This is a genomic window from Streptomyces sp. NPDC056452 (genome assembly GCF_042796085.1).
In the GTDB taxonomy this organism is placed as follows: domain Bacteria; phylum Actinomycetota; class Actinomycetes; order Streptomycetales; family Streptomycetaceae; genus Streptomyces.
Genome location: NZ_JBHTRI010000010.1, coordinates 1 through 55,801, shown reverse-complemented (window position 1 = coordinate 55,801; position 55,801 = coordinate 1). Strand labels below are relative to the sequence as shown.

At 70.4% G+C, this 55,801-nt stretch carries 52 protein-coding genes (1 of these 52 cut by a window edge); 22 read left to right on the top strand and 30 right to left on the bottom strand.

Translation table 11 applies throughout. The features are described from left to right. From ACFQ6X_RS12490 to ACFQ6X_RS12460, 7 genes are all read right to left on the bottom strand, one after another. On the bottom strand, positions 1-277 hold the 5' portion of the coding sequence (locus ACFQ6X_RS12490; protein WP_383180035.1) for a type II secretion system F family protein. Its footprint begins 662 nt before the window's first position; 277 of the gene's 939 nt are visible here — the first part of the coding sequence; the start codon lies at positions 275-277; its stop codon lies off the left edge, out of view. 58 nt (positions 278-335) lie between these two features. After that, positions 336-1,676, bottom strand: coding sequence for a CpaF family protein (locus tag ACFQ6X_RS12485; RefSeq protein ID WP_329207907.1), 1,341 nt, complete (start codon positions 1,674-1,676; stop codon positions 336-338). 36 nt (positions 1,677-1,712) lie between these two features. Then, complete coding sequence (locus tag ACFQ6X_RS12480; protein ID WP_383180031.1) at positions 1,713-2,108, bottom strand: TadE/TadG family type IV pilus assembly protein; 396 nt, start codon at positions 2,106-2,108, stop codon at positions 1,713-1,715. Further along, on the bottom strand, positions 2,102-2,593 hold the full coding sequence (locus ACFQ6X_RS12475) for a pilus assembly protein (protein ID WP_383180028.1): 492 nt from the start codon (positions 2,591-2,593) through the stop codon (positions 2,102-2,104). The genes ACFQ6X_RS12480 and ACFQ6X_RS12475 overlap by 7 nt, the downstream gene beginning before the upstream one ends. A gap of 37 nt (positions 2,594-2,630) precedes the next feature. After that, a complete protein-coding gene (locus tag ACFQ6X_RS12470) occupies positions 2,631-3,878 on the bottom strand; it encodes an AAA family ATPase (RefSeq protein ID WP_329207910.1) in 1,248 nt (415 codons plus the stop codon). 7 nt (positions 3,879-3,885) lie between these two features. Beyond that, positions 3,886-4,599: a Flp pilus assembly protein CpaB gene (gene cpaB, locus ACFQ6X_RS12465; RefSeq protein WP_383180025.1), complete on the bottom strand. Its 714-nt coding sequence runs from the start codon at positions 4,597-4,599 to the stop codon at positions 3,886-3,888. A gap of 229 nt (positions 4,600-4,828) precedes the next feature. After that, positions 4,829-5,689 carry a hypothetical protein gene (locus ACFQ6X_RS12460; RefSeq protein WP_356419378.1) on the bottom strand — a complete coding sequence of 287 codons (861 nt, stop codon included), beginning with the start codon at positions 5,687-5,689 and terminating at the stop codon, positions 4,829-4,831. Between the two features lie 445 nt (positions 5,690-6,134). Between ACFQ6X_RS12460 and ACFQ6X_RS12455 the strand changes: the two genes are divergently transcribed. The 4 genes from ACFQ6X_RS12455 (at position 6,135) to ACFQ6X_RS12440 (ending at position 10,688) form a co-directional block, all read left to right on the top strand. After that, on the top strand, positions 6,135-7,700 hold the full coding sequence (locus tag ACFQ6X_RS12455; protein ID WP_383180022.1) for a hypothetical protein: 1,566 nt from the start codon (positions 6,135-6,137) through the stop codon (positions 7,698-7,700). A gap of 25 nt (positions 7,701-7,725) precedes the next feature. After that, on the top strand, positions 7,726-8,337 hold the full coding sequence (locus tag ACFQ6X_RS12450) for a hypothetical protein (RefSeq protein WP_383180020.1): 612 nt from the start codon (positions 7,726-7,728) through the stop codon (positions 8,335-8,337). A gap of 43 nt (positions 8,338-8,380) precedes the next feature. Then, a complete protein-coding gene (locus tag ACFQ6X_RS12445; protein ID WP_383180017.1) occupies positions 8,381-8,827 on the top strand; it encodes a hypothetical protein in 447 nt (148 codons plus the stop codon). A 136-nt stretch (positions 8,828-8,963) separates the two neighbouring features. After that, positions 8,964-10,688, top strand: a complete 1,725-nt coding sequence (locus tag ACFQ6X_RS12440; RefSeq protein WP_383180014.1) for a chitinase — start codon at positions 8,964-8,966, stop codon at positions 10,686-10,688. A gap of 79 nt (positions 10,689-10,767) precedes the next feature. Here the strand turns inward: ACFQ6X_RS12440 and ACFQ6X_RS12435 are convergent, their stop codons facing one another. The 5 genes from ACFQ6X_RS12435 to ACFQ6X_RS12415 form a co-directional block, all read right to left on the bottom strand. After that, positions 10,768-12,114 (bottom strand): Nramp family divalent metal transporter, encoded by a 1,347-nt coding sequence (locus ACFQ6X_RS12435; protein WP_383180011.1) that lies wholly within the window; start codon positions 12,112-12,114, stop codon positions 10,768-10,770. A 113-nt stretch (positions 12,115-12,227) separates the two neighbouring features. Further along, complete coding sequence (locus ACFQ6X_RS12430) at positions 12,228-13,703, bottom strand: GntP family permease (protein ID WP_383180008.1); 1,476 nt, start codon at positions 13,701-13,703, stop codon at positions 12,228-12,230. Positions 13,704-13,829: 126 nt separating this feature from the next. Then, positions 13,830-14,240 carry a RidA family protein gene (locus tag ACFQ6X_RS12425; RefSeq protein WP_383180005.1) on the bottom strand — a complete coding sequence of 137 codons (411 nt, stop codon included), beginning with the start codon at positions 14,238-14,240 and terminating at the stop codon, positions 13,830-13,832. 5 nt (positions 14,241-14,245) lie between these two features. Continuing rightward, the gene (locus ACFQ6X_RS12420; protein ID WP_383180002.1) at positions 14,246-15,004 is read right to left on the bottom strand and encodes an IclR family transcriptional regulator; all 759 of its coding nucleotides are present in this window, start codon (positions 15,002-15,004) and stop codon (positions 14,246-14,248) included. A gap of 73 nt (positions 15,005-15,077) precedes the next feature. Next, positions 15,078-16,127, bottom strand: coding sequence for a sugar kinase (locus tag ACFQ6X_RS12415; RefSeq protein ID WP_383179999.1), 1,050 nt, complete (start codon positions 16,125-16,127; stop codon positions 15,078-15,080). A gap of 91 nt (positions 16,128-16,218) precedes the next feature. Between ACFQ6X_RS12415 and ACFQ6X_RS12410 the strand changes: the two genes are divergently transcribed. Continuing rightward, complete coding sequence (locus tag ACFQ6X_RS12410) at positions 16,219-17,553, top strand: alanine racemase (protein ID WP_383179996.1); 1,335 nt, start codon at positions 16,219-16,221, stop codon at positions 17,551-17,553. 153 nt (positions 17,554-17,706) lie between these two features. Beyond that, the gene (locus ACFQ6X_RS12405) at positions 17,707-19,329 is read left to right on the top strand and encodes an amidohydrolase family protein (RefSeq protein WP_383179993.1); all 1,623 of its coding nucleotides are present in this window, start codon (positions 17,707-17,709) and stop codon (positions 19,327-19,329) included. Between the two features lie 84 nt (positions 19,330-19,413). Here the strand turns inward: ACFQ6X_RS12405 and ACFQ6X_RS12400 are convergent, their stop codons facing one another. Continuing rightward, a complete protein-coding gene (locus ACFQ6X_RS12400) occupies positions 19,414-20,253 on the bottom strand; it encodes a serine protease (protein WP_383179990.1) in 840 nt (279 codons plus the stop codon). Between the two features lie 113 nt (positions 20,254-20,366). Then, positions 20,367-21,251 carry an EamA family transporter gene (locus ACFQ6X_RS12395; protein WP_383179987.1) on the bottom strand — a complete coding sequence of 295 codons (885 nt, stop codon included), beginning with the start codon at positions 21,249-21,251 and terminating at the stop codon, positions 20,367-20,369. A gap of 39 nt (positions 21,252-21,290) precedes the next feature. Here ACFQ6X_RS12395 and ACFQ6X_RS12390 point away from each other — a divergent pair, with 39 nt between their 5' ends. The 4 genes from ACFQ6X_RS12390 (at position 21,291) to ACFQ6X_RS12375 (ending at position 24,671) form a co-directional block, all read left to right on the top strand. After that, entirely contained in the window at positions 21,291-21,812 is a 522-nt protein-coding gene (locus ACFQ6X_RS12390; RefSeq protein WP_383179984.1) for a MarR family winged helix-turn-helix transcriptional regulator, read from the top strand. A gap of 77 nt (positions 21,813-21,889) precedes the next feature. Further along, on the top strand, positions 21,890-22,720 hold the full coding sequence (locus ACFQ6X_RS12385) for an arylamine N-acetyltransferase (protein ID WP_383179981.1): 831 nt from the start codon (positions 21,890-21,892) through the stop codon (positions 22,718-22,720). Between the two features lie 207 nt (positions 22,721-22,927). Then, a complete protein-coding gene (locus tag ACFQ6X_RS12380) occupies positions 22,928-24,139 on the top strand; it encodes a pyridoxal phosphate-dependent aminotransferase (RefSeq protein WP_383179978.1) in 1,212 nt (403 codons plus the stop codon). 103 nt (positions 24,140-24,242) lie between these two features. Beyond that, on the top strand, positions 24,243-24,671 hold the full coding sequence (locus ACFQ6X_RS12375; protein ID WP_383179975.1) for a hypothetical protein: 429 nt from the start codon (positions 24,243-24,245) through the stop codon (positions 24,669-24,671). 88 nt (positions 24,672-24,759) lie between these two features. Here the strand turns inward: ACFQ6X_RS12375 and ACFQ6X_RS12370 are convergent, their stop codons facing one another. Continuing rightward, on the bottom strand, positions 24,760-26,493 hold the full coding sequence (locus ACFQ6X_RS12370) for a YncE family protein (protein WP_383179972.1): 1,734 nt from the start codon (positions 26,491-26,493) through the stop codon (positions 24,760-24,762). A gap of 259 nt (positions 26,494-26,752) precedes the next feature. Further along, on the bottom strand, positions 26,753-28,579 hold the full coding sequence (locus tag ACFQ6X_RS12365; RefSeq protein ID WP_383179969.1) for a phosphoenolpyruvate carboxykinase (GTP): 1,827 nt from the start codon (positions 28,577-28,579) through the stop codon (positions 26,753-26,755). A 208-nt stretch (positions 28,580-28,787) separates the two neighbouring features. On the opposite strand from ACFQ6X_RS12365, the gene ACFQ6X_RS12360 reads away from it, so the two are divergent. Continuing rightward, complete coding sequence (locus ACFQ6X_RS12360; protein WP_383179966.1) at positions 28,788-29,474, top strand: hemolysin III family protein; 687 nt, start codon at positions 28,788-28,790, stop codon at positions 29,472-29,474. A 14-nt stretch (positions 29,475-29,488) separates the two neighbouring features. Here the strand turns inward: ACFQ6X_RS12360 and ACFQ6X_RS12355 are convergent, their stop codons facing one another. After that, a complete protein-coding gene (locus tag ACFQ6X_RS12355; RefSeq protein ID WP_383179963.1) occupies positions 29,489-31,510 on the bottom strand; it encodes a thioredoxin domain-containing protein in 2,022 nt (673 codons plus the stop codon). Positions 31,511-31,642: 132 nt separating this feature from the next. Here ACFQ6X_RS12355 and ACFQ6X_RS12350 point away from each other — a divergent pair, with 132 nt between their 5' ends. Next, entirely contained in the window at positions 31,643-34,861 is a 3,219-nt protein-coding gene (locus ACFQ6X_RS12350; RefSeq protein WP_383179960.1) for a tetratricopeptide repeat protein, read from the top strand. A 448-nt stretch (positions 34,862-35,309) separates the two neighbouring features. Here the strand turns inward: ACFQ6X_RS12350 and ACFQ6X_RS12345 are convergent, their stop codons facing one another. Continuing rightward, positions 35,310-35,537 carry a hypothetical protein gene (locus tag ACFQ6X_RS12345; RefSeq protein WP_383179957.1) on the bottom strand — a complete coding sequence of 76 codons (228 nt, stop codon included), beginning with the start codon at positions 35,535-35,537 and terminating at the stop codon, positions 35,310-35,312. 1 nt (position 35,538) lies between these two features. Then, positions 35,539-36,420 (bottom strand): mycothiol conjugate amidase Mca, encoded by an 882-nt coding sequence (mca, locus tag ACFQ6X_RS12340; RefSeq protein ID WP_351167365.1) that lies wholly within the window; start codon positions 36,418-36,420, stop codon positions 35,539-35,541. 97 nt (positions 36,421-36,517) lie between these two features. Between mca and ACFQ6X_RS12335 the strand changes: the two genes are divergently transcribed. After that, positions 36,518-36,922 carry a DUF4307 domain-containing protein gene (locus tag ACFQ6X_RS12335; RefSeq protein WP_383179954.1) on the top strand — a complete coding sequence of 135 codons (405 nt, stop codon included), beginning with the start codon at positions 36,518-36,520 and terminating at the stop codon, positions 36,920-36,922. 194 nt (positions 36,923-37,116) lie between these two features. Further along, on the top strand, positions 37,117-37,614 hold the full coding sequence (gene greA / locus ACFQ6X_RS12330) for a transcription elongation factor GreA (protein WP_329207958.1): 498 nt from the start codon (positions 37,117-37,119) through the stop codon (positions 37,612-37,614). A 70-nt stretch (positions 37,615-37,684) separates the two neighbouring features. Here the strand turns inward: greA and ACFQ6X_RS12325 are convergent, their stop codons facing one another. The 3 genes from ACFQ6X_RS12325 to ilvA form a co-directional block, all read right to left on the bottom strand. Then, positions 37,685-38,542, bottom strand: a complete 858-nt coding sequence (locus tag ACFQ6X_RS12325; RefSeq protein WP_383179951.1) for an ABC transporter permease — start codon at positions 38,540-38,542, stop codon at positions 37,685-37,687. Continuing rightward, positions 38,539-39,543 carry an ATP-binding cassette domain-containing protein gene (locus tag ACFQ6X_RS12320; RefSeq protein ID WP_383179949.1) on the bottom strand — a complete coding sequence of 335 codons (1,005 nt, stop codon included), beginning with the start codon at positions 39,541-39,543 and terminating at the stop codon, positions 38,539-38,541. The genes ACFQ6X_RS12325 and ACFQ6X_RS12320 overlap by 4 nt, the downstream gene beginning before the upstream one ends. Positions 39,544-39,707: 164 nt before the next feature. Then, on the bottom strand, positions 39,708-40,937 hold the full coding sequence (gene ilvA, locus ACFQ6X_RS12315) for a threonine ammonia-lyase (RefSeq protein ID WP_383179946.1): 1,230 nt from the start codon (positions 40,935-40,937) through the stop codon (positions 39,708-39,710). 157 nt (positions 40,938-41,094) lie between these two features. Between ilvA and ACFQ6X_RS12310 the strand changes: the two genes are divergently transcribed. Both ACFQ6X_RS12310 and ACFQ6X_RS12305 read left to right on the top strand, forming a co-directional pair. Next, positions 41,095-41,625, top strand: a complete 531-nt coding sequence (locus tag ACFQ6X_RS12310; protein ID WP_329207963.1) for a MarR family transcriptional regulator — start codon at positions 41,095-41,097, stop codon at positions 41,623-41,625. Positions 41,626-41,756: 131 nt separating this feature from the next. Then, positions 41,757-41,948 carry a DUF1059 domain-containing protein gene (locus ACFQ6X_RS12305; protein ID WP_329207965.1) on the top strand — a complete coding sequence of 64 codons (192 nt, stop codon included), beginning with the start codon at positions 41,757-41,759 and terminating at the stop codon, positions 41,946-41,948. Between the two features lie 55 nt (positions 41,949-42,003). Here the strand turns inward: ACFQ6X_RS12305 and ACFQ6X_RS12300 are convergent, their stop codons facing one another. Beyond that, positions 42,004-43,149: a cystathionine gamma-synthase gene (locus ACFQ6X_RS12300; RefSeq protein WP_383179941.1), complete on the bottom strand. Its 1,146-nt coding sequence runs from the start codon at positions 43,147-43,149 to the stop codon at positions 42,004-42,006. Between the two features lie 67 nt (positions 43,150-43,216). On the opposite strand from ACFQ6X_RS12300, the gene ACFQ6X_RS12295 reads away from it, so the two are divergent. Then, positions 43,217-44,320 carry a hypothetical protein gene (locus ACFQ6X_RS12295; RefSeq protein WP_383179938.1) on the top strand — a complete coding sequence of 368 codons (1,104 nt, stop codon included), beginning with the start codon at positions 43,217-43,219 and terminating at the stop codon, positions 44,318-44,320. An 84-nt stretch (positions 44,321-44,404) separates the two neighbouring features. Beyond that, complete coding sequence (gene msrA, locus ACFQ6X_RS12290) at positions 44,405-45,109, top strand: peptide-methionine (S)-S-oxide reductase MsrA (RefSeq protein WP_383179935.1); 705 nt, start codon at positions 44,405-44,407, stop codon at positions 45,107-45,109. A gap of 78 nt (positions 45,110-45,187) precedes the next feature. On the opposite strand, the gene ACFQ6X_RS12285 is transcribed toward msrA, so the two are convergent. Both ACFQ6X_RS12285 and ACFQ6X_RS12280 read right to left on the bottom strand, forming a co-directional pair. Next, entirely contained in the window at positions 45,188-45,931 is a 744-nt protein-coding gene (locus tag ACFQ6X_RS12285; RefSeq protein ID WP_383179932.1) for an esterase/lipase family protein, read from the bottom strand. Between the two features lie 148 nt (positions 45,932-46,079). Beyond that, positions 46,080-46,448 (bottom strand): helix-turn-helix domain-containing protein, encoded by a 369-nt coding sequence (locus tag ACFQ6X_RS12280; protein ID WP_383179929.1) that lies wholly within the window; start codon positions 46,446-46,448, stop codon positions 46,080-46,082. 176 nt (positions 46,449-46,624) lie between these two features. Between ACFQ6X_RS12280 and ACFQ6X_RS12275 the strand changes: the two genes are divergently transcribed. After that, positions 46,625-47,011 carry a YrdB family protein gene (locus ACFQ6X_RS12275; RefSeq protein WP_383179926.1) on the top strand — a complete coding sequence of 129 codons (387 nt, stop codon included), beginning with the start codon at positions 46,625-46,627 and terminating at the stop codon, positions 47,009-47,011. 57 nt (positions 47,012-47,068) lie between these two features. Here ACFQ6X_RS12275 and gdhA read toward each other — a convergent pair whose 3' ends face one another. After that, the gene (gdhA, locus tag ACFQ6X_RS12270) at positions 47,069-48,448 is read right to left on the bottom strand and encodes an NADP-specific glutamate dehydrogenase (protein WP_383179923.1); all 1,380 of its coding nucleotides are present in this window, start codon (positions 48,446-48,448) and stop codon (positions 47,069-47,071) included. Between the two features lie 246 nt (positions 48,449-48,694). Between gdhA and ACFQ6X_RS12265 the strand changes: the two genes are divergently transcribed. Further along, entirely contained in the window at positions 48,695-50,365 is a 1,671-nt protein-coding gene (locus tag ACFQ6X_RS12265; protein WP_383179920.1) for a hypothetical protein, read from the top strand. 251 nt (positions 50,366-50,616) lie between these two features. After that, a complete protein-coding gene (locus ACFQ6X_RS12260; RefSeq protein WP_383180361.1) occupies positions 50,617-51,135 on the top strand; it encodes an RDD family protein in 519 nt (172 codons plus the stop codon). A 46-nt stretch (positions 51,136-51,181) separates the two neighbouring features. Here ACFQ6X_RS12260 and ACFQ6X_RS12255 read toward each other — a convergent pair whose 3' ends face one another. The 4 genes from ACFQ6X_RS12255 to ACFQ6X_RS12240 form a co-directional block, all read right to left on the bottom strand. Continuing rightward, complete coding sequence (locus ACFQ6X_RS12255; protein WP_383179917.1) at positions 51,182-51,865, bottom strand: ABC transporter ATP-binding protein; 684 nt, start codon at positions 51,863-51,865, stop codon at positions 51,182-51,184. Positions 51,866-51,911: 46 nt separating this feature from the next. Beyond that, entirely contained in the window at positions 51,912-53,360 is a 1,449-nt protein-coding gene (locus tag ACFQ6X_RS12250) for an ABC transporter permease (protein WP_383179914.1), read from the bottom strand. Between the two features lie 152 nt (positions 53,361-53,512). Next, a complete protein-coding gene (locus ACFQ6X_RS12245; protein ID WP_329207992.1) occupies positions 53,513-54,781 on the bottom strand; it encodes an Ig-like domain-containing protein in 1,269 nt (422 codons plus the stop codon). Positions 54,782-54,960: 179 nt separating this feature from the next. Next, positions 54,961-55,362, bottom strand: a complete 402-nt coding sequence (locus tag ACFQ6X_RS12240; RefSeq protein ID WP_329207993.1) for a hypothetical protein — start codon at positions 55,360-55,362, stop codon at positions 54,961-54,963. Between the two features lie 108 nt (positions 55,363-55,470). Here ACFQ6X_RS12240 and ACFQ6X_RS12235 point away from each other — a divergent pair, with 108 nt between their 5' ends. Beyond that, on the top strand, positions 55,471-55,776 hold the full coding sequence (locus ACFQ6X_RS12235) for a hypothetical protein (RefSeq protein ID WP_383179910.1): 306 nt from the start codon (positions 55,471-55,473) through the stop codon (positions 55,774-55,776). Positions 55,777-55,801: the final 25 nt, after the last annotated feature.

Sequence of the window (55,801 nt, the reverse complement as noted above, 5' to 3'; positions counted from 1 at the left end):
CCACGACGTAGACGGCGTACTCGCCCGGCGTCAGATCGAGGCCCGTCGCCGAGATCTTGCGCTCGATGCGTTTGCCGAGGCTCGTCTTCCGGAGGCGCCGGTCGATCCCGCGGAAGCGCCGGACGCGCCCGCCGATCGTGACCTGCCCGGTCTGGGACATCCGGTCGAACAGGACCTGCCGCTGCGCCTTGCCCGCCGAGTAGCCGTGCACGCCCAGGACGGCGAACAAGCCGGCAAGCAGTGTGACTCCGATCGTCAGGAGCGGAAGATTATCCATGTCGGGCGGGGACCTTCTCAGTGAGCGGCGGGCAGGGACGGGGACGAACGGGACTGGGTCAGGCGGCGGACCGGCGAACGACGAGCTGCTCCTCCGACCGGGCGACACCGAACGCCGCCGGGATGGCCTCGCTCGTCATGTAGAAGCGCTCGGCGACCCGGCGGGGCAGCGGGTAGTACTCGAACTTGCCGACGACGCGACCGTCCGCGGCGATCGGCTGTGCGGCGAAGCGGCAGACCGAGACGATGCGGTAGTCCTCACGGCCGTGGGAATCGACGACGGCGATCTCGGTGATGCGGCGCGAGCCGTCGGCGTGACGGGTCAGCTGCACGATCACGTCGACGGCGCTGTTGATCTGGTCGTGGATCGCCACGAACGGGATCTCGACCTCGGACATGGAGCTCAGCGTCTGCAGACGCATCAGCGCGTCCTCGGCGTTGTTGGCGTGGACGGTGGCGAGCGAGCCGTCGTGACCGGTGGACATGGCCTGGAGCATGTCGAGGGTCTCTCCGCCACGGACCTCACCGACGATGATGCGGTCGGGGCGCATACGCAGGGAGTTGCGGACGAGGTCGCGAATGGTGATCTGGCCCTTGCCCTCCACGTTCGAGGGGCGGCTCTCCAGTGTGATCACGTGGGTCTGCTGGAGCTGGAGCTCGGCGGAGTCCTCGATGGTGACGATGCGCTCGCCGTTCGGGATCAGTCCGGAGAGTGCGTTGAGCAGGGTGGTCTTTCCGGTACCGGTGGCTCCGGAGACGATCACGTTGAACTTCGCGCGGACGAGTCCGGCGAGCAGCATCAGCATGTGCTCGTCGAGCGAGCCGAGGCCGATCATCTCCTGGAGCGTGAACGCCCGGGGGAACCGGCGGATGGTGAGGATCGGGCCCTTGAGGGAGAGCGGCGGGATGATGACGTTGACACGCTCGCCGGAGGGCAGCCGGGCGTCCACCATGGGGTTCGCCTCGTCCACACGACGGTTGACCGTGGAGACGATGCGCTCGATGGTCTGCATCAACTGGTCGTTGGACGAGAAGCGCAGCGGGAGGAGCTCCAGTCGGCCCCCGCGCTCCACATAGACCTGTTCAGGACCGTTGACCATGATCTCGCTGATGGACGCGTCCTCGAGCAGGGGCTCCAGGATGCCGAGGCCGAGGGCTTCGTCGACGACCCGGCGGATGAGCTGCGAACGCTCCATGGAGGAGAGGACGGGGCCCTCACGGCTGATGATGTGGCCCAGCACGCGCTCCAGGCGCGCCCTGCGCTCGGCCGCCGCGAGGGCGGACATCTCGGCGAGGTCGATCTCCTCCAGGAGCTTGGCGCGGTAGATCCCGACCAGCTGGCTCTCCTCGCTCAGCCCGTTCGTCGGCTCGGGACTGGTGATGCGCGCCCGCAGACTCATGCTCTCAACTCCTTCTGGTGGTGCAGGGCACGGAGATCAGCCGCGCGGCATGGTGGCTTTCTTGGTGACGGATCCGAAGTCGAACATCGGGATCACGGCGGGGATGTCGATCTTCACGGTCACGGTCACCTCGTCGAATCCGTGCCGGACGTCGACTTCGGCGTCATCGACCAGCCATCCGCTCATCGACGCGAGCGCCGCCTGCTGCGCGGGCATGGAAGCGCGGTCGTACGACCCCACTCGGGCACCCGACCGGGAGGCCGTGCCGGCCTGCTGGGCCGCGTACACCGCGATACCGAGCTGGACGACGGCGATGGCGACAACCAGGAGGAGAGTGAGGACGCCTACGTACTCAATAGCGGCCTGGCCCTTCTGAGAGGCGCTGCGCGTCCGGCGACTGCGCGGAAGGAGGTGCAGTGCGTGGGTCACCATCCCCAGCTCCTCTCCAGGTTTGCCGAAGCCTCGCCCGTCAGCGTCATCGGCGTGTTGAACCCTCCGGGGAAGAGCAGCGGCACCTTGACGTCCACTCGGGATGTCATCAGGTCACCCGAGGAGTGGCAGTTGAAGTTCGCGTCCCAGGCGCTCGGCAGGTCTTCCCGCCCGGCCTCCCTGCACGCCAACAGGGCGCTTCCGTTGGCCGTCGTGGCGGCGGTGACCGCCTTGTCGGCCGCGTTGCCCGCCAGCATGAACGTGTAGCCGATCACGGCGCCCTGCCACATCAGGGCGAGCGTGATCAGGATCAGCGGGAGTGTGCCCGTGAACTCGATCGCGGTCTGTCCCCGGTCACCCCGAAGTCCGCCTCGACGGCCCCGTACGGCGCGCAGGACCGCGTCACCCGGCGGCTCCGGTACGCCGGGTATGAGGTGTTCGGCTGCGCCTCCTGGGCCTGTGACAGGTCCCGTTCCTGGAAGTCTCATGGTTCAACTGTCCCCCTCGGTCGCATCGTTTCGCTCGTCACTTCACACGTCCGCGCCGGCCACCGATTGCACCTCGGTCACCCTTGAACTTGCCCTGCTTGTCCGCGTTTTCGGCGTTCTTGACCAGCCCCAGATCTCCCGCGAGTCCCCACAGTGCCTGCTTCACCGTGGACTTGGCCTCCAAATCCTGCATTCGGCCCGCGTCCACGACCGCCTGCAGTTCCTTGAAGTTCGCGGGGATGACGATCCGGGCCACCTTCGTGGCCGTGATCTTCTCGATCAGTGGCGGCTGGATCTCCGTGTTGCGGGTGTAGCGGTTGACGACCGTGATCGTCTCCTCCGCCTTCCGGATCTGCAGCCGGTCCCAGAGCCGGACCATGCGCTTGGCGGCCCGGACCGTCACCACGTCGGGCGTGGTCACCAGCAGGGTCCGGTCCGCCATTTCGATCGCTGCGGCGTTGGCCGTGTTCATGTGCGTACCGCAGTCGATGATCACCACTTCGAAGCGGTGCCTGAGTGCGCTGATGGTCTGGCGTACGACCCGGTCGCTGACCTCCTCGCCCCGCTCCCCCTCCCCCGGAGCCAGCAGCAGCCCGATTCCGGTGTCGTGGTTGAACAGGGCGTCCTGGAGCACGCGGGGCGAGATGTCCTGGATGGTGGAGAGGTCGACGATCGACCTGCGGAACTGGACGTCGAGGTACGAGGCCACGTCACCGGACTGCAGGTCCAGGTCGGCCAGCGCGACGGTGTGCCCGGACGCCCTGGCCGCGAGGGCGAGCTGGACGGCGGTGACCGTCGTGCCGACGCCGCCCTTGGCGCCGCTGACCGTGACGACCGTGCCGCCCGGGCCGGTGAAGACGTCCGCACCCTGGCCCAGGTGCCGGCGGACGCCCACGGACCAGGCCGCGGCGGCCTGTACTCGCTGGGCCAGTTCCTCGTACGAGATCGGCAGGCCGACCAGGCCTCGCGCACCGGAGTCCATGGCGGCCGAGTAGAGCCCCGGGCTCGCGTCGGTGGTGACCAGCACGACCCCGACCGCCGGGAAGCGGAGGGCCACCTCCCGGATCAGCTCGAGCGCTGGAACCGGACCGATCCGCTCATGTACCAGCACGACCTCGGGCAGCTCGTCCAGGGACTCGCCGGCCAGCCGTGCCAGGGTGTCGAGCAACGAGGTCGAGTCACCCAGAGGCCCGGCCGGCTCCGCGTCGGGGAGCTGGCTGAGCAGTGTGGTGATGGATCGGGCGGCGTCGGCATCACCGACGGCCGGGAGGATTCTTGTGCTCATCCGGCCCTCACTTGTTCTTGTCTTCGTCGAGGTTGTAGCTGCCCTCGCCCGGACGGAGCGTGGTCGGGCTGTTCTCCGGGAGGAGGGCGAGACGTACGTGCTCGGCGAAGGACTCGGCGTAGGCGACGCGCTGGGCGTCCGTGGTGTTGAGGGCGAAGGTGATCGGCACCGCCTCGGTCGGGCCGCTGTTGCGGTCGTCCCGCTTCGGGTCCAGGGCGGTCAGCTGGCCCACGTCGATGACCTTGGCGTTGGGCACGATGACGCGTGAGGTGGCCTTGTCGCCCTCGTTCTCGGCGGCGAAGGTCGCGAAGATGTTGACGAGGTTGCCGGGGCGGATCTTGCCTGCGACACCGGTCGCGGCGTCGATCATGATGGCTATCTCCTGCTCGCCGTTCTCCACCCTCGGGCGTTTGACGAGCATGTCGTCCTGGAGGAGGGAGCCCTTGCGCAGCTGTGTGACGGCGATCTTGCCGTTGATGATCGCGAGGTCGGTGACCGCGTTCTCGGACAGCCAGCGCTTGGGCATCTCGACCTTCTCGAACTGCCCCGGTTCGAGTGCCGTGTACGGGGCCACGTCCGTTTTCACCTGGTAGGCAGTCACCTCCGGTCCGACCTTCGAGTTGACGTCGCTGATCACCGAGAGCACACCGGCGAAGGCGCCGAAGGCACAGAGGACCGACAGGAGCAGAAGGATGACGCCGCGGCGTTGCCGTGAGTTCATGAGCGGAGCAACCTCGTTGGGAGACGTGGGCCGATGAGCGGGCAGATGGGCGGAGCGGTTTCGTGCCGTTTCGGTTCAGGATCATGAGGCGGAGCGGGGCCGTGCGGGGCCGTGCCGGGCGGGCGTGGGGACACCGGAGCCTTTCGGTCCGGCTTGTCCCGTCCGGCTGTACCGTCCGGCTGCCCTGTCGACTGCCGGGAAGCACAGCGGGGACGCACGGTGCGGTGTTCTACGACCCTTGGCGCATGGGTGTTCCTTGGTTCAGGACACCGGAAGCGCGCGTTTGGTTCTCCTGCGGCTTCAGTGGCGCCGAGCACAACCCACAGCGGTCGCCGATGAGTTCATTTCCGCACCAGGTGCAAACCTCCCTGCGGACCGAAGAAACCAGCTGGTAGATGACCGAGATATCGGGCAGGAAAGCAGCGAATTCGATCATCTTCGACGTGCCCCACCAGCCCGGTGAATCCGAGGGCAGTGCGACTTCGTGCACGGCCTGGACCTGCCAGGCCGGTGCGATCGTGCCGGTCACCCAGTCCGACTGCAGCTGGCCCTTGGCGACCAGCAGGTGCGTACCGAACTCCGGGCCGGCCAGCTCTCCCGTGCCGATCTTGATCAGCTGGGGGTTCGGGTTGGCGAGCACCCCGAACTGCGATCCGGGCACCCATGACTTGGCGTGGGCCTTGAGGCTGACGGGGACCCGGTCGAGTTTGGTGACCGAGTTGAGGAGGGCGCCGGCGTGGATGTAGTGGGCGAGCAGCCTGGCGGCGGATGCCACCACTCCGGCGCTGAAGTCGCAGATGGACAACTGCCGCAGCTGACGCACCAGGACGGCGAGCCCGAGGGGCGGGAGATCCACCTTGAGCAGGGCGATGCGGTCGCTCTCGAGCATGTTGCGGATGGTGTGCAGCCGCCGCTCGTGGGCGGTCGCGATGTTGGCCGGATAGACGGCGATGACATAGCCGTGCTGGTCGAGCAGCACCTGCATGTCCACCAGCGCCTGGTCCAACGCCTGGTCACCGGGCGCCTGCAGGAGCGCCGCGGGCGGCGTCTGCTGGTCGGTGGGCGGTAGGACCAGGTCGGCACTGGTCACTGCTATTGCGGTCGGCACGCTGTTCCCCGTTCGGCTCCGGCCGCCGCGTACCGCCGGCCGCAATCGCTCCCTGCTCCGTGCTCCTGATCCAGCACTTTATCCACGTACCCGGATGCAGAGAACACCTTTCGGCCCCCAGTAAGTCACTCCGCAGGAGTTCCACACAGGGCCCTCGTACCCAAATCGGGAGATGTGACCAGTCGTTAAATTCCGTACCAGCAGAAGGTTTAATCGCGTACTTCACGATGAGGCGTGATCCACTCGATGTTGTTGCACGTCAGCACGGTGGGAGCGCTTCCTGTTCCGGCACGGGACGCGGAATTCGGGCCCAGCTCACACTCTGGGCCCGGATTGGGGCCCCAGGACCCACGCCCGGCACCTGCTTCGCTCCGTAGTCTCCGGTTCCTGCCGGCGGTGGCTGCCGGGTGCGAAGGGAGCTCCTCGAATGGATCAGATCGGGCGAATACCGTCGCTTTCCGGGCGGCGGGGCAACAGGAGCTGGTACGGCCTGCCGCTCGACGACCGCGGCGCCACCGCGACCGAGTACGTGGGCATGGTCGTGGTCGTGACCTCGATCATCGGCGCGCTCACCGCGACCCAGGTCGGCGGTCGCATCGCCGAGCGGTTCAAGTGCGCCGTCACCTTCGGGGAGTGCGGCAGCGGCGGCGAGAACGAGGCGGCCCCCAAGACGGACGCCGACTACGAGCCGCCGCTCTGTCAGCTCTCGTCCATCTCCGACAAGGCCGGGGCGAAGGCCAAGGTCCTGTTCATCGAATGGGGCGAGGAGTACGGATTCCAGCAGCAGACCTTCCAGTCGAAGACCGACATGAACGGCGACGGCAAGGTCGACGAGAACGACCAGCAGGTCACCATGACCTTCACCGACGCCGCTTCCATCGCCGCCAAGAAGGACTGGAAGCCGGGTGCCAAGGTCGGCAAGTTCGGTTCGGACAAGGTGGAGCTCGGGGCCGGCCTGAAGGTCACCAACGGTGACACCTGGGTCTTCAAGAGCGAGGAGGAGGCCAAGTCCTTCCGCGACGACATCGAGCTGCTCAAGACGTACGAGCTGACCAACCGGCACGCCAACTCCCAGGGGGCCGGGCTCGGCAGCAGCATCCTCTACCTCTTCGGCAAGGGCCCCATGGCCGAGGAGGAGAAGCTCCGCAAGAGCATCGACGAGAAGCTGGGCGACCGGCACATCAGCTACGGCAAGGTCGGCTTCGAGGCCAGCGCCGCCGCGGGTATCAAGATCGGTGCGGGCGACGACAAGAAGCTGAGCGCGGCGCTGGGCGGAAACTTCAAGTTCTCGCCCGAGGTGACCTGGACGGACAACAACTTCAAGGGCACCAAGGCGTACACGTACTCCGCGGCGATCGAGTACGGCACCAAGGCCTCGTACGAGGCCGGGCCGATCAGCGGGGAAGCCGGCGCCTCCACCACGCAGACCGGTTCCATCACCGTCACCCACGACAAGAAGACCGGCGAGCTGCTGCGCATCGACATGACGCGGACGGTGGAGAAGGGCAGCGTCAAGGACGGAGTCAAGGTCGGCGGCGACAACGGGAAGTCCGGTACCGACAAGCGCGGCGGCAGCGGGAGCGTCAAGGGCGGTGACTCGGAGACCGGCATCGAGGTGGTCACCAACTCGGTGGTGCTGAAGCCGGGACCGGAGGGCGACGCCGACCGGCAGATCGCCCAGGACTGGCTGAACGGGAACGGCAAGTACGGCATGCCCTTCAGCTACATGTTCAACGACAACGCGCCGACGTCACGGCCGGGCGCCGACGACCCGTTCGGGCAGCTGCTCTTCGACAACGGGCTCTCGAGCCGCACGACCTACACCGGCCAGACCGAGGCCGCGGAGTACGGCTTCGAGCTGAACCTGGGCCTCAGCGTCGGCTTCTCGGTGTCCACCGAGAAGAAGGAGGAGACCCTCAACGACGCGGAGTTCCTCGGGGCGCCGAACGGGGGCAGCCGAAGCTATGTGCCGTACAGCTACTGTGCGAACTGATCACGGCCGACAGGAGCAGCCAGCCATGGACAGCAGCGGAATCAAGCAGGACAGGACACCTCGCGGCGGACGTACCGGGCGCGGAGTGGTCGTCGGGGGCCTGGTCGTCGCCCTGGGCGTATTCGCCGTCGGATGCGGCGACGACGCCGCCACCGGTACGACACCGCAGGGGTGGGGCAAGCTCACCACCCCGGCCGTCTCGGTGGCGCACCCGGCCGCCTTCAAGGAGCAGAGCGACGCCGAGCGCAGCAAGTTCAATGCCGCCGGGGCCCGGCTGACGGAGGACGGCAGGACGGTCGGCACCATCACCGTGCAGCTGGACTTCACCAACGCCGATTCGGTGGAGGAGGCGGCGATCGGCGCCGAGGCGGGCATCGCGCTCGGGGCGACGCTGAAGAAGCAGTCGGACGTCTCCGTCAAGGGTCCCGAGGAGGTGCGGGAGGCCAAGCGTGTCGAGTTCGAGTTCACCTCCGGCGGCGAGGACGGAACCCCTGCCAAGGGCACCCGCGTCAAGGGCGTGATCATCACGGGCCTGGACTCGGAGAAGAAGACGTACGCGGTCCGTATCGATGCCGCCAAGGGCACGCTGGCCGCATCCGACCTGGACCGGATCATCGAAAGCATCACGGTGAAGTAGGTCGTTCGATGCTGTTCACCGGCCGATACGGAGGCACACCCGCATGACTCGCTACAGCTACCCCGGGACCCCCACCCACCGGGACGACGGACGCGGGGCAGCCGTCTTCGCGCTGGCCCGCGCCTGGGCTGCCGGCATCGTCGTGCTCGTCGTCACCGAGTACGTGCAGGCCACGGTCGTGTACGAGCACGTGGCCACCCCGGAACGGATGGAGACCTTCGGCGGCCGTCTGCTGCTGATCCACATACCCAACGCGGTCTGCCTCGCCCTGGCCGCATGGGCGGCGGCCCGCATGCACCGCGAGCCCTTCCGCCAGTCGCTGCCGCAGCACATGGCCGCGGTGATCGCCGTGCCCGTCGTGGCGCAGCTGCTGAACATGGCGGTGCAGTGGGAGGAGATGGCCGCGGAGGGGCTGTTCATGTCGAACGCCGTACTGGCTGTGGGGTGTGTGAGCGGATACGTGGCGGCACGGCTGCAGGACGACGCCTGAGCGCCTCGTTCATTGTGCGGGTTGGGACGAGCTGCCGCCAGAGGTCTTGACAACTTGATTGGTCTGGACCAGTTTATGGCCAGCGGTGGCCACCGTTTCGCGCCAGCACCCCCAACTCCCCCACCGGAGGCAGCAAGTGGAACGCTCCGCAGGCAGCAGACACAGAAGAGGCCGTCCCCGGGCCTTCCTCGGCGGGGCGGTCGCCGCCCTCGCGGCCGGTGCCCTGACCGTCACCGGGCTCGTCAGCAGCGCGGAGGCGGCCGACGTCAACGTCGCCAAGAACGCCGGCTTCGAGTCCGGGCTCTCCAACTGGACCTGTTCCGCCGGGAGCGGCAGCGCCGTCTCCTCGCCCGTCCACGGCGGTGCGTCCGCCCTGAAGGGCACCCCGGCCGGCCAGGACAACGCCAAGTGCACGCAGACCGTGGCGGTGAAGCCCAACTCCACGTACTCGCTGAGCTCCTGGGTGCAGGGCGGCTACGCCTACATCGGCGCGAGCGGCACCGGGACGACGGACGTCTCCACCTGGTCCCCCGGGTCCAGTGCCTGGACGCAGCTCAGGACCAGCTTCACGACCGGCGCCTCCACCACCTCGGTGACCGTCTATACCCACGGCTGGTACGGCCAGGCGGCCTACTTCGTGGACGACGTCGAGGTGACCGGGCCCGACGGCGGCGGCGGTACGGACCCCGAACCGGCGATCCCCGGCACCCCCGCCGGTCTGACCGTCGGCGCGACGACGTCCTCCTCCGTGTCCCTGTCCTGGAACTCGGTCTCCGGCGCCACCGGCTACACCGTCTACCGGGGCGGTACGAAGGCGACCACCTCCACCGGCACCTCGGCGACCGTGACCGGGCTGGCCGCGGACACCGCGTACCAGTTCTCCGTGAGCGCCACCAACGCCGCCGGTGAGTCGGTCAGGTCGGCGGCGGTCAGCGGCCGTACGGCCAAGGCCGACGGCCCCGGCCCCGTGACCTCCGTGCCCAAGCACGCGGTGACCGGCTACTGGCAGAACTTCAACAACGGCGCGACCGTCCAGAAGCTCAGCGACGTACCCGCGAACTACGACATCATCGCCGTCTCCTTCGCGGACGCCACGGCCACGCCCGGTGCCGTCACCTTCAACCTGGACTCGGCGGGTCTGAACGGCTACACCGTCGCCCAGTTCAAGGCCGACATCAAGGCCAAGCAGGCCGCGGGGAAGAACGTCATCATCTCCATCGGCGGTGAGAAGGGGACGGTAGCGGTCAACAGCGACGCCTCCGCCACCGCGTTCGCCGACTCGGTGTACGCGCTCATCCAGGAGTACGGCTTCAACGGGGTCGACATCGACCTCGAGAACGGCCTCAACGCGACCTACATGACGAAGGCGCTGCGCTCCCTGTCGTCGAAGGCGGGCTCCGGCCTCGTCATCACGATGGCGCCGCAGACCATCGACATGCAGTCGACGTCCGGTGAGTACTTCAAGACGGCGCTCAACATCAAGGACATCCTGACCGTCGTCAACATGCAGTACTACAACAGCGGTTCGATGCTGGGCTGCGACGGCAAGGTCTACTCGCAGGGCTCGGTGGACTTCCTCACCGCGCTCGCCTGCATCCAGCTGGAGGGCGGCCTCGCCCCGTCGCAGGTCGGCCTCGGCGTCCCGGCGTCCACCCGCGGTGCGGGCAGCGGCTACGTCGCCCCGTCCATCGTGAACGCGGCCCTGGACTGCCTCGCCAAGGGAACGGGCTGCGGTTCGTTCAAGCCTTCCAGGACCTACCCGGACCTGCGCGGTGCGATGACCTGGTCCACGAACTGGGACGCCACGGCGGGCAACGCCTGGTCGAACGCGGTCGGCCCGCACGTCCACGGGCTCCCGTAACCGGGTCGGACCTTCGAGCCAGCAGCGCCGCCGCTCCCCCGGCGGCGCTGCTGCGTTCCCGCGGATACGTACGGCGTTGTCACCAGGGCAGGTCGCGCACCTGCTGGACGCACAGCACGACGAACAGCAGGCCCGCCGCACCCAGCATCCCGTTGCTGAGCCAGCCGTTGCGCCATTCCCTGGGCGTACGGGAGGAGTTGAGCAGCATCAGCAGGGTCAGGGCCAGGAACGGCATGAAGAAGGCGCCGAGCACCCCGTACCCGATGACCAGGCCGAACGGCTCGTCCAGCCAGAGCAGCGTCATCGGCGGGAAGGTCAGCCAGAGCAGGTACACGCGGAAGGGTACGGACCGCTCCTGGCGGCCGACCGTCCCGCTGCCCGCCCTCTCCGTGTCCCCGCTGCGGCGGCCGGCCCGCATCCGCTCGACGAAGTCGGCGAACATCAGGCTCACGCCGTGCCAGACGCCGATGAGCGACGAGAACGAGGTGGCGAAGAAGCCGACGAGGAAGAGCTTCGCGGTGGTCGCCCCGAAGCGGTCCTGAAGGATCTGGCCGAGGTCGATCAGCCCCCGGTCGCCCTTCGTCAGGGCGATCTGCGAGGAGTGCAGCAGTTCGGCGCCGACGATCAGCATGGCGACGACGAAGACGCCGGTGGTGATGTAGGCGGCCCGGTTGTCGAGCCGCATCACCTTCATCCAGGAGGAGTTGCTCCAGCCCTTGGCGTTCACCCAGTACCCGTACGCCGCCATGGTGATGGTGCCGCCGACCCCGCCGATCAGTCCGAGCGTGTAGATCAGCGAGCCGTCGGGGAGCACGGGCAGGAGCCCCGCGAAGGAGGCGCCCACATCCGGCACCACCCGGATCGCGACGTAGACCACGACGACGAACATGACGCCGATCAGGACCGTCATGACCTTCTCGAAGACGGCGTACTGGTTGAACCAGACGAAGACCAGGCCGACCAGCCCGGTGATGATCGCCCAGGTCTTCAGCCCCGGCCCGTCGGGGAACAGCGCCACGATGGGCAGGGCGCTGGAGGACATGGCCGTCGCGCCGTACACGAAGCCCCAGATGACGACGTAGATCGCGAAGTAGACCGTGGTCCACCCGCCGATGCTGCGCCAGCCGTCGAAGAGGGTGCGGCCCGTCGCGAGATGCCACCGGCCCACCGCCTCGGCCAGGGAGATCTTGACGAGGCAGCCGATGACGGCCGCCCACATGAGGGTGTAGCCGAATTTGCTCCCCGCGATGAGTGTCGCGACGAGGTCCCCGGCGCCGACGCCGGTGGCCGCGACGACGATGCCGGGCCCGATGTACTTCCAACTGGATTTACGGGGACGGGAGTCGGGCTCCCCGGTTCCTGATCCCGCGACGGGTCCCTGCCCCGTCCCTGATCCTGACTCTGTGGTTCCGCTTGTGTCCACCATGCCGATCAACGAAGCGCAAAGAGGCAGATCGCACAAGGGGGCGCGTGGCAACGACCTCTCCGGCCGCACCGGATCACGGTGCGGCCGGAGGGCCGGATCTGCGGCCGTAGCGGTCAGATCACCAGGCTCAGCGCCGCGGCGACCACGAAGCCCGCGACCGACAGGACCGTCTCCAGGACCGTCCACGACTTCAGGGTGTCGCGCTCCGAGATGCCGAAGTACTTCGAGACCATCCAGAACCCGCCGTCGTTGACGTGCGAGGCGAAGATGGAGCCTGCGGAGATCGCCATGATGATCAGCGCGAGGTGCGCCTGCGACATGTCCTGTCCCTCGACCAGCGGGACGACGATGCCCGCCGTGGTGACGATCGCGACCGTGGCCGAGCCCTGGGCGACGCGCAGCACCACGGAGATCAGCCAGGCGAGCAGGATGACCGGGAGGCCGACGTCGTTGAAGGTGTCGGCGAGCGCGTCCGCGATGCCGCTCGCCTTGAGCACGGCGCCGAAGATCCCGCCCGCGCCGACGACCAGCAGGATGTTGCCGACCGGCTTGAGCGAGGACGTGGAGACCGATTCGAGTGACTTGCGGGACCAGCCGCGCCGGATGCCCAGCAGGTAGTACGCGAGGAACAGCGCGATGGTCAGCGCGACGAACGGGCTGCCGAAGAACTCGATGACGGAGCGCAGGGTGGAGGGGTCCAGCGCGATGGAGGAGAACGTCGCGGCGAGGATCAGCACCAGGGGGGCGCCGATGATCGCGAGTACGGTGCCGAGCGCGACGGGCTTCTCGCGGGGGGTGACCCCACTGGCGCGCTGTTCGGCGGCGACGGCGGCCTTGGCCTCCTCGGCGGCCTCCACCATGTCCTGCGGGACCTCGACGAAGATGCGCTTGCCGATCCAGGCGGCGTAGACCCAGGCGGCGAGGACGGACGGGATGCCGACGACGGCGCCCATCAGGATGACCCAGCCGAGGGAGACGTCGAAGAGTCCGGCGGCGGCCACCGGTCCGGGGTGCGGCGGCAGGAACGCGTGGGTCATGGAGAGGCCGGCCAGCAGCGGCATCGCGTACAGCAGGATCGATTTGCCCGAGCGCTTCGCCGCGGCGTACACGATCGGCGCCAGGACGAAGATGCCGACGTCGAAGAAGACCGGGATACCGAAGATCAGACCGGTGAGGCCCATGGCGAGCGGGGCGCGCTTCTCGCCGAAGAGGTTGAGCAGGCGGGTGCTCAGCACCTCGGCGCCGCCGGAGACCTCCAGGATCGCGCCGAGCATGGTGCCGAGGCCGATGATGATCGCGACATGGCCGAGGATGCCGCCCATGCCGGCTTCGATGACGGAGACGGCTGCGGACTTCTGGACCGTGCCGAAGAGTTCGGTGACGGAGAGACCGGCACCCAGGCCGACGGCTATGGAGACGGCGAGCAGCGCGACGAACGGCTGCAGCCTGACCTTGATGATCAGGAGGAGCAGGAGCGCGATTCCGAGCGCGGCGACGGTCAGCAGTCCGGCGGTGCCGTCGATCAGGAGCAGCAGTCCACCGGTGTGCGGTGGTATCTCGGCCGGCGCCGGTGGGGCAGCGAGCAGCATGTTCGGTCAACTCCGGGGGGTAACAGGGGGGTCCTTCGGGGCAGGGGGGAGCGCGGCACGGCGCTCCCGTGCGAAGGGGACGGGGCGCCGGGCCGTGATGCGGGGTGGGGCGGTGGGGGAAGCGGGTCAGCCGAGGACCGCGAGGGCGTCGATCTCGATGAGGAGTCCCGCGGGGAGGCCGACGTAGACCGTCGTACGGGCGGAGGCGGGGGCCTTGAGCCCCTGCTCCTCGAAGTACGCGTTGTAGATGGCGTTCATCTCGGCGAAGTGGTCGACGTCCGTGAGGTAGACGCGCATCATCATCACGTCGTCCCAGCTCGCGCCGCCCTCCTCCAGGATCGCCTTGACGTTGGCGAAGGTCTGCAGGGTCTGCTCGCGCAGCGTCGGGCCGGCCGGGGTGGGCGCCTGGCCCTCGACGGCGGGCAGGAAGCCGACCTGTCCGGCGACCTGGAGGATGTTCCCCTTCTTCACGCCGTGCGAGAACTTCGCGGGCGGGGCGGTGTGGGTGCTGGGGGTGAGCGCGGTCTTGTCGGTCATGACGTTCAGGCTTTCTTGGTGGGGGTGGCGCCGGAGTACTCCCGGCTGATGGTGTCGGCTGTGCGGCGCACCAGGGGGAGCAGGGTGAGGAGTTCCTCGGCCGTGACGACCACGTTCGGTGCGGACACCGACATGGCGGCGACGACCCGCCCGTCCGCACCCCGGATGGGGGCGCCGATGCAGTTGATGGACTCCTCGTGGCCGCCGAGGTCGGTGGCCCAGCCCTGTTCGCGCACGCCGGCGAGTTCCTTGAGGAACGCGCCGGCGTTCGGGATCGAACGGGACGTGTACATGGGGTAGTCGAGCCGTTCGGCGATCGCGCGCCGCTCCGGCTCGGTCAGGTCGGCCAGGAGCAGCTTGGCGACGGCGGCGACGGTGATCGCGACGGGCTTGCCGATCCGCGAGTACATCCGCACCGGGTAGCGGCTCTCGACCTTGTCGATGTAGAGGACCTCGTTCTCCTCGTACACGGCGAGGTGGACGGTGTGCCCGCACTGCTCGTTGAGCTCGACGAGGTGGGTGTGCGCGATCTCACGGACGTCGAGGTTCTCGACGGCTTCCTGCGCGAGGGCGAAGAGCCGGGCGCCGAGGCGGTAGCGCTGGTCCTGCTGGCGGTAGACGAGTCCGTGCTCGTGGAGCGTACGCAGCAGGCGCAGCGCCGTGGACTTGTGGACGCCGAGCCGCTCGGCGACCTGGCCGAGGTCGGCGGGGCCCTGGGCGAGCAGCGGCAGGATGCTCAGCGCGCGGTCGACGGTCTGGCTCATCCGCGTGCCTCGCTGTCCTCGGCCCGGTCTTCGCCCGGGACGCCCTTCGTGTCTGTTCTCTCGCTGCGCTCGTTCACGGCGTACGTACCTCCGGATCGTCCCCCGTCCACCCGGGGCCGAGACGAAGTCTCCCCCAGGCGTCGTCGTCGAGGTCCGCGAGACGGTCCGCGTACGCGCGGGCCGGCGGGCCGGTGAGGTCGCCTGGGACGGTGAGGACGGCGGCGGCCATGAGGTGGCCGTGCCGGATCCGGTGCCGTACGGGCAGTCCGCGCAGGGTGGCGGAGAGGAATCCGGCGGCGAAGGCGTCACCGGCGCCGACGGGCGCGACGACGTCGACCGTGAGGGCGGGGACGGTGGTGGCGGTGTCGGTGCCTCCGGCCCCGCGCGAGAACACCGTCGCTCCCTCGCTCCCGCGCTTGACGACCAGGACCGCGGGCTCCGGCAGTGCCTCGCGGATAGCGGCGGTCCCGCGTACTCCCCACGCCTCCTCGGCCTCGTCCTCGCCGACGAAGACGAGGTCGCAGCGGCGGGCGAGGTCGAGCAGTACGTCCGGTCCCGCGGCGCCGTTCCGCCACAGGCCGGGGCGGTGGTTGACGTCGAAGGAGACCAGCGGGCGGCCGTCCCGTGGGGCGGTCAGGTCGTGGAGCAGGGCCAGGCAGTCCGCGGAGAGCGCGGCCGTGATGCCGGACAGGTGCAGGATGCGGCAGGCCAGGAGGTCCTCGTAGGGCACGTTGTGCGGGGACATCGCGGAGGCGGCGGATCCCGCCCGGTAGTAGGCGACCTCGTGGGTGTCGGTGGCCCGGTCCGTCGCCGTGCGGAAGTAGATGCCGGTGGGGCGGTCCGGGTCGCGTCGTACGGCGGAGGTGTCCACGCCGTATCCGGCGACGGCGGCGACGAGGTGGTCGCCGAAGCCGTCGGCGCCCACCCGGCTGACCCACCTGGTCCGGTGGCCTGCCGCGGCGAGCGCGCAGGCGACGTTGGACTCGGCGCCGCCGATGCCGCGGCCGAAGGTGGGTACGTCGGCGAGGCGGCCGGGCTGCGAGGGCAGGAACGTCACCATGGACTCACCGAGACAGACGACGTCCGCGTCTGCGGTGCTTGTCCCGGCTGCGGATCCGGACACTCTGGGCTCCTCGTGGTCGGCTGTCGGCGCCGGTGCTCACCATTGACCCGGCATCGGCTCGGATGTTAGACAGCGTCAAGCGATATGCGCAATGGGTGTTGCACATGATGCAACGATCACTTTCGAGGAGGCTCCCTTGGCCGCCGAGCAGTCCGTCACGGCACTCATCGACGAACAGGTCGACCACCGCTTCAAGGCGCTGCCGCCCGACGCGGAGGGACTGAGTGTCGGCGCCCTGGCCGCCGAACGCCGGAACCTCTTCACCGGCGGGTTCACCACCCCGGTGCTGGCTCTGTCCGCGGAGTCGGTCGAGGCGAACCTCGCCCTGCTCGAGACGTACGCCGAGCGGCACGGCCTGGCCTTCGCACCGCACGGCAAGACGTCGATGTCCCCGCAGCTCTTCGCACGTCAGCTGGAGTACGGCGCCTGGGGCATCACCGCCGCCGTCCCCCACCAGGCGCGCGTCTACCGTGCGCACGGCATCCAGCGGATCTTCCTGGCCAACGAGGTCGTCGACGCGGTGGCGCTGCGCTGGCTGGCCGCCGAGCTGGACGGCGACCCTGACTTCACGTTCGCCTGCTACGTCGACTCCGTACGCGGTGTCGAGCTGATGGACGAGGCCCTGCGCGCCGCGGGCGCCGTACGCCCCGTCGACGTCGTCGTGGAGCTGGGCGCGGGGCAGGGCGCGCGCACCGGTGCCCGTACGGAGGCCGACTGCGCGGCCGTCGCCGACGCGGTGGCCGCCACGTCCACGCTGCGCCTGGTGGGCGTCGCCGGGTACGAGGGCGAGGTGCCGGACGCCTCCCCCGAGCGCGTACGGGAGTGGCTGCGCCGTCTCGTCGCGCTGGCCGCCGGCTTCGACGCGGCCGGCCGCTTCGCGAAGCTCGCCCCGGCCGACGCGATCCTCATCAGCGCGGGCGGCAGTGCCTGGTTCGACGCGGTCGCCGACGTCTTCGCGGGGATTCCCGAACTCTCCCGTCCCGTCTGCAAGCTGCTGCGCTCCGGGGCGTACGTCTCGCACGACGACGGCCACTACCTGCGCATCACCCCGTTCAACCGGGTCCCGGAGGAGGGCGCCCTGCAGCCCGCCTTCCGGCTCTGGGCCCAGGTGGTCTCGCGCCCCTCCGGCGAGCAGGCGTTCCTCAACGCGGGCAAGCGGGACGCGGCGTACGACCTCGACCTCCCGCAGGCGCAGGTCGTACGGTCCGCGCGCGACGGCTCGGTGCGGGCCGCCACCGGCATCACGGTCACCGGTCTGTCCGACCAGCACACCTGGGTCGGCACGGAGGAGGGCGCCGAGCTGGAGGTGGGCGACTGGGTCGGGATGGGTCTGTCCCACCCCTGCACGAGCTTCGACAAGTGGCAGCTGATTCCGCTGGTGCAGGCGGACGGCACGGTCACGGACTACATCCGCACGTTCTTCTGACCCCGACGGGGTTCGTTTCCCCGCCCCGCCCCTTCCCGTGACCGGGGCTCCGCCCCGGACCCAGCTCCTCGATCGCCGGAGGGGCTTGAAACCGCAGGGTCCGGCGGCGGAGCCCCGGTCACGGGCCCGGCCCCCTGAAAGGCGAGCCACACCATGGACCTGGTCATCCGCGACGCGACCGTCATCGACGGCTCCGGCGCCCCCGCCCGCCGAGCCGACGTAGGCATCGACGACGGCCGGATCGTCGAGATCCGGGGCGAGGGCGACGGCCCGCGCCCCACCGCCGCCCGCGCCCTGGACGCCGACGGCCTCGCGCTCTCCCCCGGCTTCGTCGACATGCACGCCCACAGCGACCTCGCCCTGCTGCGCGACCCCGACCACAGCGCGAAGGCCGCCCAGGGAGTCACCCTCGAAGTCCTCGGCCAGGACGGGCTGTCCTACGCCCCCGCCGACGACCGCACGCTCGCCGAGGTGCGCCGCTCCATCGCGGGCTGGAACGGCGACGGCTCGGACATCGACTTCGACTGGCGCACCGTCGGCGAGTACCTGGACCGCCTCGACCGCAACTTCGACGGCCAGGGCATCGCCGTCAACGCCGCCTACCTGATCCCGCAGGGCACCGTACGGATGCTCGCGGTCGGCTGGGAGGACCGGCCGGCCACCGGCGCCGAGCTGGCCCGGATGAAGGAACTCGTCGCGCAGGGCATGGCCGAGGGCGCGGTCGGCATGTCCTCGGGACTGACGTACACCCCGGGGATGTACGCGAACGGCGCCGAACTCACCGAACTGTGCCGGGTGGTGGCCGAGCACGGCGGCTACTACTGCCCGCACCACCGCTCGTACGGCGCCGGGGCGCTCGCCGCGTACGAGGAGATGGTGCAGCTCACCCGTGACGCCGGCTGCGCTCTCCATCTCGCCCACGCCACCATGAACTTCGGCGTGAACAAGGGCAAGGCACCGGACCTCCTGTCACTCCTGGACGGCGCCCTCGCGTCGGGCGCGGACATCTCCCTGGACACCTACCCGTACACCCCGGGCTGCACGACGCTCGTCGCGATGCTGCCGAGCTGGGCGGGCGAGGGCGGCCCGGAGTCGGTGCTGACCCGGCTCGCGGACGAAGCGACGGCGGAGCGGATACGCCATCACCTGGAGGTCGTCGGCTCGGACGGCTGCCACGGTGTCCCGATCGAGTGGGACACGATCGAGATCTCGGGCGTCGGCGCACCGGACCTGTCCGGATACGTCGGCCGTACGGTGGCCGAGTCCGCCCGGCTGCGCGGCGAGGCCCCCTGGGTGACCGCCCGCCGGCTGCTCACCGAGGACCGGCTCGGCACGACGATCCTCCAGCACGTGGGCCACGAGGAGAACGTCCAGCAGATCATGCGCCACCGGGTGCACACCGGCGGCAGCGACGGCATCCTCCAGGGCGACAAGCCCCACCCGCGCGCCTACGGCACCTTCCCCCAGTACCTCGGCCGGTACGTACGGGAGTTGGGCATCCTGACCCTGGAGGAGTGCGTCGCCCACCTCACCTCACGCCCCGCCGCCCGCCTGCGCCTGCCGGACCGCGGCCTCGTCCGCGAGGGCTACCGCGCGGACCTGGTCCTCTTCGACTCGGCCACGGTGGCGGCGGGCTCGACCTTCGAGGAGCCCCGCACCCTGCCGGTGGGCATCCCGCACGTCCTGATCGACGGCCGCTTCGTCATCGAGGACGGCAGGCGGACCACCGCCCTGGCCGGCCGCGCGGTACGGGGCACGGGGCGGGCGCGGGGCTGAGGGAAGCACCCTTCGGGTGAACCTCCGGCGGAAGGGGGCCGCCGGAGCCGGGGTGGCGACCCCGGCTCCGACGGCCGCTTCCCGTTACGGCTTGGGCAGCGCGCAGCCCGCCCGGTTCAGGTCGATCTGGTTGCCGCTGCCGATGCACGGCACGATCCCGTACGTCTGCTGGGCGTAGTTGATGCCCTCGCGGACGGTGACGGTGCCGTTCTCGTCGACCTCGCACGGGTTGTTGTCCGTGCACTGCTGCCCGTCCTCGTTACCGGTGTTGTTGACGGCGACCACCTTGCCGGTCGCGTCGTCGATCACCGGGGAGCCGGACGTGCCGCCGATGGTCCGGCAGGCGGAGGTGTAGCGGATCGAGTCCTTCCAGGTCCAGGCACCTTCCTTCAGGCGGTAGGCGAACCCGTCGATGTCGCAGCTGTAGGTGCGCTTCCAGTAGCCCGAGGCCACCGTGATCGCGGAGCCCTGGACCGGTCGCGCGGCGTCGAGTTCCAGCGCCTCGATGCCGTAGCGGCTCTCGATCTGGGCGTACGTGCTGGTGAGCTGATAGAGCGAGACGTCCGTGTCCGTCATCGTTCCGTACGCGACCTTGCTCGCGCGCAGGGTGCCGACACCGCTGCCCGCCGCGTTCAGCAGGGTGAAGCTGCGGGTCGAGGCCTGGTTGAGGACGACTTCGCCCGGGTCGGGGAAGCCGCTCTCCAGGCAGTGCCCGTTGGACATCACGAGAGCCGGGTCGCCGGGCTGCGAGGACGGCGCCCGTACGACGGAGCCGGAACAGTTGCTGAGCGCGACCGTGCCGGCGAAGTCGACCGCCTTCACCCGGACTTCGGCGGTGTCGGGACCGGCGGCGGCGGTTGCGGGTGCGATGCCCGCGCCGAGGAACAGGACAGCAAAAAGTGCGCCGATGAGAGGCTTGTTCATGTGGGGGTCCCCTCCGTATATGCCTGTGACCGGAGTTCTTCCGGTTTTTGACATGCGCATGTTTGCGTATGGAGAGGGACCCCACAAGGGGCGAATTCAAGCCGCCGGGCGGATCAGCGCACGGAGCTCACCGCCCGCGCCGCCTTCACCTTCCTGGCGACGGGCCTGCCGAGGAGGACTCCGGCCAGCACCAGGACCAGCCCGCAGAGCTGACGCACCGTGAGCACCTCGCCCGCGATCACCGTGCCCAGCAGGACGCCGGTGACGGGGTTGAGCAGGCCGACCAGGCCCACCGTCGCCGCGGGCAGGTGCCGCAGCCCGGCGAACCAGGCGGCGAAGGCCAGCGCCGTCGCCACCACGGAGACGTAGCCGAATCCGAGCAGGGCGGGCGCGTCCAGGTGCGGCGGCGCCCCCTCGACGGCGACCGCGAACGGCAGCAGCAGGAGCCCGCCGGCGATCAGCTGCCAGGACGTGGAGGCGAGGACGTCCACCCCGCCGCCCCATCGTTTGGCGAGGATGTACCCCAGGGACGACAGGAGCATGGCCGCGACGGAAGCGATCACGCCCAGCGACGCGACCCGGTCCGCACCCGTGAGAAGCATGAGTGCCACTCCCCCGGCGCCGATGCCCGCTCCGGCCAGGTGCCGTACGTGCGGGCGTTCCGCGACCAGCCCCCAGGCGATCATCATCATGACCATCGGCGAGGTCGCCATGATCGTCGAGGCCAGGCTGGTCGGGAGCACCTGCGCGGCGACGTACACCAGGGCGAAGAAGACGCCCGTGTTGAGCAGCCCCAGAACGGCGCCGCGCCACCACCACGACCCGCGCGGCAGCTCCCTGCGCACGGCGAGGAGCAGCAGCCCCGCGGGCAGCGCCCTGATCGCGGCGCCGTACAGCGGGTCCCCGGCCGGCAGGTACTCATGGGTGACGAAGTACGTCGTACCCCAGGCCACGGGAGCGATCGCCGTGACCAGCGTCCACCGCACACTAGCTTCCATGGAAACTATTATGCCTTCCATGGAAGCTATAGTGAAGTCATGCAGGAGGACTCCGAAGCGCCGCTCGACCACGTAGCCCGCATCCAGGCCGAGTGGGCCCGTGAACGCCCCGACCTCGACGTGCGGCCGCAGGCCGTGATCGGGCGGCTGCACCGGCTGGGCGCGCTGCTCACCGAGCAGCTCTGCGCCGTCTACCGGCGCCACGGCCTGAGCGAGGGCGAGTTCGACGTGCTGGCCGCCCTCCGGCGTGCCGGTGAGCCCTTCGAGCGGGCCCCCGGGGAGCTGGCGGCACACACCATGGTCACGACGGGCGCCATGACGAAGCGGATCGACCGCCTGGAGCGCGACGGCCTCGTCACCCGCCGCCGTTCGGCGGCCGACGGCCGGGGGCGCGTCGTCGCGCTCACCCCGGCGGGGCGGAACGTCATCGACCAGGCGTTCGGCGCGCACATGCGCAACGAACGGGGGCTGCTGGACACCCTGTCCCCCGAGGAAGCCGCGCGGCTCGAAACGCTCCTCACCGCATGGCTGGCACGCATCGAGCCGCCGTCCGGCGCCTGACGACCCGGGAGATCCCGCCCCGCTCCGACATACGGAGGGCCGGGAGCACACCAGGGGCGGCTTTGTAGGGTCGGTGCATGACACTCGACCTCGACGCCTACTTCGCCCGCATCGGCTGGTCCGGGGAGCGCCGCCCCACACGGGAGGTGCTGCGGTCCGTACACCGCGCCCACATGCTGGGCATCCCGTTCGAGAATCTGGAACCCGTCCTCGGCAGTGCGCCCTCCCTGGCGCTTGCCGACGTGGAGTCGAAGCTCGTCCGCAGCGAACGCGGCGGGTACTGCTACGAGCACAACACCCTCCTCACCGCGGCCCTGACCCAGCTCGGATTCCGGGTGACGCTGCTGGCCGCACGGGTGGTGCTGGGCGCCGCGCCCGGCGACATCAGGCCCCGTACACACATGCTGCTGAAGGTGGAGGCGGAGAACGACCCCGCCGACCCCACGGCCCCCACCGTCTTCCTGGCCGATGCCGGCTTCGGCTCGAGCGGGGCGCTGCTGGAGCCCATCCCGCTGATCGTGGACACCGAACTGCACGACACCCCGCGCCACCACCGGCTCGTGCACGCGCCGCACGACGGACCGCTGGAGCTGTGGGAGCTGCAGACGGACAAGGGCGGGGTCTGGGAGCCGCAGTACGAGTTCACCCTGGAGCCGTTCGAGGCTCCGGACTTCGAAGTCATCAACTGGCACATCGCGACCAATCCGCGCTCGCCCTTCCAGCAGGCTGTGTACGCCCAGCGGACGCTGCCCGGCCTCCACCGGGCGCTGTCCGGCCGCACCCTGGTCGAGACCTCCGACGACGGCACCGTCGTGGAACGGGAGCTCGGCGACGCGGCCGAGGTGCTGCGCGTCCTGGCCGACGACTTCGGTGTACGGCTCCCCGAGGGGACCGTCCTGCCCGGGTGAGACCGGTGGCGTGGCGCATCTCACCCGCCTCCGTACGTCACGCCCGCATTCCAAGCCCCACCGCCGCCCCGACCGGCCCATCCCACGGTGGGCGGCCGTGGGCGGCATGCCGATGGAAGACGGGGCGGACCGGCGTATGGCCCCTGAGGGAGCAACCCGGGGCCGTACTCCGAGCACCGGGTGAAACACGGTCGTAAGCTCGCAGACATGCAGGTCATCCAGTCCACGAAGCTCTCAGGCGTCTGTTACGAGATCCGCGGCCCCGTGCTCGAAGAGGCCATGCGGCTCGAAGCAGCAGGTCACCGCATCCTCAAGCTCAACACCGGCAACCCTGCCGCGTTCGGCTTCGAGTGCCCGCCCGAGATCCTCGAGGACATACTGCGCAACCTCGCGGGGGCGCACGGCTACGGCGACGCGAAGGGCCTGCTGTCCGCGCGCCGCGCGGTCATGCAGCACTACCAGACCAAGGGGATCGACCTCGACGTCGAGGACGTCTACCTGGGCAACGGCGTGTCCGAGCTGATCCAGATGTCCATGCAGGCGCTGCTGGACGACGGCGACGAGGTACTCGTCCCCGCTCCCGACTACCCGCTGTGGACGGCCTCGGTCTCGCTGGCCGGCGGCACGGCCGTGCACTACCGGTGCGACGAGCAGGCCGACTGGATGCCCGACCTCGCCGACATCGAGCGGAAGATCACCGACCGCACCAAGGCCATGGTGATCATCAACCCGAACAATCCGACGGGTGCCGTCTACGACGACGAGATGCTGCGCGGGCTGACCGAGATCGCCCGGCGCCACAACCTCGTCGTCTGCTCCGACGAGATCTACGACCGGATCCTGTACGACGGCGCGACCCACACTCCGACCGCCGCCATCGCCCCCGATCTGATGGTGCTCACCTTCAACGGGCTCTCCAAGAACTACCGGATCGCCGGGTACCGCTCCGGCTGGATGGCGGTCTGCGGCCCGAAGGCGCACGCCACCTCGTACATCGAGGGGCTCACGATCCTGGCCAACATGCGCCTGTGCGCCAACATGCCGGCCCAGCACGCCGTGGCCACCGCGCTCGGCGGACGGCAGTCGATCAACGACCTGGTGCTCCCGGGCGGGCGGATCCTGGAGCAGAGGGACACGGCGTACGACCTGCTGACGCAGATTCCCGGCGTGACCTGTGTGAAGCCGAAGGGGGCGCTGTACCTCTTCCCGAAGCTCGACCCGAAGGTCTTCAAGATCAAGGACGACCGGCAGATGGTGCTCGACCTGCTGCGCGCCGAGAAGATCATGGTGGTGCAGGGGACGGGCTTCAACTGGCCGGAACCCGATCACTTCCGGGTCGTCACCCTGCCGTCGACCAAGGATCTGACCGACGCCATGACCCGGATCGGGAACTTCCTGGACGGATACAGCCAGCCCTGAGACCGGGTGCCGGACCGGGCGGTCCGCCCATTCTCCGGATCGCCCACAACTTTAGACTGAATCCAAGCTAGGATGGCCTTACTGCATCACCAGGAGGCCATCCATGTACGAGCCGATCCGCACCAAATCGGTCCACACACCGGCCGACGACGCCGATTTCCCGCACCGCACCCGTGAGGAGGAGCTGGACATCCAGCTCGCCGGCCACCTGGCCGCCCTCCTCGCGGTCACCGACGAGCTGGGGCTCGGCACCGCGGGCGACCGCATCGCCGAGCAGGTGGCCCGGCTCCGCGGGACCCCGCCCACCCGTCACGCCGGCCTGAGCGACGCACCCGCGGCCGCTCTGCACCGCCGCGCCCACGCCCTCGCGGGCCGGGCCCTGGTGGTCGCCGCGTCCCGCGCCGACACGGCCGTGGCGATCCTCTCGGCCGAGCGCATGGACGCGCACACGGCCGCGATGCCGACGGCCACCGCGCCGGACCCGACCGCGCCGGACCCCGCCGCGCCGCCCGAGCTGGTCGGCGCCCTCTGACGGCCCCGGTCCACGGGTCGCGAAGACTCGTGGACCGGGTGCCACCACAGCGAACGCGCGCTTCCCCTCGAGTACCGGCCGATACGGGCTAGGCGGCGCGGACGCGTACCGTCACGGACGCCGTCGAGGCGCTGTGCAGGGCGTCGCCCGCATAGCTGACCGTGTACACCACCTCGCCCCGCGCGGAGGGCAGGTCGTTGATCCGGAAGGTGCCGTCGGCCGCGACCGCCGCCGAGGTCAGCGTGCCGGTGCCCCGCTTGTCGGTGCGCTGCACGGACAGGGTGATGCCCGTGGGCAGCGCCCGGCCCTGGCCGGTGAGGGTGCCGGTGATCTCCAGGCTCTGGTTCTTCGTCCCCTCCGCCGGGGCGGTGAGCACGATCGCCGTCGGCGCCCTGTCCACGGCGACGGCTAGGGTGACGTCCTCGGCCGGACGGTGCGTCACATCCCCCAGGAACGAGAGCGTGTACGTGGCCTCGCCGACCAGCGAGGGGACGTCGAGGACCGTGAACGAGCCGTCCTCGCCCACCTCCACGGCCGCCAGCTTGCGGTCGCCGTTCGCGTCGTGGCGCACGGCCGAAACCTTCACCGGCTCGGCCGGGGCAGGCCCGTCGAGCTCCAGCCGGCCCCGGATTCCCAGCGGTTCACCGACGACCGCCCGGCCAGGGGTGGTGGACAGGGAGCCCGTGAAGCGGGAGTCGTACTGGGCCGCGGGCGGCTGGATCACGTGCAGCCAGTAGGAGGTGCCCGAGGCGTCGGTGGTCACGGCGAAGAGCCGGGAGCCGTCCTTCGACCAGCCGAGACCTCGCGGGGCGATCCGGGCGCCGTCGAGTTCGCTGTCGAAGGCGAACTCGGAGGCCGTGGTGCCCTCTTCAGGATCCGCCTTCTGGATCAGCAGGTCGGGTACGGAGCCTGCGGCGGTGGCACCCCGCGCGACGTACCTGCCGTCGCCGCTGAAGGCGACGGCCGAGGCCTTCGCCCCTTCCGGGAGCGGCTGGTAGGCGGTCGGGGCGTCGGACAGATCGGTCGCGTCGAGCAGCCGGGTGCCGTAGGAGGCGTCGGCGACCGCCAGCCGACTGCCGTCCGGAGTCAGCGCCAGGTCCTCGAGGTCCAGGGCGCCCGCCCCTCCACTGTCCGCGAAGCGGCGCTGCGGGCCACGGACGAGCGTGTCACCGCTTCCGTCGAAGGTGGTCAGGTAGGGGTTGGTCCCGCCGGTACTCAGCGTCTGCCCCATGGCGAGCAGGCCCGGGGCACCTGGTGCGGTCGCGAAGTGGAGCCTGCCCGCGCCTTCCCATCCCGTCGTGTAGACCCCGGCGCTGCCGGTGCCGAACACCTGGCTCACGCGCTCGTCGCACTGCGTGGCGTACCCGATCTCGGTGAACCACACCTTGCCGCCCGCGTAGGCGACCTGGCGCCCGCACTCGCCCCAGTAGTAGGTGGAGGCGTGGGTGGTCTTCGCGTGGGTCGCGGTGTCGTACGCCGCGATCCGGCCCATCTCCGACACGAACAGCTTGGTGCTGTCCGTGGAGAGCGCGAGGCCGCTCACGGCACCGGATGTGCTCGGCAGCGTGGCGACGCGCTGGCCCTGGAAGTTGTAGACGAGCACCGACGACTTCGTGTTCAGCAGGCGGGTGTCGTCGCTCACGTAGACGCGCTCGTGCACGGAGTCGACGACCATGGAGGAGAACGACGAGATGGGCAGCTTGGCCACATCGTCGTCGGCCGCGTGGGCGGCGGGTGCGGCGAGCACCGTCAGGCCCGCACCCGCGAGTGCGAGCGCGAGCAGGGTCGAGATGCTGCGTCTTCTGTGCCGTGACCTGTTCAACTGCGTCCCCCCACAGGGTTGTCGGCGCCCGCGGTGCCCCGCGGGCGCTCTGTGGGGGTCATGCAACTGTTGTGAAGAGAGTGTGCGCAAGGAGTTGGCGTTACACGGGTGTTCCCACCGAAAAGGGACGGCCCCCGGAGCCGTGAGGGGCTCCGGGGGCCAGGGGCGTGTTCGTGCACGTCCCTACCGCGGCGGGCAGTTGACCCCCACAGGTCAGGGCGGTTGTCGGGATGCCCGGCCACGGAGATCGAAGGGGCGGTCAGCCCAGGCGCTGCACCAGCGCCCGGTACTCGTCCCACAGTTCCTTCGGCGTGTGGTCGCCGAAGGTGTTGAGGTGCTCGGGGATCAGCGCGGCCTCTTCGCGCCAGACCTCCTTGTCGACGTTGAGCAGGAAGTCCAGGTCGGACTCGGAGAGGTCCAGCCCGTCGGTGTCCAGGGAGCCCTTGGCCGGCAGGATGCCGATCGGGGTCTCGACGCCCTCGGCCCTGCCCTCCAGGCGCTCGACGATCCACTTCAGGACGCGGCTGTTCTCGCCGAAGCCGGGCCACACGAACTTGCCCGCCTCATTCTTGCGGAACCAGTTCACGTAGTAGATCTTCGGGAGCTTCGACTGGTCCGCCTTGTCGGCGCCGACCTCGACCCAGTGCTTCATGTAGTCGCCCATGTTGTAGCCGCAGAACGGCAGCATGGCGAACGGGTCGCGGCGCAGTTCGCCGACCTTGCCCTCGGCGGCGGCGGTCTTCTCGGAGGCCACGTTGGCTCCGAGGAAGACACCGTGCTGCCAGTTGAAGGACTCGGTGACCAGCGGGACGGCGGAGGCGCGGCGGCCGCCGAAGAGGATGGCCGAGATCGGCACGCCCTTCGGGTCCTCCCACTCGGGCGCGATGATCGGGCACTGCCCGGCCGGCACCGTGAAGCGGGCGTTGGGGTGCGCGGCGGGCGTACCGGACTCGGGGGTCCAGTCGTTGCCCTTCCAGTCCGTGAGGTGCGCGGGAAGCTCCTCGGTCATGCCCTCCCACCACACGTCGCCGTCGTCGGTGAGCGCGACGTTGGTGAAGACGGAGTTGCCCCACATGGTCTTCATGGCGTTGGCGTTGGTGTGCTCGCCGGTGCCCGGCGCGACGCCGAAGAAGCCGGCCTCGGGGTTGATCGCGTACAGCTGGCCGTCCTCGCCGAACCGCATCCAGGCGATGTCGTCGCCGATGGTCTCGACGGTCCAGCCGGAGATCGTGGGCTCCAGCATGGCGAGGTTGGTCTTGCCGCAGGCGCTCGGGAAGGCCGCCGCGACGTACTTGCTCTCCCCGCGCGGCGGGGTGAGCTTGAGGATCAGCATGTGCTCGGCGAGCCAGCCCTCGTCACGCGCCATGACGGACGCGATGCGCAGCGCGTAGCACTTCTTGCCCAGCAGGGCGTTGCCGCCGTAGCCGGAGCCGTACGACCAGATCTCTCGGTCCTCGGGGAAGTGCGAGATGTACTTGGTGGAGTTGCACGGCCACGGAACGTCCTCCTGCCCCTCCTCCAGCGGCGCGCCCAGCGTGTGGACGGCCTTGACGAAGAAGCCGTCGGTCCCGAGCTCGTCGAGGACGGCGCTGCCCATGCGCGTCATGGTGCGCATCGAGACGGCGACGTAGGCGGAGTCGGTGATCTCGACGCCGATGGCGGAGAGCGGTGAGCCGACGGGGCCCATGCAGAACGGGACGACGTACATGGTGCGGCCGCGCATGGAGCCGCGGAAGACACCCTTGTCACCCGTGAAGATGTCCCGCATCTCGGCGGGGGCCTTCCAGTGGTTCGTCGGGCCCGCGTCCTGCTCCTTCTCGGAGCAGATGAAGGTGCGGTCCTCGACGCGGGCGACATCGCTCGGGTCGGACGCGGCGTAGTACGAGTTCGGACGCTTGACCGGGTCCAGTTTGGTGAAGGTGCCCTTGGCGACGAGCTCCTCGCACAGGCGCTCGTACTCGCTCTCGGAGCCGTCGCACCAGACCACACGGTCCGGCTCGGTGAGGGCTGCGATCTCGTCTACCCAGGAGACGAGCTCCTGGTGCTGGGTGGGAACAGTGAGGGGAGCCGCGATGTCGCGCGCCACGATCGCTCCTTGTCGAGGGTGTCTGTTGTAGGTGCCCCGTGGGGGCTGCGACCCGGATGCTGACCCCTTCATTTTCCCCTGGCGCTCATCCGGTGCCGACCGCACTCATTTGATCATCCGACCATCGCGCCCATATGTCCAGAGGGCCGCCCACGTGAGCATCGCCACTCATATCCGTTACCTACGGTTGCGTAGGTAGCATGCGGTCATGACTTCTGCCGCCGCCGCGTCCGGACCCGTCGTCCTCGATGACCCCGTCCCCGAGAAGCCACGGATGCGCGGCTGGCTGCACGCCGGAATGTTTCCGGCGGTGGTCATCGCGGGCATCACTCTGATCGCCCTGGCCGACAGCACGCGCGCCCGGGTCGCCTGCGCGATCTACATCGCGAGTGCCTGCCTGCTGTTCGGCGTGAGCGCGGTCTACCACCGCGGCACCTGGGGCCCGGTCGGCGAAGCCGTGCTGCGCAGGCTCGACCACGCCAACATCTTCCTGATCATCGCGGGCACCTACACCCCGCTGACCCTGCTCCTGCTGCCCGAGTCCACCGGGCAGCCGCTCCTGTGGGCGGTGTGGGGGGCCGCGGCGGCCGGTATCGCCTTCCGGGTGTTCTGGGTCGGCGCGCCGCGCTGGCTCTACACCCCCTGCTACATCGCCATGGGCTGGGCCGCGGTGTTCTTCCTGCCCGACTTCATGCGCACGGGCGGCATCGCGGTCCTCGTCCTCGTCGTCGTCGGCGGGCTGCTCTACAGCGCGGGCGGCGTCATCTACGGCATCAAGCGGCCGAACCCCTCGCCGCGCTGGTTCGGCTTCCACGAGGTGTTCCACTCACTGACGCTGGCCGCCTTCATCGTCCACTACGTCGGCATCTCGCTCGTCGCCTACCAGCACGGCTGAGCCGCCCGCGGGCGTCAGCCGCCCAGCTTCCCGGCCAGCTCGGCCGCGTCCGTCGTCGGCGCGTCGCAGACGAAGTGCCGGCACACGTACGCGGTCGGCGCCCCGCCCACCAGCGGCCGGTCCACCAGCAGAGGGAACTCCGTACCGGCGTCGGCGGGCTCGCCCGCCGCGACCACCGCACCCGGAGCCCGGCCCAGCAGCGCGGTCCGGTGCAGCTCACCGCCGACGGGCCCGGCGACCGCCACCTCGCGCGGCCCGTCCAGCCATGCCTCGGCGACGGCGAGCCCCCAGCCGATGAACCGGGGGGCCTTCGGCCCGAGCGCATTGACCACCCCGAGCGCGCCCTCGGCCGCCGTGCGGTGCGCCTCGGAACCGGTGTGCGCCGCGTACGAGAGCAGCGCTCCCGCGGCCGCCGTCCAGCCGGCCGGGGTCGCGCTGTCGGTGGGGTCCTGCGGGCGGCGGATCAGCTGCTCCGCGTCGTCCGCGGTGTCGTACAGCTGCCCGCCCTCGCCCTTGAACCGCTCCAGGACGATGTCCAGCAGGAAGCCCGCGAACTCCAGCCAGACACCCTCGCCCGTGACGGAGGCGAGCGCCAGGAAACCCTCCGCGACGTCGCCGTAGTCCTCCAGGACCCCGGCGTTGTCGCCCGCGCGGCCGTCCTTCGACGTGCGGCAGAGGCGGGCCACGGGGCCCATGTGGACCCGTACGAGCAGGTCGGCGGCCTCCGTGGCCCGGTCGATCAGATCCGGCCGGCCGAAGTACGCGCCGGTCTCGGCGAGCGCCGCGATCGCCAGGCCGTTCCAGGCGGCGACGATCTTGTCGTCCCGCTCCGGCCGCACCCGCAGCTCACGCGCCGCCAGCAGCCGGGCCCGCACATCGGCGACCCGGCCCCCGTCCTCCGGCTCCGCGGTCGCGGGCAGCTGCAGGACGGAGGCCCCCTCCTCGAAGGTGCCCTGCTCGGTCACCCCGAAGTGCTCGGCGGCGAACGCCGCGTCCTGTTCGCCCAGCACCTCGCGCAGCTGCGCGGGCGTCCAGACGTAGAACGCGCCCTCGACGTGCCGCCCGTGCGCGTCCTCGCTGTCGGCGTCCAGCGCCGAGGCGAAACCGCCCTGTGCGGTCCTCAGCTCGCGCACCATGAAGTCGGCGGTCTCCAGGGCCACCCGGCGGGCCAGCTCCGATCCGGTGGAGCGCCACAGGTGGGCGTACACACGGCACAGCAGCGCGTTGTCGTACAGCATCTTCTCGAAGTGCGGTACGACCCACTCCCGGTCCACCGAGTAGCGGGCGAAGCCGCCGCCGAGCTGGTCGTAGATCCCGCCGCGCGCCATGGCCACACAGGTGTCCTCGGCCATCTGCAGGGCGCCCTCGGCCCCCGTACGGGCGTGATGGCGCAGCAGGAACTCGACGGCCATGGACGGCGGGAACTTGGGCGCCCCGCCGAAGCCCGCGTGCTTCTCGTCGTAGTCCCGGGTCAGCCCGAGCAGTGCCTGGGCCAGCTCAGGCTCACCGGGCACACCCTCCCCGCCGTGCGACAGCGAGCGGCCGGCGAGGTCCCGGACGATGCGCCCGGCGACCTCCGCGACCTCCTCGCGGCGGTCGGTCCACGCGGCCACGACACCTTCGAGCACCTGCTGGAAGGACGGGCTGCCGTGGCGGGGCTCGGGCGGGAAGTACGTGCCGAAGTAGAAGGGTTCGGCGTCGGCGGTCAAGAACACCGTCATCGGCCAGCCGCCCTGGCCGGTCGCGGCCTGCACGGCCTCCATGTACACGGCGTCGACGTCGGGACGTTCCTCGCGGTCGACCTTCACCGGCACGAAGTGCGCGTTCAGGTAGTCCGCCACAGCCGCGTCCTCGAAGGACTCGTGCGCCATCACATGGCACCAGTGGCAACTGGCGTAACCGACGCTGAGCAGCACCGGAACACCTCGCCTGCGGGCCTCCTCGAAAGCCGCGGGCGACCACGGCCACCAGTCGACGGGATTGTCGGCGTGCTGGAGGAGGTACGGGGAGGTTGTCTGCGCAAGTCGGTTGGCCATGACCCAATCCTTGCGTACCCGGCTCCCCTACCGGTTGATCGCCTCGCTCTCTCGCGCTGACGCGCCGTACGCAGGACACTGGGTGACCATGACAGCTGGTTGATGCGCAGTCGCTGGAACCTAGGGGGACGCATGCGGGACAGCCATCGGGCGGAAGCAGAACGCCTGTTGGTACGCGCCGTGGAGGACGAAGCGCGGCGGACCGGTGGACGGACCGACTCGGGCGCGCTCCTGGCGCGTGCGCGGGGCGCGCTCGACACGATGGCCGCCGGCGCGGCCGAGGAGTACGCCGCCTACACGCTCGCGCTCGACGCCGCGGAGGCCGGGCAGAAGCCGTTGTCGGAGCGGTTCAGCAGAGCCGCGCTGGGAACGCCCCTGGTGGTGACGGGGGTTGCCTCCGTCGCCGCCTTCGGCGCGGACCTCGCCCTCGGCACCGCGGCCGGTCTCGCGCTCGGCGCGGGCGCGGTGGTCGCCGTCGCGGGGGCGACCGCGACCGTCGCCCGGGTCACCGCGTCGCACTGGCCCGCCGCGCATCGCAGAGCGGGCGCGCTGAACCAGCCCGGCGGCCCCGAACAGCTGCGGCTGCAGTGGCTGACGGCGCTGGAGGTACGGGGCATCCGCCCGTTCCTCGACCAGCAGCGCATGCTGACCGCCTCCTCCCGCACCTCGAAGAAGGCGGCCTCCTCCGTGGTGCCGCAGCTGCGCGGCGGGGACCGCAGCGCGGCCGCCCGCACCCGGTCACTTCTCGAACAGTCCTTCGGCCATCTGCCCGCAGCCGACGGCCCGTTCGCGGGCCGCCGCGGCGAACTGGCGCAGATCGCCCAGTGGGTGCACGCCGCCCGGGCCTCCACGGAGACCAAGCCGACCGTCGTCGTCCTGCACGGCACCCCCGGTTCCGGGCGCACCGCTCTCGCCGTGCGGGCCGCGCACGCGCTCAGGGACCAGTTCCGGGGGGCGTGCGTGGTCGATCTCCGCGGCAATGTGTCCGGGGAGGCCCCGCTGGCGACCCGGGACGCCCTGCTGCACCTGCTCAACCGGCTGGGCGCGCCGCGCGAACAGCTCCTCTTCCGGGAGAGGTCCTCCGCCGAGCAGCACGTACGGCGCCTGAGCGAGCTCTACCACCAGCACCTCACCGGCACTCCCGTCACGATCGTCCTCGACGACGCCACCGACGCCGCCCAGGTCCGCACGCTGCTGCCCGAGCGCTCCGACAGCCTCGTGCTCGTCACCGCACGCGAACCGCTCGAACTGCCCGCCGGAATCCCGGCGTGGGTGCACCAGCTGCCGGTCGGCGGACTGGACGCGGCGGGCGCCGAGGAGCTGCTGCGGGAGTCGGCCGAGGACGAGGAGGACGGGCCGTACGACTACCCGTCCACCGAGGCCGTCGTCGAACTGTGCGGCGGGCTGCCGCTCGCCCTGCGCGTCGCGGGCTCCTCGCTCGGCGCACGGACCCGCAGCGCCCTCGCGGCCGACCTCGGCGCGTACGGTCCGGTCGCACCTGTCGAACGGGCCCTGTGGCTGCGCTACACCGACCAGCCGGAGCAGGCGAGGCGGCTGCTGCGGCGGCTCGCCCTGGCGGGGCGCGCCAGCCTGGGCGCGGCTGCTGCCGCGTCCCTGCTGTCCGCCGAGGAGCAGGAGGCCGCACGGCTGCTGGAGACCCTGTCCCGGGCCGGGCTCCTCACCCATGTGCGCGGCTCGCGCTACCGGCTGCACGACCTCGTACGGGACTTCGCCCTGGCCCGGCTGCTCGACGAGGAGGAGGCGGCGGACCGTACCGCCGCGCAGGAACGCCTCATCCAGAACTACGCGGAGCTGGCCGACGCGGTGATCCGCATGGTGGACGGCAAGATGTCCACCCGCGCCGGGCAGTTCGGCTCGCACGGCTTCAGCTCGCTGGACGCCGCCCTGCGCTGGCTGGACGACGAGTCGAGCTTCATCACCTCGGCACTGCGGCACGCCGAAGGAGTCGACCAGGGGGCCGTGCTCCATCTGCTGGGCGCCCTGTGCGACTACTGCCTGCTGCGCGGCGACCTCTACCGGCTCGGCGAGATCAGCGAGCTGACGCAGGCGGTCGACCAGGGGCTGCTGGAGCGGTCGGTCCAGTGGCGTACGGGCATCGCGGCCCGCCAGCTCGGCGAGCTCGACAAGGCCCGCACCACGCTCTCCTCCGTCGTCGGCCTCTACCGGGAGGCGCAGAACGACGCGGGTGCGGCGCTGGCGCTCTGCTCGCTCGGCATCACCCTGCACCACCAGGGCAACCTGGCCGAGGCCTCTGTGCGGCTGCGGGAGGCGCTCGCGCTGCAGGCGTCCCCGGAGCAGGCCGAGGACCGGGCCTGGTCCCTGCACGCCCTGGCGGCCGTCGAGCGCGACCGGGCCAATCTGGCCGAGGCCCTGACCCTCCTCGACACCGCGCTCGCCCTGCACCGGGAGGGCGAGTCGCTGCACGGTGAGGCCTGGTCGCACTTCCAGCTCGGTCAGGTCTGCCTGCGCATGGGCGAGGTGGCGCGGGCCGAGGAGGAGCTGACGACCGCACTGGACCTGTACGGCCGCACCCGGGACGAGCGCGGGGAGGCCTGGGCCCTGACCCAGCTGGCCCGCGCCCGGCTGCTGGACGGCGACCCCGCCCCCGCGGTGGAGCAGCTGCGCGGCGCCCTGGCCCGGCACCGGGACAACGAGGACGCGCGGGGCGAGGCCTGGACGCGGTACTACCTGGGGCAGGCCCTGGAGGAGGACGGCGACACCGATCAGGCGGTACGGGAGCTGGAGCGGTCCCGCACGATGTTCTCCCGGATGCGGGACGTCTACGGGCTGGCGTGCGCCCGGCACCACTCGGGGCGCGTCACCCGCGACCAGCGGGCCGCGCAGACGGGCAACCTGCGCAACTCCGGTTTCGCCCGGCAGCTCCTCGTGGACGCGCGGGCCGACTTCCGGCGTATCGGGGTGGCCCACGGCGAGGCCTGGACCTGCCTGGAGCTGGCCCTGATCGACGGCGGCAACAACCGTACAACGCAGGCCCTGGAGCTGTGCGGCGAGGCGATCGGCCTGTTCGCCTCGTACGGGGACGTCAGGGGCGGCGACTGGGCCGCGTTCCTGCGGTGCACGCTGCTGCCGTACGCGTCACCGGGGGGCAGCGAGGTGGGTACGGCGGTCGCCCAGCAGGAGCTCGCGGACCTGCTCGGGGCCGCCCATCCGATGCGGGACGGCAAGCTGGAGGACTGCGCGGAGGCGTTCACGGTCGTTCTGAACCGCGGCGTGGACCTGGACGACGGCTGGCAGGCGTGGCGCCTAGGTCTGACCCCGTCACGGCATGCGCGGGAGGTCATGGGGGTGCCGGTGGGGGTGCGGCCGTAGTCGGCGGGGGGCTTTGCCCTCAATCGCCGGGCGGGCCTGATTCGGCCCGGTCCGCGGGGTGCGCTCCGCGCCGGGGGGTGGCGTGCGGGGCCCCTCCGGAGTGTCTCCTCGGGACCGGCGTGGCACCCGGGTACGCGGTCGACCCCGGTTCTACGCCAGTCCCTGCGGGGACCCTCCTGCACGGCCCCACCCATGTCTCGCCGGCGCCTGCCACCCGGTGGTCGCAGGCGCGGGACGGCCGGTCCGGGGACGTGCAGGAGGGTCCCCGCAGGGCGACGAACAAAGAGCAGGGCCCCCCTCGTGTGGAGCGCGCACGTTCGTTGCCCGAGGAGACACTCCGGAGGGGCCCCGGGCCACCACCGACGCAGAGACCGCACCCGCGGACCTGGCCCACAATCAAGCCCGTCCGGCGATTGAGGACAGAGCCCCGCGCCCCGGGCCGGGGCGCCTACCCCTTGCCGGGTGCCCCCGCCGGCGTCGTCTTCTCGGACGCGGGGTCCGGCGCCTCCTCGAAGTCGATCTTGCCCATGTGGCGGTTCATCGACTTCATCAGCAGCCACACGCCCACGGCGAGCGCCGCGAAGACGAGGAAGCCGAGGACGCCGGGCGTCACCTTGTTGTCGTCGACCTCCTTGGCCAGAGGGACGAGCTGGTTCAGTGCCTGGGTCGCGTACATATCAGGCATTGTCGCGGATGCCCGCGAAGAGGTCGCTCTCGGGGAGGGACGTATCGACGAGAGACTTGGCCAGCTCGTACTCCTCCGTCGGCCAGACCTCCCGCTGGATGTCCATCGGGACCCGGAACCAGCCGCCGTCCGGGTCGATCTGCGTCGCGTGCGCGATCAGCGCCTTGTCCCGGATCTCGAAGAACTCGTCGCACGGAACGTGCGTGGTCAGCGTGCGCTCCTCGCGCTGGAACTCCTTCCAGCGCTCCAGCCACTCGCCGTACGGGGACTCCAGCCCGCGAGCGAGCAGCGCCTCGTGGAGGGCGACCGTGCGCGGCCGGTTGAAGCCCTGGTTGTAGTAGAGCTTCAGCGGCTTCCAGACGGGCCCGAACTCCGCCTCGGGGAACCTCTCGGCGTCCGCGGCACCCTCGAAGGCGATCATCGAGATGGTGTGCGTCTTGATGTGGTCGGGGTGCGGGTACCCGCCGTTCTCGTCGTACGTGGTGATGACCTGCGGCCGGAACGCACGGATCTTCGCGACCAGGCGGCCCGCGGCCGTCTCGTCGTCCTCCAGTGCGAAGCAGCCCTCGGGCAGCGGCGGCAGCGGGTCGCCCTCGGGCAGGCCCGAGTCGACGAAGCCGAGCCACTGCTGGTCGATGCCCAGGATCTCGCGGGCCTCGTCCATCTCCTTCTGGCGCACCTCGTGGATGTTCGCCTCGATGTACGCGTCCCCCTGGAGCTTCGGGTTGAGAATGGATCCCCGCTCGCCCCCTGTGCAGGTGACGACCAGAACGTCCACCCCCTCGGACACGTACTTGGCCATGGTGGCCGCGCCCTTGCTCGACTCGTCGTCGGGGTGGGCGTGAACGGCCATCAGTCTCAGCTGCTCGGTCAAGACTCGGTCCTCAGTGATTGGTCGCGATGGTCGGCTTCTATAGTGACTGACCCGGGGGGCGGAAAATTCCTCGATCCCCTGTACGGGAGGAACGATCATGGCAGCGGTGCGCGAGGCCTTGCCCGAAGGGCGCTACGGCCGGTCCGAGGATCAGCGTGCGGACCGCAAGCTCAAGATCGTCGGCGCGGTGCTCGGTGTGGCCTTCCTCGGCATGATCGGCTGGTTCGGATACGACTACGTCGCGGGCCAGGACATCAGCGCGGAGCTCATCAAGTCCGACATCGTCTCGGACGACCGGGCCGAGGCGCACCTGGAGGTGCGCAAGGACCGGGACACCGACGGGTACTGCACGGTCCGCGCGCTGAGCAAGGACGGCGGTGAGGTGGCCCGCAAGGACTTCCGGTTCGACGAGCGCTCCGAGCGGATCGACGAGGTCGTCTCCCTGCGGACGACGTCCAGGGCGACCGCGGTGGAACTGCTGGCGTGTACCGCCGGCAGCTGATCGCAGAGCCGGGCGCGCGCCGCGCGTGATCCGCACGCCCCGGTGCTCACCTGCACGAATGCCCGTGTGACCGTTTACCTTCTCCCCCTTTTCGCGGGGAATTGTTAGGCTCGTGGTTTCGCCCACCCGTGGCAGCACATGCTTGGGGTAGGGCGATGCTTTGTATTCCCAGTACCGACGAGGAGCACCCTGTGATGACCCAGACCAGCGATAACGTCACCTGGCTCACGCAGGAGGCGTACAACCAGCTGAAGGCTGAGCTGGCGCGCCTCACTGGTCCCGCGCGCGCGGAGATCGCCGTCAAGATCGCGGCAGCACGTGAGGAGGGTGACCTCAAGGAGAACGGCGGCTACCACGCCGCCAAGGAGGAGCAGGGCAAGATGGAGCTCCGGGTGCGCCAGCTCACCCAGCTCCTGGAGCACGCGAAGGTCGGCGAGGCACCCGCCGACGACGGCGTGGTCGAGCCCGGCATGGTCGTGACGATCGCCTTCGACGGCGACCCCGACGACACCGTCACCTTCCTGCTCGCCTCGCGCGAGTACGCGAGCGCGGACATCGAGACGTACTCCCCCCAGTCGCCGCTCGGCACCGGGGTGAACGGCAAGAGGATCGGCGACGACGCGGACTACGAGCTGCCGAACGGCAAGACGGCCTCGGTGAAGATCATCGCGGCCAAGCCGTACACGGGCTGATCCGCAGCAGTCATGAGAGAGCCCCGGCCGCACGTGGCGGCCGGGGCTCCTCGTTGTGCTCGGGCGGCGCTCAGGCGGTGGCCGAGCGGTACTTGCGGACCGCCAGGGTGCGGAAGACCACGACGATCAGGACCGACCAGAGCACCGAGGCGAGGATCGGGTGCTGCATCGGCCAGGCGTCCGGGGTGACGAAGCCCGGCGGCAGGTTGCCGAACAGCTCCCGGCAGGCCTGCACCGTGGCGCTGAAGGGGTTCCATTCCGCGATGTGGCGCAGGACGGTCGGCATCTGGTTGGCGTCCACGAAGGCGTTCGAGATGAACGTCAGCGGGAAGAGCCAGATGAGTCCGCCGGACGTGGCGGCCTCCGGTGTCCGGACGACGAGGCCGATCAGCGCGCCGATCCAGGAGAACGCGTAACCGAGCAGGAGCAGCAGCAGGAAGCCGAGCAGCACCTTGCCGAGGTTCTCGTGGGTCCGCCAGCCGATGAGCAGGGCGACACCGGCGAGCACGACGAGGGTGAGCGCGGTCTGCACGAGGTCGGCGAGGGTACGTCCCGTGAGGACGGCTCCCCGGGCCATCGGCAGCGACCTGAAGCGGTCGATCAGCCCCTTGTGCATGTCGTCCGCGATACCCGCGCCGGCCCCCGCAGTGGCGAAGGTGACGGTCTGGGCGAAGATCCCCGCCATCAGGAACTCTTTGTAGTCCGCCGACGAGATGGTGCTGCCGACCTTGATGGAGCCGCCGAACACGTAGGTGAACAGCACCACGAACATGATCGGCTGGATCAGCCCGAAGATGACCATCTCCGGGATGCGGGCCATGCGGATGAGGTTGCGTCTGGCGACGACGAGGGAGTCGGCGACCGACTGGCTGATGCCGCTGCGCGGGTTGACCGGCGCGAGTTCGGGGGTGTCCGTGATGGCAGTCACTGCCCGGCCTCCTTGCCGCTCTTCGCGGCGCGTGTCGATCCGCTCTCCTCGTTCCTCTCCAGCTCGGCGGCGTGGCCGGTGAGCGAGATGAAGACGTCGTCGAGAGTGGGGCGGCGCAGGCCGATGTCGTCGATCTCCACGCCGTTGGCGTCGAGGTCGCGGATGACTTCGGCGAGCAGTTTGGCTCCGCCGCTGACCGGGACGGTCAGCTTGCGGGTGTGTTCGGCGAAGGCGATCTCGCCCTTGCCGTACGTGGCGAGCACCGAGCGGGCGGCCTCGATCCGGTCCCGCTCGTGCACGATGACCTCGACGCGCTCCCCGCCGGTGCGGGCCTTCAGCTGGTCGGAGGTTCCGCGGGCGATGACCTTGCCGTGGTCGATGACGCAGATGTCGTGGGCGAGGTGATCGGCCTCCTCCAGGTACTGCGTGGTCAGCAGCAGCGTCGTACCGCCTGCGACGAGCTCCTGGATGACCTCCCAGAGCTGCTGCCGGTTGCGCGGGTCGAGGCCGGTGGTGGGCTCGTCCATGAACATCACGGGCGGGGAGACGACGAGCGCGGCCGCCAGGTCGAGACGGCGGCGCATGCCTCCGGAGTACGTCTTCGCGGTGCGGTCGGCGGCGTCGGCGAGGTTGAACTTCTCCAGGAGCTGCCCCGCCCGCTTCTTCGCGTCGCGTGAGCTCAGCTGGTAGAGCTGCCCGACCATCTGCAGGTTCTCGCGGCCGGTGAGGTACTCGTCGACCGCGGCGAACTGGCCGGACAGCCCGATCGAGTGGCGTACCTCGTTCGGATTCTTCAGCACGTCGATGCCCGCCACGACAGCCTTGCCGCTGTCGGGCTGGAGCAGGGTGGTCAGAACGCGTACGGCGGTGGTCTTGCCGGCGCCGTTGGGACCCAGAAGTCCCAGGACGGTGCCCTCCGGTACGTCGAGGTCGACGCCGTCCAGTGCTCGTACTTCGCCGAAGGTCTTCACCAGGCCTTCGGCGTAAATGGCGCCTGGCATGTGGGACTCCCCCAGTTGCTTCGGTGACTTCCTGAGAACAGATCCTAGATTTGCCGGTGGCCCGGTGTCAGCGTCAGCCACGGACTGTTCGGCGGTGCACGCTATCGCGATACATCGCGAGCCACAACAGGTTTCTGTACCGGGCCCGTTTGCCGGTCCGGCGCTCAGCCCATCACGAGATAGCCGGCCTCCCGCAGTGCGGCCGCGACCTCCTCGCAGTGCTCCCGGCCCTTCGTCTCCAGGTGCAGTTCCACTTCCGCCTCGGTGAGCCCCAGCCTCGGATCGGTCCGCACATGGCTGACGTCGAGCACGTTGGCGTCGGCCACGGACAGCGTGGCGAGCAACGCGGCCAGCGCCCCCGGCCGGTCCGTCAGCCGCAGCCGCAGGCTGAGGTAGCGGCCTGCCGCCGCCATGCCGTGCGTCAGGATGCGCTGCATCAGCAGCGGGTCGACGTTGCCGCCGGACAGTACGGCGACCACCGGCCCGCGGAACGCCTTCGGATCGCTCAGCAGCGCCGCCACCGGGCTCGCCCCGGCGGGCTCGACGACCATCTTGGCCCGTTCCAGGCAGAGCAGCAGGGCACTGGACAGCTCGTCCTCGGAGACCGTACGGACCTCGTCGACCAGTTCCTGGACGAGCCCGAACGGAATGTCGCCGGGACGGCCCACCTTGATGCCGTCGGCCATGGTCTGCACCGAGTCGAGCGCCACGGGGTGCCCGGCCGCCAGCGACGGCGGATAACTGGCCGCGCCCGCGGCCTGCACGCCCACGATCCTGACGTCGGGGCGCAGCGCCTTCACGGCCACGGCGACGCCCGCGGCCAGGCCGCCGCCGCCGATGCCGACGACGATCGTGCGGACCTCGGGGCACTGTTCGAGGATCTCCAGGCCCACGGTGCCCTGGCCCGCGATGATGTCCGGGTGGTCGAAGGGGTGGATGAAGACGGCCCCGGTCCGTTCCGCGTACTCCTCGGCGGCGGCGAGCGTCTCGTCGACGACGTGTCCGTGGAGTTGAACCTCCGCCCCGTACTCGCGTGTTGCCGCGACCTTCGGCAGGGGGGCGCCGAGCGGCATGAAGACCGTCGACCGTACGCCGAGCAGCGAGGAGGCCAGTGCGACACCCTGCGCATGGTTTCCGGCACTTGCGGCCACGACTCCGGCCGCCCGTTCCACCGGACTGAGGCCCGCGATCCGTACGTACGCGCCGCGCAGTTTGAACGAGCCGGTGCGCTGCAGGTTCTCGCACTTGAAGTGGACCGGCGCGCCGACCAGTGCCGTCAGATGGCGGCTGCCCTCCATCCCGGTGGTTCTGGCCACCCCGGACAGCATCTTCTGCGCCCCGCGGATGTCGTCGAGGATCAGGGGAGGAAAGGGGCCTGGCGTCCGGTAGGTCATGACAGCAAGTCTTGCAGCTCGGAGCGGTCGCGGCCCTCGCATCTCATGGTGGCCTGCGGTGGTGTCCATAGGTTTGTGCAGCGCTGGTACACGTTGCCCCGTGGCCGCGTACTCTGTCCCCCACCCATCCGACACCGCACGAAGAGAGCCCCCGGCCATGCCCCCTCAGGACATGACGACTGCTGCGTCTCCTTCCGGGGGCGCCGCCCCCGGACACCCGGGTACCGACCCCCTCCTCGATGCTCTCCAGCACCAGGTGGCCGTCTTCGCCCGCCGTGCCGAACAGACCCGCCTCGGCGGTGTCGGCCAGGTCCGCAATTCCATGGACCGCGCCGCCTATCTGCTCCTCAACCGGCTCGACCGTGAAGGCCCGATGGGCGTCAAGGCGCTGGCCGCGGGCATGGGGATCGACTCCTCGACCGTGACCCGGCAGGTCGCACCGCTCGTCGACACCGGCCTGGTCAAGCGCACCTCGCACCCGGAGGACGGCCGGGCGGTCGTGCTGCAGCTGTCACCGCGCGGCCAGGCGCGCCTCGACGAGGTCCGGGCCTCGCGGCGCGAGCTGATGTCCCAGGTGACCGACGGCTGGAGCGAGGAGGAACGCGACACCTTCTGCGCCCTGCTCACCCGGTTCAACGCCTCGCTGGCGGCGCGGCAGGCCGCGCACCAGCCGGTACAGGACAACTGACCGGCGGCGCACCGGTTCTCGCGCCTCCCGGGCCGACGACACCCGCAGGACGGCCGGCGACGGCCGCTGGGCATCCCTTTCGCCCGGATCTATCCTGGGAGAGTCGCCAGGTACGAGCATTGGAGGCTGTCATGACACGGAAGATCGCCGACTGCCGTAAGTACCCGAGCGTGTCGAACTGCTCACTCGCCATCACCGGCGAGGAGGACGAAGTCGTACGGGCAGCCGCCGAACACGCCGTCTCGGTCCACGAGCACACGGACAGCCCCGAGCTGCGCGAGCAGATCCGGGCCTCGTTGGAGGACGAGAAGGTAGCTGTCTGACAGCGGAGCCGTCCGGCGGCCGTGATGCGTCACGGCCGCCGGACGGACGTGTCTCCTAGCCGAGCGCCTGCGTGAGGTCGGCCAGCAGGTCGTCGGCGTTCTCGATGCCGACGGACAGGCGCACCAGGTCGCCGGGCACCTCCAGCGGGGAGCCGGCGGCCGACGCGTGCGTCATACGGCCCGGGTGCTCCAGCAGCGACTCGACACCGCCGAGCGACTCACCGAGCGTGAACAGCTTGGCGCGGTTGCAGACCTCGACCGCCGCTTCCTCGCCGCCCGCGACGCGGAAGGACACCATTCCGCCGAACGCCTTCATCTGCTTGGCGGCGATCTCGTGCCCCGGGTGCTCCGGCAGCCCCGGGTAGAGGACCTTGGTCACCTTGGGGTGTCGGGTCAGCAGGTCGGCGACCTTGGTGGCGTTCTCGTCGTGGCGGTCCATGCGGACCGCGAGGGTCTTGATGCCGCGCAGCACCAGCCAGGCGTCGAACGGCCCGGCGACGGCGCCCATCGCGTTCTGGTGGTACGCGAGCTCCTCGGCCAGCTCGGGGTCGCTGACGACGAGTGCGCCGCCGACGACGTCCGAGTGCCCGCCCATGTACTTGGTGGTCGAGTGCACGACGACGTCCGCGCCGAGTGCGAGCGGCTGCTGGAGGTAGGGGCTGGCGAAGGTGTTGTCGACGACCAGCCGCACGCCCGCCTGCCGGGCCACACCGGCGACGGCCGCGATGTCCGTGATGCCGAGCAGCGGGTTGGACGGGGTCTCCACCCAGATCGCCTTGGTGCGGGCGGTGATCGCCGCGCGCACCGCCGACACGTCGGAGGTGTCGGCGACCGAGAACTCCACGCCCCAGCGCGAGGCCACCTTCGCGAACAGCCGGAACGTGCCGCCGTAGGCGTCGTTCGGGATGATCACGTGGTCGCCGGGCGTGAGCAGCGTGCGCAGGAGGCAGTCCTCCGCGGCGAGGCCGGACGCGAAGGCGAGCCCGCGCCTGCCGCCCTCCAGGGCCGCAAGGTTCTCCTCCAGGGCGGTACGGGTGGGGTTGGCGCTGCGGCTGTACTCGTAGCCGCCGCGCAGCCCGCCGACGCCGTCCTGCTTGTACGTGGACACCTGGTAGATCGGCGGGACCACGGCGCCGGTGAGGGGATCCGCCGTGTTGCCGGCGTGGATCGCAAGGGTCTCGAAGCTGTGCTGGTCGCTCATGAGGACCGAGCGTAGTTCGTCAAGAGGGCACTTACCGGCCGCTGCGCCGTCAAGGGACAATGGAGCCATGGAGATTCTGTGGTTCCTGCTCGCCCTGTGCATGCTCGCCGTGGTCGTGGGCCCGATCATGCTGCGCCGCCGTGGCGGCATCCGGCAGGTAGCGCCCGGTTCCCCGGACGCGGCCGACCCGGAGAACTACGGGTTCGTGCGCCAGGAGGAGCTGGACATCCGGATGCCCGGCCCCGACCAGGACCTTCTCGATGTCCTGGACGTCGTGCAGGGCACCCAGGAGTGGCGGGCCGCCTCCCAGCTCCTTGCGGGCACGCCCAAGGAGAGCGAGATCCGCTGGCAGCGGGTGCAGGCCTTCGCCGGTGCGGCCTCGCTGGAGCTGGCGCGGCGGCCCGGTGAGGGCGGGGCGTGGCTGCGGAAGTGGCGGGCCGAGGCCCCGAAGGACGCGGGCGGCGCGGCGGTGCACGCCGAGTTCCTGGTGCAGCAGGCGTGGCGCACCGCCGCGGTGGGCACCGACGACTTCCGGATCATCCTGGAGGAGGCCCGTACGGTCTGCGGCGAGGCGGCCCTGCTTGCGCCGGGCGACCCCGTCCCGTACATCGTGGAACTGGCCGTGGCCCGCGGACTGGGCTACTCCCACGAGCAGTTCGACCAGGTGTGGGCGAAGGTCATCGACCGTGCCCCCGCCCACATGGGTGCGCACATCGCCGCCCTGCACTTCTGGTGCGAGAAGTGGCACGGCTCGGCCGAGCTCGTCGACCGCTTCGCCACCGCCGCCGCCGCCCGCGCCCCGCAGGGCTCGCTGCTGGCCGCGCTGCCGCTGTTCGCGCTGTACGAGAACCTGCCGGAGGTCAACCTCGTGCAGGGCTTCTACCGGGGGTCCGTCGTGACGAAGGCGGTCGGGGGCGCGATGTTCGCGGTGCACGCCGCCCGCGCGGACGATCCCGTACTCGCGCACGTCCGGCACCTGCTGGTCTTCTTCCTCGTCCGCATGGAGCGCTGGTCGGAGGCGATGCACCAGCTCGTCCACATCGACGGCCACGTGGGCGCGCTGCCCTGGATCCAGGACTCCGATCCGGCCGCCGAGTACACGGTGTACCGGGCGCTGGCCGTCGCCGGGTACGAGTCGAACGGCGGCAGCCCGGCGACGCTGCCGCAGTAGCCGCCGACGGGCAGGGGGTGCCGGAATCCACGGCGCCCCCATGGCGTTGTACGCACTGAACACCGACCCCGGAGGAGCCCCCGCATGTTCCTGAACCACCGCACCCCGCAGCTCCCCACCCCCGAGGAGGCCCTGCGTGGCCGCCCCGTCCCCGAATTCACGGTCCCGTCCCGCCACACGGTCCTCGGCAACCCGCTGACCGGCCCGTACCCGGAGGGTCTGGAGGTCGCGGACTTCGCGCTGGGCTGCTTCTGGGGTGCCGAGCGCAAGTTCTGGCAGACCGAAGGCGTGTGGACCACCCTCGTCGGCTACCAGGGCGGCTATACGGAGAACCCGGCGTACGAAGAGGTCTGCTCGGGCCTGACGGGCCACACCGAAGCCGTCCGTGTCGTCTTCGACCCGACGGTCGTGGGGTACGCGGAGTTGCTGAAGCTCTTCTGGGAGTCCCACAACCCGACCCAGGGCTTCCGCCAGGGCAACGACGTGGGCACGCAGTACCGGTCGGCGGTCTACACCCACACCGCGGAGCAGGCGGAGGGCGCGGCCGCGTCCCGCGAGGCGTACCAGCAGGTCCTCACCGGCGCCGGTTTCGGCACGATCAGCACGGAGATCCTCCCGGCCGAGGGCCGCACCTTCTGGCCCGCGGAGGCGTACCACCAGCAGTACCTGGACAAGAACCCCGACGGCTACTGCGGCATCGGCGGTACGGGCGCCACGCTGGAGTCCCCCTCCGAGACGAACTGGGGCCGCGCCTGCCCGACGGGCATCGCACCGGCTCCCGGAGCGTGAGCAGAGGCTCCGCGCAGTGACGTGGGCCCCGTCAACGGCTGCTGCCGGTGGCGGGGCCCACGCGTCGTGCGGGGCAGGTCAGGAGGCGACGAAGCGTGCGATCTGACCGAGCACGACCGTGTCCGCCAGGAACCCGATGTGGGTCTGGCACAGCACGTCGTTGTTCGTCGCGCCGCTCAGCCGGGTGCTGGTGTACGGAATGATGATTCCGTCGCAGGCCGAGTACCAGCTGGCGTACCTGGTGTCACCCGGCGTCTCGTCGCCCGCGGTGATCTGGGCGATGAAGGAGGAGCCGGGGTACATCTGCTGGCAGGTCGTGTAGATCAGGCAGGCGCCCGCGTACGTGGTGCCGTGGTTCGCGCCGGCGATCGAGGCGAGGTGGCTGACGCTGGTGCTGCCGCCCAGCACCTTCAGGTAGTACTGGCTGACGAGGCCGCCCATCGAGTGATTGACGATCGCGACCTTGCTCGCGCCGGTCCGCGCCTTCACGTTGTTGACGAAGGACGCGAGGCCCTGGGCGTTGGAGACGTTGTTGCCGTACGAGTTGTACTCGTAGGCGAAGAGCTTGGAGCTGGACCAGCCGTTGAGCTGGAAGACACTGATCGCAGTGGCCCAGTTGGACGCGTTGCCGGTGTAGCCGTGGACGAAGACGACCGGTGTGCTGGTCGACAGCGGCTGGACGGCCGCGGCGGCAGACTGCGCGGCGGAGGCGGGCTGCGCTGTTTCGGCCGCGCCGGCCGTGGGGGCGGAGGACAAGAGGGTGAACGCGACCGCGGCGGACGCGAGAACGCCGAGAAGCCGACGCGGGGATCGACGACGCATGGAGCACTCCTGACGGGGATACGGGTGCCTGACCCGCCCAGAGTCCTCGGCGAGGAGCTGCCCGCCATCGGCGAAATGACCAGTGCCGTCGGCCGGGTCCCCGTCCGCGCATCACGCAGGAAGCGGCACGCGTGTCCCGTACCCGCTCTCAGGCCGCCAGCAGCACCGCGCCCATCGGAGCCCCCGCGGGTGCGGTCCGGCTGTACCGGGCGAGCTCCTGCTGAGCCAGGGACAGCACGTCCGTGAGCCCGAGCCCGAGCGAGCGGGCGGCCGCGGCAAGGACCTCGGACGAGGCCTCCTTGAGGCCGCGCTCGACCTCGGAGAGGTACGGCATCGAGATCCGGGCGTCCTCGGCCACGTCCTTGAGCGTCCGGCCCTGGGCGAGCCGCTCGCGGCGCAGGACATCCCCGACGACGTCCCGCCAGAGCGGCTCTCTGGGGGCGGGCGCGGGGCCCGGTGTCGCGGGGACGGGACGCAGGGGGATGACGCGGGCTCGATTCTGCGCGTGGCTGCTCATCACCCCAGCCTAGGAGCGCCGCGCCCGGCGCGGGAGGTGGAAGCGTTCCGCGCCGGGCGAATCTGCTGTTGGCCAAACCGGGTGTCGGGCACGGATGGCCGAAGTCTCCTGAGGCGGCGCCGGCACGTGGCACCCTTGCGCCCAAGGAGCTTCGATCGAAGGAGAGTTCGGATCCGATGACGGCGAGCGACGACCACAGCCACCTCACCGCCCTGCGGGGCCGTCCCTGGTTCGCCGCGAACGAGGTGCTCGCCTTCGTCCTCGAACTGCTGGCGATCGGCTGCCTTGCCTGGTGGGGCTTCACTGCCGTCGACGGCTGGGCGGTCTCGCTGCTGCTGGGGCTCGGCACACCTGCGGCGGCCGTCGCCCTGTGGGCGCTGTTCGCGGCGCCCCGCGCGCGGATCCGGCTGCCGCTCGCCGGGGTTCTGGCGGTGAAGGCGGTGGTGCTCGGCGGAGGCGCCGCAGCGGTCCACGGGACGGGTCATCCGGTGGCGGCCGCGGTCCTCGCGGTGGTGCTGGTGGTGAACACCGGTCTGGCGGAGTACTTCCGCAGACGGGCGTGAGGCGTCGCGCCCCACCCGGGGCCGGCTCGGGACGTGTTCCGCCCCGAGCCGGGCGGATCAGATCAGGCCCTGCGCGAGCATCGCGTCGGCGACCAGTTCGAAGCCCGCGATGTTCGCGCCCACCACGTAGTTGCCGGGGCTGCCGTAGCGCTCGGCCGTCGTGTAGCAGGCGTCGTGGATGTGGCGCATGATCTCCGCGAGGCGCTCCTCCGTGTGGGCGAAGGTCCAGGAGTCGCGGGAGGCGTTCTGCTGCATCTCCAGCGCGCTGGTGGCCACGCCGCCCGCGTTGGCCGCCTTGCCGGGGGCGAAGGCGACACCCGCGTCCTGGAGGATGCGGACGGCCTCGGGGGTGGTGGGCATGTTGGCGCCCTCCGCGACCGCCTTCACACCGTGGCGTACGAGGGCGAGGGCGTCGGTCTCGTCGAGTTCGTTCTGGGTGGCGCAGGGCAGGGCGACGTCCACGGGGACGTTCCAGACACCCGTACCGGGGACGTAGCGCGCGTGCTCGCCCCGGCGCTCCGCGTAGTCGGAGACCCGGCCGCGGCCTGCTTCCTTGACCTCCTTGAGGAGGTCGAGGTCGATGCCCTTCTCGTCGACCACGTAGCCGCCCGAGTCGGAGCAGGTCACGACGGTCGCGCCGAACTGCTGGGCCTTCTCGATCGCGTAGATGGCCACGTTCCCCGAGCCCGAGACGGCGATGCGCTGGCCGTCGAGGGATTCGCCGCGGCTGCGGAGCATTTCGGCGGTGAACAGGACGCAGCCGTAGCCGGTCGCCTCGGTGCGGGCCTGGGCCCCGCCCCAGCCGAGGCCCTTTCCGGTGAGCACGCCGGACTCGTAGCGGTTGGTGATCCGCTTGTACTGGCCGAAGAGGTAGCCGATCTCGCGGCCGCCCACGCCGATGTCACCGGCGGGTACGTCGGTGTACTCGCCCAGATGGCGGTGGAGTTCCGTCATGAAGGACTGGCAGAACCGCATGATCTCGGCGTCGGAGCGGCCCTTCGGGTCGAAGTCCGCGCCGCCCTTGCCGCCCCCGATCGGCATGCCGGTGAGGGCGTTCTTGAAGATCTGCTCGAAGCCGAGGAACTTCACGATGCCGAGGTTGACCGAGGGGTGGAAGCGCAGTCCGCCCTTGTAGGGGCCGAGGGCACTGGAGAACTCGACGCGGAATCCGCGGTTGACGTGGATGTCGCCGGAGTCGTCCGACCACGGCACGCGGAAGATGAGCTGGCGCTCGGGCTCACAGATCCGCTCGATGATCCGGGCGTCGACCAGCTCCGGCCGCTGCGCCAGCACCGGGCCCAGGGTTTCGAGGACCTCGCGTACCGCCTGGTGGAATTCCTTCTCACCCTGGTTGCGTCGCAGAACTTCCGCGTAGAGCGGCTCGATGACGCGGGTGGTGGCGGTGTGCGGGCTGACGGAGCCGGAGGTGGCGGGCATCTGATCAAGACCTTCCATGGGTGGGCTCGTGCACAACGGCGCTCCCTGTCCCTGGAAGCGCCACCGGTCGGGGGAGGACCGTCGCACCGGGCGATTGTCCCAGCGTGGCCCCGGAGAAGCCCGGAGCCGCCTCCATACTGACCACGATCGTCCGCAGGACGACCCGTACGGTGGCGAAGCTCACAGCCCCCCGGGCAGGAGTGTGAGGGCCGAAGGGGTGCCGCGCCCCGCCGTAGGGTGTGCGGAGTGGGGATCACTGAACGTGCTCGTACGCATACGCAAGCACCCGGCCGCCTGTCCGCGAAGATCCCGCGGCCGCGCAGCAGTTCGAGCCCGGACGTGGCGGTCGACCGGCGTCCGCCGTGGCGGGTGCCGCTCGTGGCGACGCTGGCGGTCGTGCCGTTGTACGTGGTGTGGGCCGCGGTCCTGTCCACCGGCGGCGGGGACCTCGCCGCGCAGCTGGCGTGGGCGGACTTCGCGGGGCGCCACCCCTGGTCGGCGTACAACCTCTCCTGGTACGGCGGGATGCACACCGCCAGCTACAGCGTGCTCACCCCGCACCTGATGGCCGTACTCGGCGTGCGGACGGTCTCCGTCGCAGCGGGACTGGGCGGGTCGTGGGCGCTGGCGCGTCTGTGCGTGCGCAGCGGGGTGCGGTGGCCGGTGGCGCCCGCGGTGCTGGGGTCGTTCGGGATCTGGTGCAACGTCGCCTCCGGGCGTACGACGTTCGCGCTGGGCGCGGCGATCGGGCTGGTCGCGCTGGTGTGCGTGACGGGGCGCCCCGCCGTCGCCGCGGGGTGTGCCGCCCTGGCGACGGCGGCAAGTCCGGTGGCGGGGCTGTTCCTCGTGGTGGCGGGTGCGGCGTACGGACTGGACGGGCAGGGGCGCAGGGCGTTCGCGCTGCTGGCCGCGCCGGTCGCGGTGGTCGCGGCGACGGCGGTGCTGTTTCCGTTCACGGGGGAACAGCCCATGCGTGCGGGTGTGTTGTGGATGCCGCTCGGTACGTGCGCGGCCGTGTGGCTCGCCGCGCCGCGCTCGGGCGGCTGGCGGGTGGTCAGGTTCGCGGCCGCGGTGTACGCGCCCGGGGTCGTCCTGACCTTCTGTGTCGCCTCGCCGGTCGGGACGAACGTGGAGCGGCTGGTGGGGCTCGCCGGGCCGCCCGTGCTGCTCGCGGCGCTGCTCACGGGCGGCCGGGGCCGGGCAGGGGCGGTGCGGCGGGTGGGGACCGCCGTGCTCGCGGGCGTCCTCGTGGTCAACACCGGCTGGGTGGTGAACAAGACCGACGACGACCTGGAGGTCTCCACCACGGTGCCCGACTGGGCCGTGCACACCGAAGGTGTCGTCGCCGCGCTGCAGGCGCTCGGCGCGGACCGCACCCGGGTGGAGGTCCTCCCGGCCCGCAACCACCGGGAGGCGGCCCTGCTCGCCCCGCACGTCACGATGGCGCGCGGCTGGAACCGCCAGCTGGATGTGGAGCGCGGCCGGCTGTTCTACGGGAGGACGCTGGCACCGGCGGCGTACCGCGACTGGCTCGACCGGTGGGGCGTGGGCCTGGTGGTGCTGCACAGCGGTACGCCGGACAGTCCGGCCGAGGCGGAGGCGGCCCTTGTCCGGCGCGGCGCGGACTGGCTGGAACCGGTGTGGCAGGACACCTGGTGGCGGGTCTACCGGGTCCGCGGGGCGGCCGGTCCGGTGTCGGCGCCCGGTGAGGTGGTGCGCGGGGACGCGGCGACGCTGGTGGTGCGGATGCCGTCGGCGGGGTCGGTGCGGGTGCGGATCGCGTACTCGCCCTGGTTGCGGGCGAACGGCGGGGCGTGCGTGGGGCGGGACGGCGCCTGGACACGGCTCACGGTGCCGAGGGCAGGCGTGTACCGGCTGGATTCCCGCTACCGGTTGCCCGGGGGCGGCGGCTGCTGACCGTGCTCCCGCGGATGCCCGGCGGGACATCCTCGGCAAGTCGGGGCTGCAGGGGAAGCTCCCGCCGGCTGACGATCGGTCATGATGCCGTCATGACATCGCCACGGGGGGCCCGGGATGCTACCGGAAGTCAACGTTTGTACAGACAGCCGGCGTTGGGGCGCCCGCCCCGCTCGTACGACGGCGCGATGCCCCCTCCCCCGTACGGTCTGCTCCGCCCGCCGCCGTCCCTTCCGTCCGGCGCCGACGGCATGCGGCGGTATCTCGCGATCGCCCTGGACTGCTACCTCTGCCTGCTGGCAGCCGGGTTACTGACCCGGCCGTACGTGCATGCGGCCGAAACGGGCCGGGCGGTGGTCCTGACCGCCCTGCCGGCCCTCGCGCTCTCCTTCGTCAACCAGGTGCTGCTGACGGCGGCCGTCCGGGGCAGCGCGGGCAAACTGATCATGGGGGTACGGGTGGTCGGGCTGCCCGACGCCCGCCGGCCGGGGCTGGGGCAGCTGATCAGGCGCTGGCTGTACGGGCTGGTCCGGCCTCCGCTGCAGCCCTGGTACTGGCTGCGCCCGCGCCCCGTCCGTACCGGCGTCCCACGGCCCGGAGTCCCACGGCCCACGGGCGGACAGCCCGGAATCCCGCAGCCCGGGATCGCGCAGCCCGAATGCGCACGGTCCCGCAGCGTGGCCGACGACGACGTGGCGGGGCTGCGCCAGGTGAGGCGCGGGGACCTGCGGACCTACCGCAGGTCCGTCGCCGCGCACGCGTCGGCGTGACACGGCGCCCCGACCGCCTGCCGGGGACGCCGCGTACCCGCCGGCCTCAGGCCACCGCGTTCTCCGTCACCGTCACCTTGCCCTTGCGGATGGTCGCCACCCGCGGCGCCTTGCGGGCGAGGGAACTGTCGTGGGTGACCATCACGAAGGTCAGCCCGTGCTCCTTCCACAGCCCGTCGAGCAGTTCCATGATCTCGTCGCGCATGGATTCGTCGAGGTTGCCCGTGGGTTCGTCGGCGAGCAGTACCTTGGGCCGCTTCACGAGCGCCCGGGCGATCGCGACGCGCTGCTGCTGACCGCCGGACATCTCGCCCGGCAGGTGGGTGGGGCGGTCGCCGAGACCGACGGAGTCGAGGGCCTCCGCGGCCCGTTCCCGGCGGGTCCTGGCGCCGAGGCCGAGCGGGACGAGCGCGGTCTCGACGTTCTCCTGGGCGGTGAGCGTCGGGATCAGGTTGAAGCTCTGGAAGACGAAGCCGATGGACTCCGCCCGGACCTTGGTGAGCCGGGACTCGGGCAGCTTCGCCAGGTCCACGCCGTCGAGTTCGATGGTGCCGGAGGTGGGTCTGTCCAGCCCGCCGAGCATCTGGAGGAGCGTGGACTTGCCTCCGCCGGTCGGACCCTGGATGACGAGCCTGCCGCCGTCCTCGATGGTCAGGTCGACGCCCGCGAGTGCGTCGACGGGGTTCTTGCCGCGCATGTAGCGCTTGGTGACGCCCTTGAGCTGGTACACGTGTGGACTCCTGCTGTACGTACGGAGGGGAGGGGCGGGGGCGGCGTTACGCGACGCGGCGCAGGGCGTCGGCCGGGCGCAGCCTGGAGGCCCGCCAGCCGCCGAAGGCACCCGCGATGAGTCCTCCCGCCACCGCCAGCGCGACGGCGGTCAGGATCGTGGTGAGGGAGACCGGGGCGGTCAGCGCGATGTCGAGGGTCTTGGCCGCGGTCTGGCGGCCGGGACCGCCGCCGCCCATCGGGCCGCCGCCGCCCATGCCGCCTCCGCCGCCCGAGGAGCCGAGCTGGGCGGTGAGGGTGGGGCTGATGGCGGTCACGGCGTACGCACCGGCGAGCCCGACGGCGATGCCGAGGACACCACCCATGAGGCCGTTGACGAGGGCCTCGCCGACGACCTGGCGGGTGACGCGTCCGCTCTTCCAGCCGAGCGCCTTGAGGGTGCCGAACTCCCGTACGCGGCGGCTGACCGCCGAGGAGGTGAGCAGACCCGCGACGAGGAAGGCGGCGACCAGGACGGCGATGGAGAGCCACTTGCCGACGCTGGAGGCGAGGTCGGATGCGGTGGAGAGGGAACCGGAGACCGTGTCGGCGAGGTCCGCGGACGTGGTGACCGTCGTGCCGGAGATGTTCTTCTGGATGGCGGCCTTGACGGTGTCGATGGCCTGCGAGTCGGCGGCCTTGACGTAGACCGTGGTGACCTTGTCCTTGGAGTCGGCGAGCGTCTGCGCCTGCTTCAGCGGGACGTAGACGTTGGCGGCCGCGTCACCGCTGTCCGCCGTCGAGACCCCGACGATCGTGTACTTCGTGCCGGAGACCGTGACGGTCTTGTCGACCGCGAGCTCCTTCTCCTTGGCGTACGCGGCGTCGACGACCGCGACCTTGGCGTCGGTCTCGGTGGCCTTGAACGTACGGCCCTTGGTGATCTTGGAGGAGGTCAGCGGACCGAGGTCCTGCTGGGTGACGTCGGTGCCGTACACGGTGAAGGAGTTGACGTCGAAGGAGGCGCCGCCGCCCTGGACCTCACCCTGCGGCTGACCGCTGCCGCCGCGGGGGCCGCCCTGGGCCGCTCCCTCATCCTGCTTGAACTCCCCGCGCTTGAACTGGCCGTCGACCTTCATGACGGTCAGGCTCAGCCCGCCGACGGCGTCCGCGACGCCGTTCTGCTTGCCGACCTTGTCGACGGTGGTGGAGGCCAGTGTCTGGAAACCCTGGACCATGACGCGGTCGGTGCTCTGGGTCGCGTCGTCGTCCTTGGCGTCGAACTCGAACCGGGGCCGTTGGGTGCCGGAACCCGGAGCGGCGGCGGCCTTGGTCACCGTCATGTCCGTGCCCAGGCCGTACAGCGACTGGAGGACCTTGTCCTGGGCCTTGCTCATGCCCGAGGAGACCGAGCTGACGATGATGACCAGCGCAATGCCGAGGGCGAGCCCCGAGGCGACGACGAGCGCCGCCTTTCTGCGGCGGCGCAGCTCGCGCCGGAGGTAGGTGAAGAACATGGCGCGAAGTTACGGAGCGGGTGTGATGAGGAGTTAAGTCTGCGATGAGAGCTGGATGAGAACACCTGCGGGCCGCACACGCCGAAGGCGGCGGCACCCGGGGATCCGGGGTGCCGCCGCCTTCGTACGGGGAATCGGCGCGGGTGGGACGGTCAGGCGGCGGAGTCCGCCGTCCACTGCGCCCAGCTCATGTTCCAGCCGTTGAGCCCGTTGTCGGGGGCGATGGTCTTGTCCGGGGAGTTCTTGACGACGACCACGTCACCGATCATGGAGTTGTTGTAGAACCAGGCGGCCGGCACGTCGGGGTCGCCCGCGCCCTTCGTGTCGGACAGGCCGACGCAGCCGTGGCTGGTGTTCACGCTGCCGAAGATCGACTTGGCGCCCCAGTAGTTGCCGTGGATGAAGGTGCCCGACGTGGACAGCCGCATGGCGTGCGGCACGTCCTTGATGTCGTACTCGCCCTTGCCGTCGTCGTCGGTGAAGCCGACCGTCGAACCGTCCATGCGGGTCTCCTTGAACTTCTCGGAGATCACCATCTGGCCGTTGTACGTCGGGTTGTCCGAGGAACCGGCGGAGATCGGGATGGTCTTGATCGTCTGCCCGTCCCGGGTGACGGTCATGGTGTGCGCCTTGGCGTCCACGGTCGAGACCTGGTTGCGGCCGACCTTGAAGGTGACCGTCTTCTGCTGCACGCCCACGACGCCGTCGGCGCCCTCGACGCCGTCGAGCGCCAGCTTCAGCGTGACGGTGGAGTTGCCCTGCCAGTAGTTCTCGGGGCGCAGGTCCAGGCGCTTCTCGTTGAACCAGTGGCCGACGACTTCCTGGCCGCTGCTCGACGTCACGGTGATGCCGTCCTGGACGGCCTTCTTGTTCGTGATCGCCTTGTTGAAGTTGATCGAGACGGGCATGCCGACGCCGACGGTGGAGCCGTCCTCGGGGGTGAAGTTCCCGATGAAGCTGTTCTCGGGTGAAACGGTCGTGAAGGAGCTGTTGGCGTGCGCCTCGCGGTCCTTGGAGTCGGTGGCCGTCGCGCTGATCTTGTACGTGGTCGAGCGTTCGAGCTGGCCCGTCGGCTTCCAGCTGGAGCCGTCGGCGGCGAGCGTGCCCTCGACGGTCTCTCCGGCCGACGTGGTCATGGTGACCTCGGTGAGCTTGCCCTTGGCGACGGTGACCATGGCGGCGCTGTTGATGCTCGCGTTGGTGGCACCGTTCTTCGGCGCGATCGTTATCTGCGCCTCGGATGCGTCCTTGGCCGCTGCCTCGTCCACCTCGGCCTGCGACGTCTTCGAGCTCTCGGCGCTGCCGCCCTTGCCACCACCGTCGTCGCTACAGGCCGAAAGCACCAGCACGCCGCCGAGCAGTGCGGACGCGGCCATGAGGCCCCTGCGCCGCTTGCTGTCCGTCATCACACGCTTCTCCATCGTTGCCGATTCCCCAAAATCCCCGACGGGGCCGCCGGACGGCGAACACCCGTCAATGCTCCAAGAACACCCTGACCGGGTCTTCCGTTCCTCATCAGCCGAAGATGTGGGGAACACCACTCATCGACGCACCGGGGGCAGCAGCGGTTCCCGCTGCCCGGCCGGCCTGCCGAGCGGAGTCAGCGTTCCGTCCCGCCACCCTCTTCGTCGTCCGTCTCATTGTCCTCGATCCCGTAGTGGCCCTCGTCCTCGTCGTCCCCGCCGGCGGTCCAGTCGTCGGCGCCGGGGTCGTAGTCGATGGTCTCGCTGCTCCACGAGGCCTGGGCGAGCTCGACCCCGGGCACCTGGCTGACCAGGTCGAACGGGTCGATAAGTGACGCGAGCGCCTCCGCATCGTCTTCCCTGACCGTCGCCTCGGCATGCATACGTTCTTCGGCGGAGTCCTCGGCGGCGGCGCCGGACGCCGCGTGATCGGCGGCGATGCTCTCGAGCGCGGTGCCGGTCAGGGCGTCCGCGTCGGTGATCTCCAGCACCATCTCCACGCGAAGCCGAACAAATGCGGTTGTCTCTGAAGTGCTCATACGCCGGAGCGTAAGGCTCCTGGGGCCCTCGGCTTTCCTCCGACCCGCTGCTTTGCTTAGCATCGGCCCACGGGGCTAACTGATGGTTGTCGCAAGGGGATCGATTCTGTGTCCATCGCTCGTCGCACGCTGCTGACCACCACCGCGGCAGGCACCCTGCTCTGCGCTCTCTGGTTCGTCCCCTCCGCCAACGCGACGGACGGGGCAGGCCCGCGGAGCGGTTCCGCCGGCTCCTCGGCTCCTGGCCAACAGGCGTCCGCCGCAGGAGAGATCACCACGCAGGAGACGCTCGCCGACACCGGGGCCGGGGTCGACACCACCCCGTATCTGATCGGCGGTACGGCCTTCCTCTGCGCCGGAGCGGGATTCGTCGCGTATTCGGTACGCCGGGGCACCGTGAGCCCGGGCTTCTGACGTACGCGGAAGGGCCGTTGCACCC

Coding starts and splice junctions, on each gene's coding strand:
- gdhA (WP_383179923.1), bottom strand. CDS start 48,448: ATGCCCGCCACCTCCGGCTCCGTCAGCCCGCACACCGCCACCACCCGC.
- ACFQ6X_RS12425 (WP_383180005.1), bottom strand. CDS start 14,240: ATGACCGACAAGACCGCGCTCACCCCCAGCACCCACACCGCCCCGCCC.
- ACFQ6X_RS12450 (WP_383180020.1), top strand. CDS start 7,726: ATGGACAGCAGCGGAATCAAGCAGGACAGGACACCTCGCGGCGGACGT.
- msrA (WP_383179935.1), top strand. CDS start 44,405: ATGTTCCTGAACCACCGCACCCCGCAGCTCCCCACCCCCGAGGAGGCC.
- ACFQ6X_RS12455 (WP_383180022.1), top strand. CDS start 6,135: ATGGATCAGATCGGGCGAATACCGTCGCTTTCCGGGCGGCGGGGCAAC.
- ACFQ6X_RS12320 (WP_383179949.1), bottom strand. CDS start 39,543: ATGCCAGGCGCCATTTACGCCGAAGGCCTGGTGAAGACCTTCGGCGAA.
- ACFQ6X_RS12350 (WP_383179960.1), top strand. CDS start 31,643: ATGCGGGACAGCCATCGGGCGGAAGCAGAACGCCTGTTGGTACGCGCC.
- ACFQ6X_RS12430 (WP_383180008.1), bottom strand. CDS start 13,703: ATGCTGCTCGCTGCCCCACCGGCGCCGGCCGAGATACCACCGCACACC.
- ACFQ6X_RS12250 (WP_383179914.1), bottom strand. CDS start 53,360: ATGTTCTTCACCTACCTCCGGCGCGAGCTGCGCCGCCGCAGAAAGGCG.
- ACFQ6X_RS12485 (WP_329207907.1), bottom strand. CDS start 1,676: ATGAGTCTGCGGGCGCGCATCACCAGTCCCGAGCCGACGAACGGGCTG.
- ACFQ6X_RS12435 (WP_383180011.1), bottom strand. CDS start 12,114: ATGGTGGACACAAGCGGAACCACAGAGTCAGGATCAGGGACGGGGCAG.
- ACFQ6X_RS12240 (WP_329207993.1), bottom strand. CDS start 55,362: ATGAGCACTTCAGAGACAACCGCATTTGTTCGGCTTCGCGTGGAGATG.
- ACFQ6X_RS12245 (WP_329207992.1), bottom strand. CDS start 54,781: ATGGAGAAGCGTGTGATGACGGACAGCAAGCGGCGCAGGGGCCTCATG.
- ACFQ6X_RS12275 (WP_383179926.1), top strand. CDS start 46,625: ATGACGGCGAGCGACGACCACAGCCACCTCACCGCCCTGCGGGGCCGT.
- ACFQ6X_RS12260 (WP_383180361.1), top strand. CDS start 50,617: ATGCGGCGGTATCTCGCGATCGCCCTGGACTGCTACCTCTGCCTGCTG.
- ACFQ6X_RS12295 (WP_383179938.1), top strand. CDS start 43,217: ATGGAGATTCTGTGGTTCCTGCTCGCCCTGTGCATGCTCGCCGTGGTC.
- ACFQ6X_RS12470 (WP_329207910.1), bottom strand. CDS start 3,878: ATGAGCACAAGAATCCTCCCGGCCGTCGGTGATGCCGACGCCGCCCGA.
- ACFQ6X_RS12355 (WP_383179963.1), bottom strand. CDS start 31,510: ATGGCCAACCGACTTGCGCAGACAACCTCCCCGTACCTCCTCCAGCAC.
- greA (WP_329207958.1), top strand. CDS start 37,117: ATGACCCAGACCAGCGATAACGTCACCTGGCTCACGCAGGAGGCGTAC.
- ACFQ6X_RS12310 (WP_329207963.1), top strand. CDS start 41,095: ATGCCCCCTCAGGACATGACGACTGCTGCGTCTCCTTCCGGGGGCGCC.
- ACFQ6X_RS12360 (WP_383179966.1), top strand. CDS start 28,788: ATGACTTCTGCCGCCGCCGCGTCCGGACCCGTCGTCCTCGATGACCCC.
- ACFQ6X_RS12390 (WP_383179984.1), top strand. CDS start 21,291: ATGCAGGAGGACTCCGAAGCGCCGCTCGACCACGTAGCCCGCATCCAG.
- ACFQ6X_RS12405 (WP_383179993.1), top strand. CDS start 17,707: ATGGACCTGGTCATCCGCGACGCGACCGTCATCGACGGCTCCGGCGCC.
- ACFQ6X_RS12475 (WP_383180028.1), bottom strand. CDS start 2,593: ATGAGACTTCCAGGAACGGGACCTGTCACAGGCCCAGGAGGCGCAGCC.
- ilvA (WP_383179946.1), bottom strand. CDS start 40,937: ATGACCTACCGGACGCCAGGCCCCTTTCCTCCCCTGATCCTCGACGAC.
- ACFQ6X_RS12410 (WP_383179996.1), top strand. CDS start 16,219: ATGGGTGTTGCACATGATGCAACGATCACTTTCGAGGAGGCTCCCTTG.
- ACFQ6X_RS12395 (WP_383179987.1), bottom strand. CDS start 21,251: ATGGAAGCTAGTGTGCGGTGGACGCTGGTCACGGCGATCGCTCCCGTG.
- ACFQ6X_RS12420 (WP_383180002.1), bottom strand. CDS start 15,004: ATGAGCCAGACCGTCGACCGCGCGCTGAGCATCCTGCCGCTGCTCGCC.
- ACFQ6X_RS12385 (WP_383179981.1), top strand. CDS start 21,890: ATGACACTCGACCTCGACGCCTACTTCGCCCGCATCGGCTGGTCCGGG.
- ACFQ6X_RS12285 (WP_383179932.1), bottom strand. CDS start 45,931: ATGCGTCGTCGATCCCCGCGTCGGCTTCTCGGCGTTCTCGCGTCCGCC.
- ACFQ6X_RS12445 (WP_383180017.1), top strand. CDS start 8,381: ATGACTCGCTACAGCTACCCCGGGACCCCCACCCACCGGGACGACGGA.
- ACFQ6X_RS12400 (WP_383179990.1), bottom strand. CDS start 20,253: ATGAACAAGCCTCTCATCGGCGCACTTTTTGCTGTCCTGTTCCTCGGC.
- ACFQ6X_RS12280 (WP_383179929.1), bottom strand. CDS start 46,448: ATGAGCAGCCACGCGCAGAATCGAGCCCGCGTCATCCCCCTGCGTCCC.
- ACFQ6X_RS12480 (WP_383180031.1), bottom strand. CDS start 2,108: ATGGTGACCCACGCACTGCACCTCCTTCCGCGCAGTCGCCGGACGCGC.
- ACFQ6X_RS12380 (WP_383179978.1), top strand. CDS start 22,928: ATGCAGGTCATCCAGTCCACGAAGCTCTCAGGCGTCTGTTACGAGATC.
- ACFQ6X_RS12305 (WP_329207965.1), top strand. CDS start 41,757: ATGACACGGAAGATCGCCGACTGCCGTAAGTACCCGAGCGTGTCGAAC.
- ACFQ6X_RS12375 (WP_383179975.1), top strand. CDS start 24,243: ATGTACGAGCCGATCCGCACCAAATCGGTCCACACACCGGCCGACGAC.
- ACFQ6X_RS12335 (WP_383179954.1), top strand. CDS start 36,518: ATGGCAGCGGTGCGCGAGGCCTTGCCCGAAGGGCGCTACGGCCGGTCC.
- ACFQ6X_RS12300 (WP_383179941.1), bottom strand. CDS start 43,149: ATGAGCGACCAGCACAGCTTCGAGACCCTTGCGATCCACGCCGGCAAC.
- cpaB (WP_383180025.1), bottom strand. CDS start 4,599: ATGAACTCACGGCAACGCCGCGGCGTCATCCTTCTGCTCCTGTCGGTC.
- ACFQ6X_RS12345 (WP_383179957.1), bottom strand. CDS start 35,537: ATGTACGCGACCCAGGCACTGAACCAGCTCGTCCCTCTGGCCAAGGAG.